Genomic DNA, 55,403 nt, shown 5'->3' on the forward strand with positions numbered 1-55,403 from the left:
GGGCCAGCGCCTCGCCGAGCGCGGCCAGCTCGATGCTCTCCAGCAGCAGGTCCGCGTCCAGGCGGGTGTGCGGGCCGAGGGCGGCGAGCCACTGCTCGTCCTCGCCGGTGACCTCCCGCAGCAGCGCGGCGATCTGCGCGACCAGCGGACCGTGCGCCGCTCCCGGCCCGGCCGCCGTCGTCGTGTCCTGCGATCCGTCGGCAGTCACGGGCGCGCCGCCGGTACGGCTCCGGGCTGCGGCTTCACGGCGCGTACGGCGCCGTACGTCATGGCGCCGGTCTCGAAGCCCTTGAGCATCAGCGGGCCGGCATAGAAGAACCCGAGCACGTCCACGCCGCGATCGCGGGCCAGTTCGCGCATCGCCCGCGGGCCGTCGACCTTCGGGACGAGCGCGAAGGCCGGATCCCAGGAGTTGGCCACCGCCGCCGTCCAGTCCACCGCGGCGACGCGCTCGAACCCGGCCGCGGCGGCCAGCCGCTCGTGCTGCGGCAGCGAGGAGAAGCTCGGCATGACCTGATGCCGCAGGATCTGCTTGACCAGCGCGTCCTCGTCCGCGGTCAGCTCTCCCTCGCGCACCGCCCAGGTCGCGATCGCCAGCACGCCGCCCGGCCGCAGCAGCCGCAGCGCCTCGGCGAAGAACGCCGCCCGGTCCGCGATGTGCATCAGGCTCTCGAGCGCCCAGATCGCGTCGAAGCAGGCGTCCGGATATCCGGTGCGCAGCGCGTCCGCCTGGTGGAAGCGGGCCCGGTTTTCGAGTCCCGCGTCGCGCGCCTTCTGGCGTGCGCGCTCGACCTGGGCCGCGCTGAGGGTGACCCCGTCGACGGTGCAGTCCAAGCTCCCGGCCAGATACAGCGCGGAGCCGCCGATCCCGCATCCGACGTCCAGCACGTGCGCCCCGGCGGGAATCCCGGCGAACGCGACCAGCTCGCGCACCAGGCGGTCGGTGGCGGCGCGCCGGTCCGCGCCCTCGGTGCCCGGCGTCTCGCCGGGATCCCAATATCCGTGATGGACATGCTCGCCCCAAAGATCCTCGTATAGATCAAGGGTCGTGTCGTAATACCGCTGCACCGCCGCATTGAGCCCGGACGGCACGGCGGAGGCGGGCGCGGCGCTCAAGTCGACATCCACGACGGCGAGTCTCCTGAAGATCCCCTGGAAGAATGCATTATGGAATGGCTTTTCGTGGAGCCTTGAAAAAGAGACTCCACCCCTCCGAAAAATGAGCACGCCGAACGCGGCCGGTTATTCGGCAGGCCATCGAATCAGCCAGTTGATAGGACCGCGGTGACGGCCGCGGCGCTGCGGCCGTGAAACTTACATATAGCGTGGATAACCAGCGAAGACATGGTATATACCAATCTCAGCTGGCGTAAAGACCGAATCTCCAGAGCTTGTGATTCGAGAACGATTCGGCATACTGGCAGCTCAGACAAGGTAGTGCCTTGCCTTAGACCACCTACGTGCTGACCCCTCGTCAACACGATGACGAACATTAAATCAGTGCTGTCGGTCAGCGACGAGGTTGCCACGAGTGACTTCTTACGTCAATTCCCCAATCCGTTCCTAGAAGCGGACTGCGTCATCCAGGTCGTGACCAGGGCAAAGAAAACCGATCAGACGCAGGGTCTTGCGGCGCCTCAAATCCTGTGATGAGAATGGCGCCGAACGGGCGTTGGCCACCGCTGAACCCCCGTCACCTCGCCGGCCCGACGAAGGACCGGCTACGGCCCGCCGGCCGCTCGGGACGGCGGGTACCCGCGACGGCACGCACCGGGCCCGGTACTCCGGGCCTTTTGCGCTCTCCGCCCTGCGCGCCGCGGAACGCACCGCCATCAGGCAAGACAGGCAACTTAGCCAAACGGCTCAAGACCGCGCCCGGTCTTCGATTCGGCATGCACCGGCGCGCGAAGGGGGAAGGTGTGTCGTGATCGAGGGTGCGCAACCGCCGCTGGATCCCGGCTGGGTCGACGACGTGCTCCTGGCCGGCCGCCCGGGCGATACCTGCCTTGTCCTCGGCGCGCCGGTCAACCGGCAGTCGCTACGCGGGCTCGTGGCCGACCACCAGGAGTCGCTCGCCGCGGCCGGCCTGCGCGATCGCGGTGTGGTCGCCCTATGTCTGCCGCCCTCGCTGACGTTCATCAGCACTCTGCTCGCGGCGTGGCGGATCGGCGCCCAGGCGATCCTGCTCGACCACCGGCTCACTCCGTACGAGGTGGACCGCGCGCTCTCCCGGCTCGCTCCCGAGGTCGTGGTGCGGGCAAAGCAGGCGCCTGACGGTACACTGCGCGGATTCGCCGACGTCGAGGCCCAGGTCTCCAGCCGTCCAGGCCTGCCCGCCGCCGGACCGCACGCGCTCGTCCAGCTCAGCTCGGGCTCCACCGGCCCGTCGAAGGTGATCGGCCGCACCGCGGCCGACCTGATCGCCGAGATCGACCGGTACCGGCAGATCGAAGGCGTTCCGCGCGAAGGCGAACGCATCGTGTCGCTGGCCTCGATGGTGCACGTCCTGGGCCTGGTCGGCGGGCTGCTCTACGGCCTCAGCGCCGGAGTGCAGCTCGCGATCCCGGAACGGATGACTCCGCACGGGATCCTCGACACCGTGGCCGCCGGCCCCGAGCCCACCACGCTGCTCGGCGTCCCCTTCCACATCGAACTGCTCGCCTCCGTGGCCGAGCCGCCGCCGCTGCCGCAGCTGACCGGGATGACCACAGGCGGCGAGCTGGTCCGGACCGGGATCTACGAGTCCTTCGTCCATCGCTACGGAGTCCGGCTGGGCAACATGTACGGCATGACCGAGGTCGGGGTCATCGCCACCGACCTGTTCGGAACCGACCGACCCGCGCTGCGCCCCGCACCAGGCCTGACCATCCGCGAGCAGGGCGGCGAACTGCACCTCGCGATGCCGAGCTCGCCGTACCTCGGCGACACCGACCCCGCGCGCTGGTCCGACGGCTGGCTGCACACCCGCGACGCAGGCTGCGTCGATCCCGACACCGGTCTGGTGCGGGTCCTCGGCCGCCGCGACTCGCAGGTCTCCGTCGGCGGACTGAAGGTCGACCTCACCGAGGTCGAGCACACGCTCGCCGACCTGCCCGAGGTCGAAGGCGCGGTCGTCGTCTTCGACAAGGCGGTCGAAGCGTACGTCGTGCTGCACAGACCGGATGCCGAGGCGCGGGTGCGGGAACTGCTGACGCAGCGTCTCGCCGCATACAAGAGACCCCGGGTCCTGCACGTCGTCGACCAATTACCGCGCACGGCGACCGGGAAGCTCGTGCGAGATCAAAGCGCGCTGCGCGGCGCGCGCCAAGACCGCGAAGCCGCCGCACTGAACCTCGCCCACTGAGCAACCCGCCGGGCCGACCGCAGGCCGCACAGCCGATCAATCCCGCGATCCGGGTCCCCTCGGCTTCGCAGGCGCCTGCCTTAGCCCTGCGCGCACCGCCCCGCCCCAGCCATCTCTCTCTCCCCCACCGCAGAAAGGACGTCTCCGCGAGATGACCGATGACGAGATCCGCGCGTTCATCATCCAGTCGCTGAGCGCGATGAACTACGACGTCACCGACGTAGGCGCCGACACCCTGCTCGGCCCGGCCGGAGCCGATCTGGAGTCGCTGGCCCTGGCCGAGCTCTCCGTGCGGGTCGAGGACCAATACGGCGTCCGATTCGACGACGACGAGGCCGAGAAGCTCGTCGCGATGACCATCGGCGAATTCGCACGAGCCGTGGCGCAGCGCCTCGAGTCCGCGTCGGCGGCAGGGCGCTGAACGTGTCCGGCTTCCCCGAGCGCGCCGACCTGCTCACCATGCTCGCGGCCTTCGGCGACCGCAGGCCAGAGCAGGTGTCGGAGAACATCGACTCGATGGAGCTGGCCTGGCTCATCCACCAGGTCGAGGAGCGCTACGGGCGGCGAATCGACCTCGACGACGCGGCATTGGCCCGCATGACGAGCGTCTCCGGCGCGGCCCAGGTGCTGCGCGACCACCTGTTCGAGGCGGCCGATGACTGACGCGATCGCCCTCGCCGATCCCCCGGTCGCACGCCGCGGCGCCGAGCCCGTCGTGATCACCGCGGCCGCCGTCTCCAGCGCGTTCGGACGCGGGGTCGCGCCGCTGCTCACGGCGGCGCTCGAGGGCACGCCCGGCTTCGAGGCGGTGCGGCGCTTCGACGTCGCGGACCGGCGAGTCGGCGTCGCCGCGACGCTGCCGGGATCACCCACGCTGCGCGACGAACTGGATCAGGTCGTCCGCGAGGCCTGCGACGAGGCCGGGCTCTCCTCCGGCCGGCGCGCTCAGTGCCCGCTCTACCTCGCGGTGCACGGCGACCCGGATCTGCCTCGGGCCCAGGGCGGCGAGGCGAACGAGCACGGCGCGCACGCCTTCGCGCGATCAGCGGCACGGCGCGCAGGGCTGTCCACCGAAACAGTTCGCGTATACACGTCCGCATGCGTCGCGGCCAGCACCGCGGTCGCCGATGCCGCAGCCGCCGTAGCCCGCGGGCACGTGAGCAGCGTCGTGGTCACGGCCGGTTACCTGGTCGATCCGGATCAGTTCGCGCTCTTCGACGCCGGACGCGCCCTGGCCCCCGACGGCCGGGTTCGACCCTTCAGCGCGCAGCGCCGCGGACTGCTGCTCGGCGACGGCGTAGGCGCGATCGTGATCGAATCCGCTTCATCCGCCCATCGCCGCGGCGCCACGGTCCTCGCCAGGCTCGCCGGGTGGGGCCGCGCCGGGGACGCCTACCACGTCTGCCGACCACGCCCCGACGGCGCCGGCCTCGCGCGGGCGATCACGGCGGCCCTGCAGCGCGGCTCCATCCGCCCCGAGGCGATCGGCTACGTCAACGCGCACGGCTCGGGCACCGAACACAGCGACACGGCCGAAGCCGCCGCACTGCACCTGGCGCTGGGCGAATCGGCCGAGACGGTGCCGGTCAGTTCCACCAAATCGGTGCACGGCCAGGCACTTGAAGCAGGCGCACTGATCGAGCTGATCGTGACGGTGCACGCCCTGCGCGCCGCGCGCCTTCCAGTCAACGCCGGCTACCTCGGCCGCGACGAGGCCTGCCGGCTGAACCTGGTGCTCGAGGCCGGACAAGAGCGCCCGATCGACTACGCCCTGAGCGTCAACAGCGCGTTCGGCGGAGCGAACACCGCACTGCTGGTAGGTGCACCGTGATTCCGCTGCGCACCCCGGGCGCCGTGATGCCGGTCGAGGCGACCGACCCGGCCGGTGACGCGCCGCCGGTCCGCGTCCCGCCGTCTCAGACTTCTGCGACAACGTTGGCAGACCGAGCGCGGGCGGCCGGGCTCGCGGTGCTCGCGGCCTCGGCCTGGCCCGAATCCCCTGCCGATGCCACCCCGCCCGCGCTCGCCGGATTCGTGAACTCCTCCTTCAGCCCGCTCGCCGCCGAGATCGCACGGCGCTGCCTCGATCGGCGAGCGCACGCGACCACCGGCATGGCCGAAGCCGCGTCGCCCCGGACCGCGGTCATCATCGCCAGCGCCCTCGGCGACCTGGCAGGCGCACGACAGGTGGCGCAAGCGGTCGATGCCGGCGCCCGGGTCGGCCCGCTGCTGTTTTTTCAGTGCGTGCCGAACGCGGTCGCAGGTCACATCGCTGCTCAATCAGGGCTCGTTGGCCCTGTTGTCTGCCTCGGTGAGGAGCGATCCGCGTTTGACGTCGCCGGACTGCTGATCGAGGACGCGGACGCCGACGAGGTGCTGCTGATCCGGGTCGACCAGGCGGCCGGCGCGCACGATCGCGACCGCGCCGAGGCGGTCCTGCTGGCGGCCGGCGCCCCGGCGCACGAGAGGAGTCGGGCATGAGCGAGCGCAGTGTTCACGACCCCAGCGTTCACAACCACAGTGTTCGGGACCCCAGCGTTCACCACCGCGGCGTGGTGATCACCGGCATGGGCCTGGTGACGCCGGTCGGCGAGAGCGCTGACGCAATCATGGCGGCGATGTGTGAGGGCCGGTCGGGATTGAGCCGCCCGCCGCAGGAACACCCGCTGGCCGAGTGCCTGGAGGTCGCGGGTTTCGCGCCGCCGATCGATCCGACCAGCGTGCTGCCGCCGCCCGAGACCCGCGTGGTGGACCGCTACGTCGTGATGGCGCTCAAGGCCGCGGCCGACGCGCTGGCCGACGCCGGACTCGTCGTGGGCCGCGACGCCGACCCGTTGCGGACCGCGGTGATCGTGTCCGGCACCGGAGGACTGGCCACCCTCGAGGACCAGGTCATCACGCGCACGCAGCGCGGGCGCCTCGGCGTCAGCCCGTATCTGCTGCCCGGCATGCTGCCCAACATGGGCGCGGCCCGCATCGCCATCAAGTACGGGATCCGCGGCTACAGCTCGTCGATCGGCACCGCCTGCGCGGCCGGCGCCCAATCGATCGGGGAGGCGACGCGGCTGCTGCGCGCCGGGGAGGCCGACGTGGTCGTCTGCGGATGCAGTGAGGCGCCGCTGTTTCCCACGCTGGCCGACACCTTCTCCAACGCGCGGGCCCTGGCCCGAGGCTGGGCGCACGACCCGGCCGCAGCGAGCCGCCCCTTCGACCGGCGGCGGGCCGGACTCGTCCTCGGCGAGGGAGCCGGCATCTTCGTCCTCGAACGCGCGGAGCACGCGGACGCGCGCGGAGCGGCCGCCTATGCCGACCTCGTGGGCTGGGGCGCCACCAACGACGCACACCACCCCACGATGCCCGACCCCGAGGGCGCGGGCGCCGCCGAGTGCATCCGCCGGGCGCTGGCCGACGCGCGGATCGCACCCGGCGACGTGGGCTACCTCAACGCGCACGGCACGAGCACGAAGCTCGGCGACGTGGCCGAGGCCCGCGCGATCCGCGCCGCGTTCGGCGCGCACCTGCCGCCGGTCAGCTCCACGAAAGCGGTCACCGGGCACATGCTCGGCGCCTCCGGGGTCGCGGAGGCCGCGGTCACCGTGCTGGCCCTGCGCCGCGGACAGCTGCCGCCGACGCAGAACCTCGACGACCCGGATCCGGACTGCGACCTCGACCACATCCGCAAGGCGCCGCGCCAGGCCCGGATCGGCTATGCCCTGTCGAACTCGTTCGGCTTCGGCGGCCACAACATCAGCCTCGTCTTCGGACCGCCGAGCACCCGACTCGCGCGCGCGGTCTGACGCACCGCAAGCCATGAACCCGACCCCCCAGATCCGATCCGTGAAGTCCGTTCCGCGCCGCCACACCACGCGGCCGCCGGCGAAAGGAAGGTGAGCGAAGTGGACCTGCTCGCTGTCGACCACGTCGAATTCTTCGCGGGCGACGCCCGGCAGGCGGCCTTCGTGCTGTGCCGCGCGTTCGGCTTCCGCGTCCTGGGCCAGGGCGGCCCGGACACCGGCGCGCCGGGACGGCGCAGCCTGCTGGTCGGCCAGGGCGACAGCAGGGTGCTGCTGACCTCCGGCCTGGCCGCGCACCATCCGGCCGCCGAGTACGTGGCCCGGCACGGCGACGGCGTGGCGACGATCGCCTTCCGGGTGGAGGACGCCGCGGCCTCGTACGCCAAGTACGTCGCGGCCGGCGCGACGCCGCTGCAGCAGCCGCGGGTCTACGAGCGCGACGGCGAACGGATCGTCACGGCCGTGGTCTCAGGCTTCGGCGACGTGGCGCACCGCCTGGTGGAGCGCAGCGGCCCGGCAGCCGGATTCCTGCCCGGCCTGGCTGAGAGCGCCGACGTGCCGCCGCCCGGCGCCCCGGACCTGCTGACCGCGATCGACCACGCCGCCTTCTGCGTGCCGGCCGGAGAGCTGGAGCCGACGGTGCGCCACTACCGCAAGGTCTTCGGGTTCGAGCCGATCTTCGAGGAGTACGTGGAGGTCGGCGACCAGGGGATGTTCTCGCAGGTGGTGCAGAGCCCGTCCGGCGCGGTGACCTTCACCCTGATCGAGCCGGACGTAAGCCGCCGCCGGGGCCAGATCGACGACTTCCTGGCCTGGCACGGCGGCGCCGGGGTGCAGCACGTGGCGCTGAGCACCGACGACCTGGCCGGGGCGGTGGACGCCTTCAGCGCCCGCGGAGCCGGATTCGCGCCCACTCCCGCCGCCTACTACGAGCAGCTCGGCTCGCGGCTCGGCCCGATCGACATCCCGGTGCAGCGGCTTCGCTCGCGCGGGATCCTGGCCGACCGGGACCACTGGGGCCTGATGTACCAGATCTTCGCCAGATCCATGCACGTGCGCAACACCTTCTTCTGGGAGCTGATCGAACGGCACGGCGCGCGCACGTTCGGCACCAGCAACATCCCCGCGCTCTACGCGGCGAAGGAGCGGGAGCTCTCCGCCGTGCGCAACCCGGCGCCCACCGAATCGCGGAGGCCTGCGTGAGCATCTCGACCGTGTCCATCCCCCCGCTCACCGAGGCGGAGCGGGAGCTGCTGCCCACCGACGAGGAGGTGGCGCATTACGAGGAGCACGGCTGGTATCTGACCAAGAAGCTGCTGACCGACGACGAGGTCGACGAGCTGGTCGACGCGAGCGAGCGGTTCTACGCGGGCGAGCGCAGCAGGACCCTGCCGCTGCGGCCGCCGCGCCTGGCTTACTGGGAACCGGGCCACGGCGCGGTGCAGCGGCACAACGACTACATCCACGTCGAGAGCGACCCGATCGCCAGGATCCTGCGCAAACCGCTGATCGGCGCGGTCGCGGCGCGGCTGGCCGCGACGGCGCGGATCCGGCTGTTCCAGTCCACGCTCATCTACAAGCCGCCGGTCGCCGACGAGCCGAGCAACATCGTGCCCTGGCACTTCGACAAGCACTACTGGGCGACCTGCACCTCCGAGCGGATGCTGACCGCGTTCATCCCGTTCCACGACTGCGGCCCGAGCATGGGCACGATCACCATGATCGACGGCAGCCACCTGTGGAAGGAGATCGGCCGCGAGGACTCGATGACGAAGCACTTCGCGGATCGCGACAAGTTCGACCTCGAACGCGTCCTGGCCGAGAACGCCGCGTACAACAACGTGCAGGTCCGCAAGGTGCAGATGGAGATCCCCAAGGGGCACCTGAGTTTCCATCACTGCCGCACCTATCACGGCAGCGGGCCGAACCGCAGCGACCGGCCGCGCCGCGCGGTCTCGCTGCACCTGCAGGACGCGGCCAACGAATACCGCCGGTTCGAGCTGAGCGACGGCACCGCCGTGACGTACAACCACGACGCGCTGGTGCGCCGGCTGCCCGACGGCCGCCCCGACTACGCCGATCCCGAGTACTGCCCGGTGATCTGGAGCGAGCAGGACCAACCCCTCACCACCGAACCCGGCGGCGCCGCGCTCGGCTGAGCCACGACTGTCAGGAGAAGCCATGTCGCGCTACGACTGGGGACGCAGACACCCGGGGATCGACCGGCTGGAGCGGCGCATCGGCCCGGCGCGCGAGCGCGTGGTCGCGCACCCGCTCTACGCCCGCCTCACCGACCCGTCCGCGATCCGCACGTTCCAAGAACACCACGTTTTCGCGGTGTGGGACTTCATGTCCCTGCTCAAGTCCCTGCAACGCTCGCTCACCTGCGTCGAGCTGCCGTGGGTGCCGACCGGGCCGACCGGCAGCAGAAGGCTGATCAACGACATCGTCCTGGTCGAGGAGAGCGATGAGCTGCACGGCGGCTTCATCAGCCACTTCGAGCTCTACCTCGGCGGCATGACTGAAGCGGGCGCGGACACCGGCCCGATCACGGCGTTCCTGCGGCTGCTGCGCGCGGGGCACCCGGTACCGGACTCCCTGGTCGAAGCGCGCGTGCCCGCGGCGAGCGCCGAGTTCGTCGCCACCACCTGGCAGTTCATCGAGCAGGCCCCGGTGCACGCCCGCGCCGCCGCGTTCGCCTTCGGCCGCGAGGACCTGATCCCGGAGATGTTCCAGCAGGTCGTCGGGGTCAACCAGCTGGTCGGCGGGCTCGATACCTTCGTCGACTACCTCGCCAGGCACATCGAGGTGGACGGCGAGCAGCACACCCCGATAGCCATGCAGATGCTGGCGGACCTGTGCGGCGATGACGAGCAGAACTGGGCGGACTGCGCGCGGACGGTCAACGCGGCGCTGACGGCACGGGCCCGGTTGTGGGACGGCATCCTCGCCGCGATCGGCGAGCCGGTGCGAGCGCAGGTGGACGACGCGGCCGCAGTGACCGTCGCCGCGAGCGGCGCAGCACTCTGACCGGGCCGTGCCTGCGTGCAGAAGGGACTCCCATGGACCACGACGCCGATCTCGACGGCACTGACTCACACCGTGCCGCCTCACACCGTGCTGACTCACACCGTGCCGCCTCGCTTCGCGCCGAGCTGTATCGGACCGTGCGGTTGATCCGGCGCTTCGAGGAGCGCGCGATCGACCTGGTGCGCTCGGGCGTGATCGTCGGCGGCATCCACCCGTACATCGGCGAGGAGGCGATCGCGGCCGGGGTGTGCGCGGCGCTGCGCCGCGACGACTTCATCACCAGCACCCACCGCGGCCACGGGCACGTGCTGGCGAAGGGCGCCGATCCGGCGCGGATGCTCGCGGAACTGGCCGGGCGCGTCACCGGGCTCAACCGCGGCCGCGGCGGGTCGATGCACGCGGCCGACTTCGGCGTGGGCATCCTCGGCGCGGACGCGATCGTGGGCGCGGCGGCCCCCATCGCGGCGGGCGCGGCCTGGGCGTCCCGGCGCACCGGCGCCGACCGGGTCACCGCGGCGTTCTTCGGTGACGGCGCGGTCAACCAGGGCGTCGTGCTCGAGACCTTCAATCTGGCCGCGCTGTGGCGGGTACCGGTCGTGTTCGTCTGCGAGAACAACGGGTTCGCCACCTCCACGCGGACCGAGGACGCGGTAGCCGGCACGATCACCGGACGCGGCGCTGCTTTCGGCATTCCCGCGCACACGGTCGACGGCATGGATCCCGAAGCCGTGTACGCGGCGGCCGCCGAAGCCGTGTCCCGCGCCCGCGCAGGCGGCGGGCCATCACTTCTCGAATGCGTGACCTACCGGGTCGACGCACATCACACCTTCGAGTACGCAGCCCGGCCGCGGTACCGCAGCGCCGACGAGGTGCAGGCCGCGCGAGCGCGCGATCCGCTGGAGATCCAGGGCGCGCGGTTGCCGGACCCGGTGCGTGCGCGGATCGACGCCGAGATCGAGGAGCAGCTGACGCGGGCGGTGCTGTTCGCCACCGGCAGCCCGCATCCGGACCCTGACTCGGCGCTCGACTACCTGTACGCCGACGGCACCCGGACCAGGAGCGGGGTGGGCTGATGGCCAACCAGTCGTACCTCAAGGCCCTGAATCGGGCGCTCGGCGACGAGATGGCGCGCGATCCGGCGGTGTGCGTCTTCGGCGAGGACGTCAGGTCCGCCGCCACCAACGTCACTGCCGGCCTGCTGACCCGCTTCGGCCCGCAGCGAGTGCTGGACACGCCGATCTCCGAGCAGGCCTTCACCGGCTTCGCCACCGGTGCGGCGCTGGCCGGTCTGCGCCCGCTGATCGAGTTCCAGATCCCGGCGCTGCTCTTCCTCGCCTTCGAGCAGATCGCGGACCAGGCGCACAAGCTGTCGCTGATGACCGGCGGCCAGGCGCGCGTGCCGGTGACGTACCTGGTGACCGGCTCCGGTTCGCGCGAGGGCTGGGCTGGGCAGCACTCCGACCATCCCTACAGTCTCTTCGCGCATGTCGGGGTGAAGACCGCGGTGCCGGCGACCGTGCGGGATGCGTACGGCCTGCTGGTTGCGGCCATCCGGGACGATGACCCGGTCGTGGTCTTCGCGCCGTCAGGGGCGTTGCGCCGCCGCGAGGATCTGGATTTCGCCGATGTGGCGCCGGTTGCGCTCGGGGTCGGGCGGGTGCAGCGACCGGGCACAGATGTCACGGTCGTGGCGGTCGGGCACCTGGTTCACGACGCGCTCGCGGTGGCCGAACAGCTGGCCGGGGAGGTCTCGGTCGAGGTTTTCGACCCCAGGTCGGTGCATCCCTTCGACTGGCCGGGCCTGGCCGCCAGCCTGGAACGCACCGGGCGGCTGGTCGTGTTCGACGACGCGAACCGGTCCTGCGGCCTCGGCGCCGAGATCGTCGCCGCCGCGGCCGAGAGCATGCGGCTCGTCGCGCCACCGAGGCGGGTGACCCGTCCGGATGGCGCGGTCCTGCCGTTCGCTCTGGAACTTGACCGGGCGTTGCAGCCGAGCCGGGAGCAGTTGCGCGCGGCGATTCTGGCGACCGTCGGATCGGCGCAGCTCGCGGGGGCGGCACGTGGCTGACCAGACAGAGCCCGGGAGACAGCCCTTTCGCGCCAGTGCTTTCGAAACGGCGCCGCGGCGCGGGCCCGGATTGCGAACGAGAGGGAGAGCACACCATGAGTAACGCCATGAGTATCGCGGGCATCCGGGCGGCGCTGGCCGCGGACCCGCAGCTCGGTGCGGGCAACGTGCTGCCGAAGCTGATCGAGCACGGCGCGCCGCTGGACGGCCCGGGGATCGCCTTCGACCGCGCGGTGGACGGCCTGCCGGCCTGGGCAGGGCTCACCCTCGGGCAACTGCACGAGCGCGTCGCGGCCCGAGCCGCGTGGCTGATCGGCCGGGGCGTCGGCCCACGCGACCCGGTCGCCGTGCACGTGTCCAGCTCGGCCGACTGCTTCCTCAACACGCTGGCGCTGAACTGGATCGGCGCCATTCCGGCCCTGATGAATCCACAACTGCCCGCGGACGTGGCGGCCGAGTACATCAGGCGGCTGCGCGGCACCGCCCTGCTCACCGACGCCGAGCACCGGGCGCGGCTGGCCGGCCGGGATCTCGCCGTCGGCCTCGTGATCGACGCGGCCGAGACCGGCACCGGCGATCCGGGCGCCGCTCCCCCGCCGTACCGCCTGCACCCCGATGATCCGATCGCCATCACCCATTCGTCCGGTACGACGCGGATGCCCGCGGCGGTCGTGCACTCGCACGGCAGCCTGTTCGCGGCGACGCGGATGATTCGGCTCGGCTCGCCTCGCGCGCAGGGCACCGAGCGGATCCTCAGCGCGCTGCCGTCGGCGCACGCGGCCGGGATCATGACCGTCAACCACGCGCTGTGCAATCGCAGCGAGCTGCTTTATCTCTCGCAGCAGCGCGATGGCGCCGCGATCCTCGACGCGATCGCGCGTTGGCGGCCGACCGGCGTGTTCGGCTTCGCCGTCACCTGGGCCGAGCTGGCCAGATTCGACCTGACCGAGTACGACCTGGACTCGGTGTCGCTGTGGTTCAACACCGGGGACTGCGCGCACGAGCCGCATGTCCGGCACCTGGTCGCGGCCGGTTCGCGCAACATCGTCACCCGCGACGGCGTGCGGCGGGTCCCCGGTTCGAGCTTCGTGGACGGCCTGGGCTCCACCGAGATGGGGCACTCGGCCTTCCACATCACCCACCGCACCGACACCGAGCGGTACGGCCGGTGCGTCGGCCGGCCGCACGTGTTCGCCGACGTCGCGCTGCTCGACCTGAAGACCGGGCGGGAAGTGCCGGTCGGGGAGGTCGGCCACTTCGGGCTCAAGGCGCCGACGCTGGCGCCGGGCTACTGGAACGACTCGGTGAACACCTATCGCAACCGGCTGGGCGGCTACTACCTGACCGGCGATCTGATGTACCGCGACGGCGACGGCTACTACTACCACGTGGACCGTGCGGTCGATTCGGTGGACCTGGGCGGCGGTGAGTGGCTGTACACGGCCATGTCCGAGGAGCGCATCCTCAAAGCGTGCCCGGATGTGCGCGACTGCACCATCGTGGCCGCGACGGCGAGCGGCGGGGTGTTCACGGACGTGCTGCTCAGCCTGCACGCCTGGGCCGACCCGACCGCGGAGCGCACCGCCGCGATCCGGGCCGCCCTGTCCGGCGCCGCCGCGGCGACGCTGCGCAACGTCGTCGTGATCGACGACGGGCAGCTGATCCTCGGCCCCACGGGCAAGGTGCGCAAGTTCCTGATGCGGCAGCGGCACCTGGCCGAGACGGCGGCGTGAATGTCGAGCAGGAGCAGGAGCAGGGAGCGCGGGAGCGCGCCGTGACCGCACTGCTGGACGTCGCGGTCCACCTTCCCGAGCAGCGCACGAGCGTCGACGAGGTCGCCGCCCAGTATGGGCTCACGCCGATGCAGGTCAAGGTCTTCCGCAGGTATCACAAGCTCGGCGAGGTGCGCCGGGACCCGGGCGGCGACCTGATCGACCTGCTGCGCGCCGCCGTCGCCGGACTCGGCGGGCTGCGCGGCCGCGAACAGGACGTCCGTTATGTCGTGCACGCGCGCACCTTCCCGTCGGTCGTCCCGTATCCGCTGCACCCGGTGCACGAGCTGTGCCGCGAGTTCGGGCTCGAGCGGGCCAGCGCGTTCGCCGTCGGCCACCACGCCTGCGCGTCCGGGCTGCTCGCGCTGGACGTCGTCGGCCGCCTGCTCGCCGCCGATCCCGATCCGGGCGCCCTGGCGCTGGTGCTGGCCGGGGAGAAGACGTTCACCGCCGAGGCCGAGATCCTGCCGGACACCACGTTCTTCAGCGAGGGCGCCTCGGCTTGCCTGGTCGCCGCCGACGGTCCGCGTGACCGGATGCTGGCGTACGCCGTGGACCAGCGCGCTGAATACGACGACGACGCCGAGCAGGTCGCGCTGGCCTTTCAGCGCGACTACGCGCAACTGCTCGCGGACACGATCCACGCGGCGCTGCAGCGTGCGGCGCTGCCTCTCGACGCGGTCAGCGCCCTGCTTCCGCACAACGTGAACGCGCCGATCTGGCGGCAGGTCTGCCGGATCCTCGGCTTCCCGCTCGAGCGGGTCGTGCTCGAGAACCTGGCCGCATACGGCCACGTGTTCTGCGCGGACGCCTTCATCAACTACCGCACCGCTGTGCGCCGGGAGCTGCTGCGTCCCGGCGAGCACTACGTGATGGCCGCGGGGGCCGGCCGTGGCGCGGCCTTCGCGGCCATGGTTTTCGAACACTGACGCACTGCGCCGGACCGACTGGATAAGGGAGCGAACAATGACGGAGCTGGACACGGCGGCCGATCCCGGGCTGCGCGATCGGGTCGTCGAGGAGATCTGCGCGCTGCTGCCGCGGGTACTCAAGCGTGAGGTCGCCGGCGCGACGGCGGAGACTACGCTGATGGAGGCGCTGGGTCTGAGCTCCACCGCCGCGCTGGAGCTGGTGCTCGAACTCGAGGAGCGCCTGGAGCGGGAGATCAGCGTCGAGGAGCTGGGCCGGGACGACTTCGCCACCATCGGCACGCTGGCCGGCTACATCGCCGCGAATCTGCTTCCCGAGGAGGATTGATGGCCTTCTCGGCGGTCGCGCCGCGCCGGGACGCCGCCGACCCCACCAGTCTCGCTGACCCCACTGATCTCGCTGACCCTGCCGACCCTGCCGAATCTGCCGAACCCGCCGACCTGGGCGATCCGGTGTTGGCCGACGGCCGGGAAGGTCCCGCTTGGGACGTGCGCGCGGCGGTGCGGATGGCGTTCCCGCAACCGGCGCGTCAGGCGCACGACGCGGCGTACGCCGCGCGGCTCGACCTGTACATGCGGGACATGTTGCGCGAGCACGGGCTCGATGCGTCGTGCGACGATCGCGACTGGGCCGGCTGGTCGTACAGCGAGATGGCGACCGCGCTGCTCCAGCGGGCCGTGCCCGCGCACGAGAGCGTCGATCTGCTCGTATTCGCGTACGCCATCCCGGACGTCAACCCCGGCCGCAACATGGCCGCGCTGCTCAGCGGGAACTGTCCGGGCAAGCCGCTCGCCTTCGGGCTGAGCGATCAGGGTGTTGCCGCGCCGTTCACCGCGCTGCGCCTTATCCGCCAGTACGCGCGGACCGCCGGGCTACGCCGCGCCCTGCTGCTCGTCGTCGAGCAGGCCGCACTCCCCTACCGGGCAAGCGACAACGTCGCGATCCCCGCGGGCCACACCGGTGTCGCCCTGCTTCTCGGGGACTGCGGGCACGGGCCGAACTCTGCCTCGCCCCTGCGGCTCGGGCCGATCATCACGCGAGCAGGGATCCGTGAGGACGCGGTCGAGCAGGAGCTCAAGACGCTGTGCGCGCAGCACACCGCGTCGACGGTGATACTCGGGTCGGCGTTGTCGCACTGGGCCCGGCACGCGGGCGCCCTCGCGTCTGGGGGCGAGTGCCGGGTGCGCGTCGCGCAAGCCGCGCAGCCGCTCACCGGCTTGTGGTGGGAACTCGCCGCCGAATATGACGCGCGCGCCGACTCGCCGCGAAGCATCGCGCTGTGCGACTACGACCCGGTACAGGGCTGCCTCTGCCTGGCGGTGCTCGCCTCCCACAGCGCTTGCGGCCACTCCCATGTCCGTGTCACGACGCGGAAGGGCTCGGCACCGATCAGCGCGACCGCGGCGCAATAGCCCGGTGGAGCCTGCAGATCCGCGACGCGCACCGGGTGCGGCGAAACCCCGGGGTGATGGACCGTCAGCGGCCCGGGGCCGTGCGCCGGTGCCGCCAGGCCGCGCAGCAGACGAGAGCCGGCCGCTTTGACCAGCGCCTCCTTGCGGGCCCACAGCCGGGCGAACACTGCCGCCTTTCCGGCCGCGTCTTCGGCGGCGAGCACGAGCCGCACTTCCTGCGGCGGGAAATACCGCCGCGCCAGCGCCGCCGCCGTGGAACCGCTCGCCAACTGCTGGATATCGACGCCGACCGCGCGAGACGCCGAGACCGCGACCATGCACACATCGCCCGAGTGCGACAGGTTGGCCTCGACGCGCCGCCCAGGTCCGCCCACGCTCAGGTGCGGCTTGCCGTGCGGCCCGAGCTTCCAGCCGACCTGCGCCGGCGCGACGCCGATCCGGTCGCCGACGATGCAGTGCAAGGCGGCGTGCGCGACGACGTACTCGCGCCGGTCCGCGGCCGAGAGGCAGGCTTCGGCGCGCGTGCGCTCGTCGGGACCGAGCAGCGCGAGCAGGTTCACCAGGTCCGGGCATGGCGCGCGGCCGTCGATCAGCCAGACGTCCACCGTGTCCGCGCCGTCGCCCATGAAACGGAAGTATCCCAGCTGAGATGACCAGCGACCACGCGGCGCCCGCGCGAGGCCAAGCCGGCGCCGCCTTCGCGGAAGCCGCCGATCCGTACTGTCTGCGTCCTGATGAGGCGCTGGCGCTGCTGGCCGGGCATCCGTGGCGCCGCTTCGCGGTGCTCGGAGACAGCATCGCGGAGGGTGTCGCGGAACCGGTGCCCGGCTACAGTCCGCTGCCGCTGGCGGATCGGGTCGCCGCCGAACTGGAGCGCACCGCTGCGGGCACCGCGTACCTGAACCTGGGCCGCCGTGGGCTGCGCACGCACGAGGTGCTCGCCACGCAGTTGGATCCCGCGCTGGCTTTCCACCCGGACCTGGCGCTGGTGGTGTGCGGAGCCAATGACGCCTTGCGGCCGGGCTACGAGGCGCGCGCGGACGGCGTCGACCGGGATCTGGCGGCGATGATCGAGGCCTTACAGGCGCAGGGGGCGCGGGTCATCACCGTGTCGATCTTCGTGCGGTCCCTGTATCCGAGCCTGCCCGCCTGGCTCAACCCGTCGCCGACCGAGCGCATGGCGGCCCTGGGCCGGCGCACCAACGCGCTCGCGGCGCGGCTCGGCACGACACACGTCGACCTGGCCGACCACCCCACGGCCCGCGACCCGAGCACGATCAGCAGCGACGGCCTGCACGGCAACGGCCGCAGCCAGGCCGTCGCCGCGGCCGAGACCGTCCGCGCGCTGGGTGCACTGCTGCCGCTGCCGCCCGCATACGCCGCCCGGGTCGCGCCGCAGCAGGAGCGCGGCGGATAGTGTCGATCACATGAGCGCCAATCCGCCGAAGACCACGCCGGACGAGCCTGCGCTCGCGGCCACGCCCGACGGTTCGCCTGGGGCGCGGCGCGCGGATCAGCTGCGGCGGATCATCGGTGGTGTCCGCGCCGGTGGCCGGCAGCAGTCCGGCCGGCACGCGGGCTTGGGGACGCTGCTCGCGCTCGCCGTGCTCGTCGGGGTGCTGGTCGGTGTCGCGACGGATCTGCTTCAGGCGCACCTGGATTCGCCCTGGCTCAGCCTGGTGAACGCGGCCAGTCCGTGGCTGGCCCCGGCCTTCGCGGTCGGGATCGCGGCGCGCCGGTACTCGCAGGCGGCTGTGGCGGGGCTGGTGACCTGCGTGGTGGAGCTGGCCGCCTACGACGTGACCGCGCACGTGCGCGGCGTCGCGGTCAGCGGCGGCATCACCGCGTTCTGGGCGTTGTGCGGCGTGATCGGCGGGCCGACGTTCGCTGTCGCCGGGACACTGTGGCGATCGGCGCGCGGGCCGGTTCGCGGGCTCGGGCTCGCGCTTTTGGCCAGTGCGTTCCTCGGTGAGGCGGCCATCGCGTACGCGCTGTTCCTGGGCTACTACTCCAGCGCGGCGCTGTTCGCGGTGATCGGGATCGTCCTGGTCGCGGCGTTGGGCCGACGCGGACGGCAGTACGCGCGTACCTGCCTTTGGATGCTGGTGACGCTTCCGGCCGCGGTGGCCGGCGAGCTGCTGCTGCATCTGGTGTACCGTCAGACCTTTTGATCGTCAGACCGCGCCCCGGCCGGCAGATGCGGCCGGGGCGCGACCCGCGGGTGGGGTCAGCTGTTCGGCACCGTGTCGAGGAAGCTGGTGCCGGCCGACTGCAGTGCGGCCACGTTGCTGCTCACCTGCGCCGGGGAGAGCGCGGCGCCGCCGGCGAAGTAGACCCAGCCGACCTGCTCCTGCCAGCTGCGCGGGGTCGAGCTGCCGTTCAGGTAGCCGTTGATGAACCACTCGTTGAAGTCGATGGTCATGTTCTCGCGCGGGTAGTACTTGCCGCTGGTCGACCAGTACTGGCTGCCGTCGATGTAGTAGGTGACGGTGCCGGCGTGCACGGTCATCACCAGGGTGTGCCAGCCGGCGTCGCTCGCGACGACGCTCGTGGAGCTGTTGTCCTGCGAGTAGGGGCTGTCGCAGTACGTGTACCAGGTGGTGGTGTACATGCGCGGGCCGTTGACGCCCCAGCCGCCGTTGGGCAGGTATTCGAAGTCGTTCTCGCTGTAGTTCGGGTCGTCGCAACTAGCCAGGGGCGAGATCGTGTAGAAGGTCTCGTTGACGTCGTCGCCGTTCGGCCCGGAGACCGGCGCGTCGGTCAGGTGGACGCGCGCGGCATAGGTCCCGTCGAGGAACTTGCGCCGGGTGGTGTCGATCTCCGCCTGGATCGTGTTCGCGGCGGTTCCGTCGGTGCTCGCGGTCAGCTGCATGACGTGCGTGCCGCCGGCCGCCGTGGAGGGCGGGAAGGTGATCGCGCTGGCCGACCAGGTCGCTCCGGTCACGCCGGGTCCGCCGGCGCTGGTGCGCACGCTCCAGTCGTGCGCGGCCAGGTTCGGGTCGCTCGAACCGGTGTAGTTGAAGTCGTCGAACAGGACGCCGGCCGGGGGCGGGTTCGACGAGCCGGTCGGGCTGGCGCTCGGACTCGACGAGGACGAGGCCGAGGCGGACGGCGAGCCGCTGCCTGCGGCGGCGCCGTTCGGGTCGGCGCCCCAGACCAGCGCGCCGTTCTGATAGGCGGTCACGTGGTTCCACACGGTGTAGCTGGTGTCGGCCGCGTTGAACGAGTAGTCGTCGGCCTGGTTCACGTTCTGCCAGTCGCTGCGGTACAGCCGCAGCTGCATGTCGCCGCTGTCGGCTCCGGCGGCAAGCGACCCGGCGTACGTGGTGAAGCCGATCTGCAGGTAGTGGTCCGCGCTCGAGGTGGGGCTCGGCATCGGGTAGACCGCGCCGGTGATGTTCGAGCAGCCGACCACCGCCCACGCGCAGGCGAAGGTGTAGGACACGTTCGCGTCGGCCGTGAAGTAGTAACGCAGGGTCAGCTGGGTGTACGGGATCGCGCCGCCGGTGTTGTTGACCACCTCGAACCAGGGCTCTGCCTCGTCGGCGGTCGCGCCGGTACTGGTCTTGTACAGCACGGTGACCGCGGACCCGGCGGCTTGCGCGGACCACACGGTCGGCATCAGCGTCGCCGCGGTACACGCGGCCACGGCCGCGACGGCAAGGCCGGCGCGGCGTAGTGCGCGCGGGCGCCGTCGCGCACGGGGTTGGGGATCCATCGTTCGCTCCTGGGCGAGATCGGGTCAGGGGTAGGGCGGGAGCGGTACGGCCCTGGGCGCCGCGGGCCACACCACCCCTTCCATGAAATTGACCAAGGGTAAGTTCTTGCGCGTGATGGCCATCAAAGTGACCTGCACACGCGCTCCTGTCAAGCCCTGGGGCCGCTTTGGTCTAGACCGTTGACATGACCATTGGTCAAGTGCAAGCATCACCGACCGAACCGCGGCCCCGCCCCTTCGGCCGGGCGCGGCACTGCCAAGGAGGATCCGGTGCACCGACGCTCCCTCGCTCCTGTCGCCCTCGGCGCGGCGCTGGCTCTCGCCGCGACCGCGTGCAGCTGCGCCACCTCCGGCCAGGCGCGGTCCGGCGCGGCGGGCGGCAAGACCCTGACCGTCTGGTACATGGACGGCGACCTGAGCAGCCAGGCGCAGAACGCGATCGACACGGCCTTCGAGAAGGCCACCGGCGCCAAGGTCAGGGTGCAGATCCAGGAGTGGGACGACATCAACACCAAGATCAGCACCGCGCTGGCCCAGGACAACCCGCCGGACGTGCTGGAGATCGGCAACACCGACGTCCCGCTGTTCGCCGCGACCGGCGCGCTGAGCGACATCACCGCGCACCGGGCGCAGCTCGCCGGCGGCCAGAGCTGGCTGCCCGGACTGGTCGGCCCGGCCACCGTGGACGGCAAGCTCTACGCCGCGCCGCTGTTCGCCGGCAACCGCGCGGTGATCTACAACAAGAAGATCTGGGGCGCGGCCGGGGTGAGCACTGCCCCGGCCAGCTTCGCCGAGCTCACCGCCGACCTGGACAAGATCAAGAAGGCGAACGCGTCCCCCGGCTTCAGCGCCTTCTACTTCCCGGGCCAGTACTGGTACGGCGCCCTGCAGTTCGTCTGGGCCGCCGGCGGGCAGCTGGCCGTGCAGAACGGCGGTTCGTGGTCCGGCGCGCTGGAGTCGGCCGCCGCGCAGCAGGGCCTGGCGGCCTGGAAGAGCTTCCAGAACACCTACTCGACCGCCGCCTCCCGGGACGTGGACACCAAGAGCCCCGACCAGGCCGCGCTGTTCGCCGACGGCAAGGCCGCCGCGATCCTGGACACCAGCGTGAACACGGTCCTGAAGGACGCGGCGTCCCACGGCGACAACGCGCTCAAGGACCAGATCGGCACCTTCCCGCTGCCCGGCGCCGCGCCCGGTACGACGCAGCCGGTGTTCCTCGGCGGCTCGGACCTGGCGATCGCGGCCAAGAGCCCGAACCAGGACCTCGCGCTCGCCTACCTCAAGGCCGCGACCAGCGTCTCGGTGCAGACCGGCGCGATCGTCGGCACGGACGGCTGGACCCCGGTCTCCACCCAGCTGATCGACCAGACCTCGGGTTCCCTGTCGGCGACCTCGCAGGCGTTCGCGGCCGCGGCCAAGCGCAGCGTGGCGACCCCGGCCACGCCCGGCTGGGCCACGATCGAGAGCGACAAGTCGATCAACGCCTTCTTCGCCGACATCGCCACCGGCCGCAAGAGCGTGGCGCAGGCGGCGAAGGACTTCGACGCGCACCTGGACCAGGCGCTCAATGCCGCGCAGTGACGGCGGCGTGAGCGGCGAGGGCGCGGCGGGCGTGCTGGACCCGGCGAGCCCGGCGCAGGATCGCGGACCGGCCGGTCAGGGTCCAGCGGGCCCGGAGGGGAAGCGCGCGGGCCGGCGGGCCGCGCGGCGGCGGCGCGGGGGCCGCGGTCGTGACAGGGCGCTGCCTTACGTGCTGCTGGCGCCGGCCGCGCTGATTCTGGCCCTGGTGCTGGGTTATCCGCTGGTGCGCCTGGTGCTCATCTCGATGCAGGACTACGGGCTGCGGGCGCTGTTCACCGGCACGACGAGGTGGAACGGCGCGGCCAACTACCGCGCCGTCCTCGCCGACGGCCAGTTCGGCGCGGTGCTGCTGCGCACGCTCGTGTTCTGCGCCGCGCTGGCGGCCGGCACGCTGGTCATCGGCCTGCTGGTGGCGCAGCTGATGGGCCGGCTCGGCCGGCGGATGCGCACCGCGGTGACGCTCTGCCTGATCTGCGCGTGGGCGATGCCGAACGTCGCGGCGACGCTGGTGTGGCAGTGGCTGTTCCAGCCGACCTACGGCGTCGTCAACTGGTTGATCACCAGTACGCGCCTGGCCGGCGACTATGCGCAGCACGACTGGCTGGCCGGCCCGCACTCGGCGTTCTTCGTCCTCTGGCTGCTGGTGGTCTGGCAGTCGGTGCCGTTCGTGGCGCTCACCCTGCACGCCGGGCTCAGCCAGATCCCGCGCTCCTACTACGAGGCGGCGGCGCTGGCGGGCGCCGGGCCGTGGACCGGATTTCGCCTGGTGACGGTGCCGCTGCTGCGCCCGATCCTGCTGCTGGTGACGATCCTGTCGGTGATCTGGGACTTCAACGTGTTCAACCAGATCTGGATCCTGACCCAGGGCGGGCCGAACGGCGCGACCAGCACGCTCGGCATCTGGTCGTTCGCACGGGCCTTCAGCAGCCAGTCCTTCGGGCAGGGCGCGGCGATCGCGGTGGTCTCGGTCGCGCTGCTGCTGGTGCTGACCGCCTCCTACGTCCGCCGCCTGGTGCGCACGGGAGAACAGCTGTGAAGAGACACAAGGTCGCCCTCAACGCGGCCGCGGCGCTGTTCTGCGTGCTCTGGGCGTTCCCGGTGTACTGGATGGTGAACACCGCGTTCAAGCCGTACGGCAGGATCCTCAGTCCCACGCCGGCGTTCCTGCCGATCCCGCTGAGCCTGGGCAACTTCGCCGACGCGATCCACAAGCCGCTGTTCGGCACGTATCTGCGCAACAGCCTGATCGTGACCGCGAGCGTGGTGCTGCTCTCGCTGGCGGTGGCCTTCTTCGCCGCGACCGCGCTGACCAGGTTCCGCTTCCTCGGCCGGCGCGGGTTCCTCATCGGGGTGCTGACGGTGCAGATGGTTCCGCAGCCCGCGCTGCTGATCCCGCTGTTCCTCACCCTGCGCAGCGCGCACCTGCTCAACACCCTGATCGGGCTGACGCTGACCTATGTGGCGTTCGTGCTGCCCTTCACGATCTGGACGCTGCGCGGGTTCCTGCACGGGGTGCCGGTCGAGATCGAGGAGGCCGCGATGGTCGACGGGGCCGGGCGGATGACGGTGATCAGGCTGATCCTGCTGCCGCTGGTGGCTCCGGGGGTCATCGCGACGAGCGTGTTCGCGTTCATCACGGCCTGGAACGACTACGTGTACGCGTACGTGATGATGAAGGACCAGGACAAGTACACGCTGCCGGTGTGGCTGGTCTCCTTCAGCACCAGCACCGGCACGGACTACGGCGGCCTGATCGCCGCCTCGAGCCTGTTCGCGCTGCCGGTCATCGTCTTCTTCATGATCATTCAGGGCCGCCTCGTGGAGGGCATGACCTCCGGCGCGGTGAAGGAATGAGCGGTGCCGCAGTCAGCCGCGACGCCGCGGCCGATCCGCTCGTGGCGCTCGTCCCGCGACCCGCGGAGCTGGCCCTGCATCCCGGCAGGTTCGTCATTCCGGCGACGCCGAACCTTACCGCCGGTCCGGGCGCGGGACGCGCGGCCGACCTGCTGGCGCAGTACCTCGGCGACGACCGCGCCAGAACGAACGCGCCCGACACGCCGGGCATCCGGCTCGACCTGGTGGAGACAGCGGACCGCAGGCTCGGAAACGACCGCGGCCCGGCGGACCGTGAATCCTACGCCCTGCAGATCCGCACCGAGCGCGTGACCCTGACCGCGCCGCACGAAGCGGGCCTCTTCCACGCAGTGCAGACCCTGCGGCAGTTGCTGCCGGCCGGCGCCGCGGATCCGGCGGCCGCATCGGGTACCGCGTGGAGCTGGCCTTGCCTCACGATCCGCGACGCTCCGCGGCTGCCGTGGCGCGGCGTGCTGCTCGACGTCGCCCGGCACTTCATGCCGCCGCAGTTCCTCTACCGGTTCGTCGACCTGCTCGCCCTGCACAAGCTCAACGTGCTGCATCTGCACCTGACCGACGATCAGGGCTGGCGGATCGAGATCGACGGGCTGCCGCTGCTCACCGAGATCGGCGCGTGGCGCGCGCAGTCCATGATCGGCCCGGCGGGCAGCGACCGCTTCGACGGGGTTCCGCACGGCGGCTACTACACCCGCCGCGAACTGGCATCCCTGGTTCAGTACGCGGCCGCGCGCGGCATACGCATCGTGCCGGAGATCGACCTGCCGGGGCACGCCCGCGCCGCGCTCGCCGCCTACCCGCGAGTGGGCAACGAACCGGACCGCCGGCTCTCGGTCTGGACCAGCTGGGGGGTGAGCGAGGACATCTTCGGCGTCCACGACGAGGCCCTGGACTTCTGCCGCGAGGTGCTGGGACAGACCCTCGGCCTGTTCCCCGGCCGCTACCTCCACATCGGCGGCGACGAGTGCCCGACCCGGCAGTGGGAGACCAGCGCGGCGGCCCGCGCCCGGGTCCGCGAACTCGGGCTCGGTTCACCGGGCGAACTGCACGGCTGGTTCCTGAGCCAGATGCGCGACTTCCTCGCCGAGCACGGCCGCCGCGCGGTCTGCTGGGACGAGACCGGGCACGCGGCCGACGCGCGCCTGCCCGCCGATGTGGCCCTGACCGCGTGGCGCGAGGTGGAGCACGGCCGCCGTGCGGTCCGGCGCGGCCATCAGGTGATCATGGCGCCGCACCTGTCGACCTACTTCGACTATCCGCAGCGCGACCACCCCGACGAGCCGCCGGGCCACCCGCAGGGAATCACGACCCTGCGCGACGTGTACCGCTTCGAACCGCTCGCCGGCGCACTGCGCGTCGCAGACCCCGACGACGGCTTGCGGCCAGGGGTCCTCGGCACCCAGGCGCAGCTGTGGACCGAGTTCGCCCCGACCCCCGCGCACGTGGAGTACCTCGCCTTCCCGCGGCTGTGCGCGCTGGCCGAGGTCGCCTGGAGCGGCACGCGCGACTACGCCGACTTCACCGCCCGGCTCGCCCGGCACGCCGGGCTGCTGCGCGCGCTCGGCGTGCCCGTGGGGGCGAGGATTGCTGAGACGATGGACGCGTGAGAGGCATGGACCAATCCGTCCCCGCCCGCCAGCCGGCCACGGCCAAACGCGACGGTGTGCGCCGCCACCTGCTCGACCTGATCGAGCAGGCCGGACCGGGCACCGCGCTGCCCCCGGAACGGGACCTGGCGCTGCGGCTGGGCGTCTCGCGGCCCACGGTGCGCGCGGCGATCGACGACCTGGCCCGCACCGGCCTGCTCGTGCGCCAGCAGGGCCGCGGCACCTTCACCAGCCCGCACAAGATCACCCAGGAGCTGAGCGGCGGCACCACGAACGCCTTCGCGGTGCCGCCGGCCGAGGGCTACTGGACCAGCCGGGTGCTCGCCTTCCGCGCGGCCCCGGCCGGCGCGCCGCGGGCGACCCGGCTCAAGCTCTCCCCGTCCGAGCCGGTGCTGCGGATCGTGCGGCTGCGCCTGGTCGACAAGGAGCCGATGGCGATCGAGCGCATCGACGTGCCCGCCGCGCTGGTGCCGGGCCTGACCGAACGGGAGATGGAGTCTGGCAACTTCTACCAGCTGCTGCGCGAGCGCTTCGACGTGGTGGTGGCCGACGCGATCCAGACCATCGAGCCGACGGTGACCAACCCGGACCAGGCCGACCTGCTCGACGTGCCGCTGTACTCCCCGGTGCTGCTGATCGAGCGCACCACGCGGGATGTGACCGGCCGCATCGTCGAGTTCGCCCGCTCGATCTACCGGGGCGACCGGTACCGGATCACCTCCAAGCTGCGCTTCGACAGCTCCTCCGGTTGACGTCACCGCTCCTGCGGATCACGTCCCGCTTCGGGCGCGGCGAGGGCGTGTGGCCGACCGTGGTCCGGTCGGCCACACGCCCGGTCCACGCGAGTGCGGTCGCGTGGTCTTAGCGCGGCGCTGCGCGTCGGCGGTCAACGCAGCGCCGCGCGGTCAGGGGGCCAGGGTCCAGCGCTGGTTCAGTCCGCCGTTCGAGGGCCACTGGATCACGGCGGTACCCAGAGCGGTGCCGCCGTTGGACAGGTCGATCAGCTGGCTGTCGTACACGCTTTGCAGCGCGACCACCCCGGGCCCTTCGTCCAGGAGCGTCCAGCGCGAGTTGCTGTTGCCGTCGTCCTGGTACTGGATCAGCTGGGTGCCCTGCGTGGTCGTCGGGCCGGGGATGTTGACGAGTTTGCCGCTGTTCGCGTTGACGATCGTGTAGGCGCCGCCGGGCTGCTTGACGAAGCTCCAGCGCTGGTCGGCGCGGCCGTTGTCGGACCATTCGAGCAGGTGCGCGCCGTTGGCGGTGGAATCGTTGTCCACGTCCAGCCGTCCGCCGGTCAGCCAGTTCTCCACGCGGTAGCCCTGGTTGGGCTCCGGGACCGGCGTCAGCGTCCAGCGCTGGTTGGCGCCGCCGTTGGACGGCCACTGGATCACCGGTGCGCCCGCGCTCGTCGAGGCGCCGGAGACGTCGGCGAGCAGCCCGTCCGAGACGGCGGCCAGCGTGTAGGAGCCGCTGCCGGCCGGCGCGAACCGCCAGCGCGAGTCGCCGGCGTTGTCGTCGGCCTTCTGGATCAGCTGGGCTCCCTGCGCGGCGGACGGCGCGGTCAGCTGCAGCCGGCTGGCGCGGTTGAGCACCTTGTACGTGCCGTCGCCGACCGGGACCAGCTGCCACTCCTGGTCCAGGGCGTTGTCAGCGCTCTGCTGCACGATCGCGGCGCCCGAGGCGGTCGAGTTGCCGGAGACGGCCAGGTTCATGCCGCTGTTGACGTTGACGAGGTTGTAGGACATGGCGGTGTAGGTGACCGCGCTGGTCGGCGTGACCTTCAGCAGCGCCGAGCCGTGAGCGGGCAGCGAGGCGCTGTAGCCGGTGGCGAAGCTGCCCAGGTCGGTGTGGGACCACTCGTCGTGCACGGCCGCCGCGGAGCCGGTGAAGCCGATGTCCTGCCAGTTCGCCGTGACCGTGGCGGCGGAGTCGGCGAGGTTGAACAGCGCGACCGTGTAGCTGCCGTCGCCGTTGGGCGCGTACCAGGCCTGCGCCGTGGTGGTCGCGTCCACGGGGCGCGCCGGGTGGCCGGCCTGGTCCACGGCCAGCACCTCGGGGTTGGTGATCAGAGCCAGGTCGGTGGAGTCCAGGTTCGTCAGGTCCACGCCGAGGGTGAGGTTCGAGTTCTCGATCGCCCACAGCGTCAGCTGGGTTTTGCGCTCGTCGAGGGTCAGCCCGTCGTTGCTGCCGTTGCCCACCTCGATCGAGTCCAGGTCGTTCCAGCCGCCGGTGACCCCGTCGCCGATCCAGCGGGCGACGTCGGTGAAGCGGCCCTTGACGTTGTTCCAGTCGGTGAGCGGGAAGGAGGAGCCGTTCGCGCCGCAGTAGCACTCGATGTCGCCGTCGATGCGCCAGCCGTTGGAGTACTGCTGCCAGGAGGCGATGTCGGCGGTGGTCAGCGAGTTGGACAGCTCCAGGTGGATGGTGCGGCCGCTCTGGTTGAGCGCCGCGGCCCAGTGCTGGACGTCGGCGACGGCCTCGCTGTCGCCGTCGTTGGGGCTGACGCCGTCCACCTTGAGGTAGTCGATGCCGTATCCGGCCAGCAGGTCGGCCCAGGAGTTCAGGTAGGCCTGCGCGGCCGCCGGGTTCTTGGCGTAGTCGATGTAGTACATGACGTTGCCGAAGTTGTAGTTCGTCTCGTGGCTGCTGGTGTCCGAGACGATGTCGCGAGCGTGGTACTGCGTGCCCTCGATCGGGGTGTTCTGGTTGTACGCGGCGACCGGGATGCCGGGCGTGAGGTACATGCCGAACTTCTCGCCGAGGCCGTGGATGTACGAGCCCAGATTCGCCATGCCGTCGGGGAACCTGGATGGGTCCGTCACCCAGCGGCCGTAGGTGTCGACGGCGGTGGCGGGGTTGAGGTACCAGAAGTCGTCGAGGTTGACGTACTTGTATCCCGCGGCGACCAGGCCGGAGCTGGACATGGCCTGCGCCTGGGCCTTCATCTTCGCCTCGGTGGGCGAGCCGCGCAGGAACGACCAGCTGCTCCAGCCCATCAGCGGGGTAAGCGCGGCCCCGTTGTCCTGCGCCCTGGCCGGGGTGCGTGGCCCGGCGAGGGCGAACAGCGCGAGGGCGAGCGCAAGGCAGGCGGTGAGCAGGCGGCGCGGTCCGGTTCGCGCAGGTGGTGCGGTTCGGGTCGGCGGTGCGGATGCGATGCGCATGTTCGGACTCCTCGTCGCACGGTGGGTGTCGGGCGCCGCCGAGAATCAAACAGAAAAGCAAACATCACAACATTCATAAGAAAATTGTTAAACGAAAGTAAACGCAACCTCCCAATGCGTCAAGTAGTCGGACGTCTGCGCGCAAGCCAAGGGCCTACACCGTGAAGGCGTAGGCCCTTGGCTTGTAAGTGCGCTGATCGACGGGCATCACCGCCGATCGCCGCGCGCGGCCGGCCTTGTCAGCGGTCGGAGCGCGGGGCGAAGGCGACGCCGCGGAACACGTCACCGGCACAGGCGGTGCGCAGCGTGGTGAAGTGCTCGTTGGCGGGAAGCGTGGTGGCCGCCGCGTCGTCAGTGATCGACACCAGCTTGTTCGGGTCGGCGCCGTAGTCGGACAAGCCGCCGACCGAGGTGGTGACGCCGTAGAGGGTCACGGTGCCGTCGCGGTTGACCTTGCCGGTGAAGGTGCGGATGCCGTCGACGGCGGGTGTCCAGGGTCGGCCCGTGATGGCGTTCGTGCCGGTCGGAAGACCGGGGACGGTGTACGGCACGCCGAGTGCGAGCCCCGCGTTGAGGGTGTAGTCGTAGGTCCAGGCGCCGTCGACGAGCGACCACTTCTGGATGCCGGCGAGGTTTTCCGCGGCGGCGTCGGTGTAGCTGCCGTTGCTGAAGGTGTCCGAGCCGTTGCCGGAGTCGGCGACGTAGAGGGTGGTCGGGTTGGCGAACCACAGGGCGCCGAAGGCGGCGGTGTTGGCCGGGGCTCCGGTGTCCGGGGTCTTGATGGACTTCGCCAGCGCGGTCGGGAATCCGGCCAACACGCACATGTTGCCGGCCGGCTGGCCGGTCACCGGGTTGTAGGCGTCGGGGGCCGAGGGAAGCGGCGCGCCGGGGACGGGCAGTCCGACGCCTTGGGGACAGGCCTTGCCGGTGGTGTCCACGAAGTAGACGGTGTCGATCCCGTTGCCGCCGCTGCCCTTGGTGTAATACAGCACGTTGCCGTGGATGGTCAGCTCGGCGAAGTTCGTGTCCTTGCCCAGCTTGTCCGCCTTCGGGTACGCGGGCAGCTGGGTGATGCTGAAGCCGCCGACCGGGGTCGGCGCGCCCGGGGTCTGCGCCTTCTCGGGCGCGTGCGCCGGGGTGATCAGCTGAGCGCCGGTCCCGAAGATCACGCCGGGCACCGAGGTGCCGGTGCCGTTGTTCGAGTTGCCGGCCGCGTAGTAAAGGCCGGTGCCCTCGTCCAGGATCGCGGCGCGGCCGTTGTCACCGCTGTAGGCATTGCTCTCGGTGATCCGGATCTTGCCATCGGCGTCAAGCTGGGCCACCGCGCGGTAGACCGCCTGCGTGTCAGGGTTCGTCGGATCGATGACACCGGGGGTGTTGCCGTTGGAGGCGTCGAGGGTGTTGGCCGGGGCGACGTAGCCCATGAACGTGACGGCCGAGCCGTCGCTCGACAGGTTCAGCGCCAGCTCGGACTTGGAGGAGAAGCTGGTGCTGAGCACGTCGCGGCCGTGCGCGTTCGTCCCGGCCTCGACGTCCGGCACGGCGATCGAGCCGATGAGGGTGCCGCGCCGGGTGAGCCGGTCGAGGTAGATCGGCGCGGTGACACCGAAGTTCGGATCGACCTGGACGTTGTCCCAGACGCGCGTGAAGCTGCCGTCCGCGGTCGCGACGGCGCCGGTCGGCAGCACGGTGACGCCGGGGATGATCAGCCCGGCGTATCCGGTGTAGTGCGCCCGGCTCAGCAGCAGGTCGCCCGGGATGAACGGCGAGCGGTCCCCCGCCGCCTGGGCCGGGCCGCCGCCGGACACGGTCACGACGCAGGCCGTGAGCGCGAATGCGGCGGTGAGCCCCAACGCGGTACGCCTGCCCCGGATCGGTTGGCGGCTTCGACGGTCGAACATGCGTCTGTCCCCTCCCATGGATCACGCGCGGAGCCGCACGGCTCGCTTCGGATCAGACCACCCGGGGGCCGGTGGGAGGGCGGAGCAGGGGTGAACGGTGAGCGAACCTTCGTTGACGCCGACAGCCGGTATCTCGCGAGCCCGCCGCCCACCCGGGCGTAACCGTCGCGTCAGCCGGTGAGCCGCTTCGCGGTCGGCCGCGACCGCGCTCGTCGCTCTAGGCTGGCTTCATGCTCGATGATCTCGACCTCGCCGTCCTCACCAAGCGTCCAGGCGCCAAGTGGGCCCTGGCCACCGCGCGCGGGGCGCTGCCCGCGTGGGTCGCCGACATGGACTTCCCGGTGGCCGAGCCGATCCGCGACGCACTGGTCGAGGCGGTGCACACCGATCTGGGCTATCCCGCCTGGGATGACAAACCCGGGGAGAATCCCCTGGCCGAAGCGTTCGCCGACCGCATGGAAACAAGGTACGGATACCTCCCGCAGCCGGCGCACGTGCGCGTGTTCACCGAGGTCATCCAGGCGTTGCAGGCGGTTTTGCACGTCGCGACGCAGCCTGGCGACGCGGTGGCGATGCACACACCCTCGTACCCGCCCTTCGTCCAGACGCTCGAAGCGATGGGCCGGCGCCTGATCCCGATCCCGATGCTCGATACCGACGAGGGCTGGAGCTTCGACGCCGACCGGCTCGCCACGGACGTCGCGCAGCAGCGATGCAGGGCGCTGATTCTGGTCAACCCGCACAACCCGACCGGCCGGGTGTTCTCGGCCGACGAGCTCTCCGCTCTCACCGAGATCGCTCAGCGGCACGACCTGCTCGTCATCTCCGACGAGATCCACGCCGAGCTGACCTTCCGGCCGCACCGGCATCTGCCCTTCGCCGCGCTGGCACCGGACCTGGCCGCGCGTACGGTCACGCTGACCTCCGCGAGCAAGGCGTTCAACCTGGCCGGCCTGCGCTGCTCGGTCGCGGATGTCGCGCCCGCCTCGGTCCGCGCCGCACTCGACGCCCTGCCACCGGTGCTGCTCGGCCAGTCCAGCAGCCTCGGCGTGATCGGGACGCTCGCGGCCTGGCGGCACGGCGGTCCCTGGCTCGCCGAGGTGCTCACCCTGCTCGACCGCAACCGGAAACTCGTCGCCGACGGGTTGCCGCGCGAAGTGCGTTACCACCTGCCGCAGGCGACCTACCTGGCCTGGCTGGACTGGCGCGCGCTAGGACTCGGCGACGATCCCGCCGCCGCACTGCTGGCCCGCAACAAGGTCATGCTCAGCCGCGGCCCCGACTTCGGGCCCGGCGGACCCGGGTATGCGCGGCTCAACTTCGCCACCTCGGAGCCGATCCTCGCCGAGATCCTGCGCCGCCTGAGTACGGCAGAGTCCTGAAACCGCGCGCGCGGACCGCTACTGCTCGGCTGCCTGCCTGATCGGCGAGCCGAACCGGATGACGTTGCCGTCACGATCGACGACGGCGCCCTCGTGCTGGCCCCACTCAGTGTCCTGCGGGGGGTGTACGTGGATGCCTGCGGCGCGCCACTCGGCCGCCAACTCGTCGGCATCGTCGACGAACAGGTACGCCGAACTGGTGCGCTTATCGCCCTCGGGCGCGACGCCCAGGTGGAGTTCAATCCCGTCACGGGTGGCGAACCCGTAGCCACCGCCGGAGTACGGCCGGACGGAGAAGCCCATCCGCGCGTAGAACTCCAGCGCCGCGTCGAGGTCGTGGACGGCGAAGATCGGTGCGATCCGGCGTGCAGTAGCCATGACGCCAGCTTCGCATAGGGTTCAGACACCGGCTGATCGTCGAGGCCGTAGCGCACTCAGCCTGTCTGTGTCGCGCGCGCTAGCCGACTAAGGATCCCCGCCTGGCTTCGGTCTGCGCCACGGCGGCAAGGCACCGCAGGGCGGCATCGTGCGACGCGGGCGCGGCGGGAAGAAGCGGCAGCCGCACGTCCGGAGTCGGGATGCGACCCTGGGCGTGCAGCACAGCCTTGATCACGGTCGGGTTGGGTTCGGCGAACAGCGCCGAGGAAAGCGGGGCGAGCCGATGGCCGAGCGCCCGGGCCCGACCGACGTCGCCGGCCCGCCACGCTTCGGCCAGCGCGGCGAACGCGGCGGTGGCCAGGTGCGCCGAGGCCAGGATCCCGCCGTGCGCGCCCAGCGCGAGCAGCGGCGAGATGAACGGGTCGTCGCCGCCGAGCACCGCCAGACCTGAGGGGAGGTCAGCCAGGAAGTCGACCGTGCCGGCGTCGATGCCGCCGACCGCGTACTTGATGCCGATGATGTTGTCGATCGCCGCGATTCGGCGCAGCGCGTTGGCCGATAGCGGCTGTCCGGTGCGGTATGGCACGTGGTAGACGATCAACGGCACGGGGCTCGCGGCCGCCAGCGCCTCGAAGTGCGCGACGACGCCATTCTCACCGGGTCGCAGGAAGGGCGGCACGAGCGCCAGCGCGGCACTCACCTCCGCGCGGCGAGCAAACGTCTGCGCCACCTGCACAGTGTTCGCGCCGACAATGAGCGGACGCGATCGTTCCCGGCACACCCCGCTTACGACGTCAAGGACACTTTGCTGCTCGGCGAGGCTGAGCGAGGCCGGCTCACCGGTCGTGCCGAACACGACGATGCCAGACGCGCCCTCGTCGAGCACGTGCCGCGTCAGCGCCTCCAATGCGGGAAGGGCCACCTGCCCGTTTGCGTCGAAGGGAGTGATGAGCGGCACGTAGACACCCGATAGCTGCATGCCTCCAGCCTCGGCGAGCACAACGGCTAAGGTCTAGCGACGATATCCGAGCTGATTCGTAAGCTCTCCTTATGCTCGACGCCCGCCGCCTGCGGCTTCTCCACGACCTCTCGCGACTCGGCACTATCGCCGCCGTCGCCAACGCTCACGCCTACACCCCCTCCGCGGTATCGCAGCAGCTCTCTGTCCTGGAACGCGAAGCCGGCACTCCGCTGCTCGAACGTTCCGGCCGCCGCGTCGCGCTCACCCCCGCAGCGCATGTGCTCGTGCAACACGCCGAGAACGTCCTCGCCGAGTTGGAACGCACCCAGGCGGCGCTCGCGTCGATGCGCGACGGAGTGACCGGACCGCTGCGAATCGGCGCGTTCCCCACTGCCGTGCGCGCGTTGCTGCCTTCGGCGCTCGTCACCCTGGGTCGGCACCATCCGGGCTTGGAACTGATGGTCAGCGAACTCGATCCCGTCGCGGTGCCCGAGGCGCTGTGCGAACGCACCCTCGACGTGGGGCTGGTGCAGCATTACGACGTTGTGCCCGCGCAGCCGTACCCGGGTCTGGAGACGGAGCCTCTGCTGGAGGAGACCGTGTTCCTCGCCGTGCCCTCCCCTGCACCCGAGTACGCGAAGAACCTCGACGCAACCGAGGCGCTACGGGAAGTCCGCGATGCCCCATGGATCCTGGCCAGCACGGGGACGCTCTGCCACACCGCGACGCTACACGTGTGCCGTGACGCGGGCTTCGATCCGCATCCGCGCCATCACGCCGACGACTTCGCCACCGTGCTGGCCCTGGTCGCCGCAGGCCAGGGAGTTTCGCTGGTCCCGCAACTGGCGGCCAGAGAGGCGCCACCCGGTGTGCGACTGCTTCCGCTGCGCACCCGCCGCCACACCCGGATCGCGTGCCGCCGCGGCGCCTCGCAGCACCCTGCGATCCGCGCTTTCGTGAACGCCATGCGCGAGACCGCCGCGCACCAGCGACCCGTCAGTGGGTGTTGAGACGCTGGTGCGCGGCGGAGTTCGGCAGTCAGGTCAGCCTGCGGGCACGAACTGCCACTGCTGATTGGCGCTGCTCGACGAGCTGTACTGGCCGAGGTCCGAGCCGGAGGCGGTACGGCCCATCCCGTCGACGTACAAGCCGGTGCCGCGATCGGCGAAGCGCACGTTGCCGCCGTCCGCCGAGACCGTCCACTGCTGGTTGGTGCTGTTCGAGTCGCTCCACTGGCCGACCGCCGAACCGTTGGCCGTGCGCCCCATGCCGTCGAGGAACAAGCCGGTGGCGCGGTTCTGAATGCGCTCGTAGCTGCCGTCGGCCACGACGGTCCACTGCTGGTTGGTGTTCGCGCTGTCGCAGGTGGACTGCTCGACCGTGGCACCGTTCGTGGTGCTCCCGGTGCCGTCGATGCACAGGCCGGTCGCGGCGTTGCGAATCTGGTCATAGGTCGCTCCGCCGCCGCTGCCGCCATTGCCGATTCCCCAGGCGTACTGCAGGCGGTCCAGCCCCGAGGAGTTCACCAGCGACAGCGTGATGCTCGCGCCGCTACCGGTCTTGCTGGTCATGCTGTACCAGTCGCCGTCGCGCAGTCCGGGCCAGTAGACGCTGCCGACGCCCAGAGCACGCATTTCGCTGCTTTCGCCGCGCACGTAGTCGTCGAAGTAGTTCGTGTTAGGAACGTCGTAGTTGATGGTGTTGTAGTAGACGCCGTTCTTGGTGCCCGGGCTCATCGGGGCACCCCACTCGGTCACCACGGTGCGGCTGGCGAAGCCGCCGATCTCGCCCGCGAGGTGGTTCGCCCACTGGGATTCGGTGGTGTAGGGCGGGCTGACGAAGAACGAGTAGTCGTGGATGCCGATCAGGGTGTTGTTCAGGCGGCTGTCGTTGCCGACCGCGGCGGCGTTCTGGGCGTCGCCCGTGCCGTCGAGGATCACCCGGCTGCGCGGCACGCTCGGGTACCTGGTCAGCCACGTGTTGTAGAGGTTGTCCAGATCGGTGGCGCTGTAGGCGTAGGGCTCGTTGATGACCTCGAAGTAGGCGTTCGCGTTGCCGGCGTACTTGGCCACGACGGTGTCCCACATCGAGTAGAACGCGGATGTGCTGGCCGGCTTGCCGCCGCTGTACGCCCAGTACGCGAGGATGACATTGCCCTTGCTGAGCGCGGCGTCGACCGCCCCGGTGTAGGTGCCCCAGAACGTGGAGACGGTCGGCTCGTTGATCGGGATCCGGACCGTGTTCGCCCCGGTGATCGAGTACATCTGGCCCACCACCTGGTTGGCCACGGTCGCCGCCGAGGAGTAGGTGTCCGAGGAGCTCAGGCCGGACGGGTAGAGCACCCCGTTGACGAAGTTGTCGCGCTGGTCCGCCCAGTTGACCCCGCGAAGCTGGTTCGTGGACGCCTGGGCGCGGTGCTGGCCGACGGTGACGGCCGCGGCCACAGCGAGCGCGCAGGCTATCAGCAGCCTGATGGCTTTGGCCAGGCCGGCGGCCCGGCTCGCAGTGCTAGCGGATGATCTCTCCTTGCTCATTGCGATGATCCCTTCAGCGTGGGTACTTCCTTGTACTCCGGTGGATCAGGGGCGCCTTGCCGTTCGGCGGTGCTGTTTGGTGTGGTTTTGGAGTGTGTTCGTTGGGCCTGTTATCTTGCGAGCCAGCCGCCGTCGACGGGCAGCACGGCGCCGTGCACGTAGCGCGCCGCGTCCGAGGCGAGGAACACCACGGCGCCCATCAGGTCCTCGGGCTCGCCCCACCGTCCGGCGGGGATGCGCTCGAGGATGCTTGCGGAACGGACCGGGTCCTCACGCAGCGGCGCGGTGTTGTCGGTCGCCATGTATCCGGGCGCGATGGCGTTGACGTTGACTGCGTGCTCGGCCCACTCGTTGGCGAGCGCCCTGGTCAGGCCGAGGACGGCATGCTTGGCGGCGGCGTAGGCGGGCACGCGCAAACCGCCTTGGAAGGAGAGCATCGAGGCGAGGTTCACGATCCGGCCGCCGCCTTGCGCGATCATGAGGCGACCTGCGGCCTGCGACAGGTGGAACACCGCGTCGAGGTCGACGGTCATCACCTCGCCCCAGTCCCCCGCGGTGAATTCGGCGGCCGGCGCGCGGCGGATCAGGCCGGCGTTGTTCACCAGGATGTCGAGCCGGCCGAGTTGTCCGGCAGCACTGTTGACGGCGTCCGCGAGCTGCGTCGGGTCCGCAGTAGCCAGGTCGCAGGGCACGTACACGACGGTGCGTCCCAGTACTTTGACTTGCGCGGTGGTTTCGGACGGCTCCGTGCGGCCCAGCAGCGCGAGGTCGGCGCCGGCCTCGGCGAGCGCGATCGCGCACGCCTGGCCGAGGCCGCGGTTGCCGCCGGTGACCAGGGCGACGCGGCCGTCGAGCCGGAAGCGATCGAGGATCATCTGGGTCCGCCCACTACAGTCCGAGGTTGCGCAGCATCGGGACGGTGCGGCCGACCCAGGCCAGGTCGGCGTCTTCGGTTGCCCCCTGCGTGCGCTGGGTGCCCGCGAGGAACCACAGGTAGTAGGTCGTGTAACCGGGGGCGCTGACGACAGTGTGATAGCCGGACGGCATCATCTGCACGGCGTGATCACGAGCCGTGTAGTTCTCCTCGTAGCCCTCGTCCGTGTACACGCGGCTGATGCCGAAGCCGTCGCCGGGCTTCGTGCGGAAGTAGTACATCTCCTCGTGCTGCGCTTCGGCCGGCAGGTTGTCGAAGGCGTGGCGGTGCGGCGGGTAGGTGCTCCAGTTCCCCGACGGCGTATAGGTCTCCCCGACGATCAGCCGGTGGGCCGGCAGGTCGGGCTGCGAGATCTCGGTGAGGATCTGGTGGTAGCTGCGGCCGAAGTTCGCGGCGCCCCACCGGCCCTCGGCCACGCGCGCCGGTTCGATGACGTACGGTTCGACGGCCAGGTCGCTGGGCGCGCTGGGCAGTGCGATCTCCACCGGCGTGGCGGCCTCGACGGTGACCGAGGATCCTGCGGGGATGTAGACCGAGTGCGGCTTGCCGGAGAAGACGTCGGCGCGCCCGCCCACGTCGGCGAACTTGTGGCCGCCGACGGTGAACGTGGCCGTTCCGCCGAGGACGACGGCGAGGATCTCGCGGTCGCCGGATTCACCGGACCAGGAGCGGCCCGCGCCGAGTCTCAGCAGGTTGAGGTCGAGGAGGCGGCACGGGTTGAACGGCAGCGCGTTGAGGCCGTCCTGCGCGGGGATGTCGCAGTGGTACCGGTAGTCCATGAGTCCTGTCTTTCGTGCGTCGCGGTGCTGTCTGCTGCGGGGTGGGGCGACGGCGGGCTTACCAGGGGTCTGACCAGCCGGCGCAGGTCGCGCGGGTGAGCGCTTCGAGGTAGAAGTAGTCGCCCCACAGGGTGCCTTCGTCGACGCCGATGCCTTTGGGCTTGTCGTACACGCCGTGCAGCAGCAGCGCGTTCGAGTGCGGGTCCTCGGCGGTGGAGTATCCGCTGATGAGGGAGGTCAGGATGCTGGCCGCGGCGGCGCGGTAGCCGTCGGCGCGCGGGCCGCGCGGCAGCTGCTCGGCGAGTTCCATCAGGCCGGTGGCCGCGATCGCCGCGGCCGAGCTGTCGCGCTCCTGACCGCTGCCGTCGGTGAACTCGAGGTCCCAGTAGGCGACGCGGTCGGCGGGCAGGTGCGTCAGGAAGTAGTCCGCGCAGCGCCGCGCGGCGTTGAGGAACGAGTCGTCGCCGGTGTAGCGGTAGTTCAGGGTGAAGCCGTACACGCCCCAGGCCTGCCCGCGCGCCCAGCAGGAGTCGTCGGAGTTGCCCTGCTCGGTCTCTCCGCGCTGCGGCTCGCCGGTCTCCAGGTCCCAGTAGAAGGTGTGGAACGTGGTGTCGTCGGGTCGCAGGATGTTGTCGCGCAGCTGCTCGGTGTGCCGCCGCGCGGCGTCGCGGTAGCAGGGATCACCGCTGGTCTGGCTCGCCCAGAACAGCAGCGGCGTGTTCATCAGGCTGTCGATGATGGTGCGGCCGCGCTGGCGCGGGTCGTCCAGGTCTCCCCAGGCCTGGATGATTCCGGCCGGTTCGAGCACTCGGGTCAGCAGGTGATCGGCGGCGCTGAGGGCGGCGCGACGCGCGGTCTCGTCGCCGGTGCGCCGCCAGGCGGTGACGCAGCCGAGGGTGTAGAGGAATCCGAGGTCATGGGTGGCCAGGTCGATGCGGCGCTCGACGCGTTCGACGAAGCTGCGCACATGGGCGCTCGCGGCGGCCAGGTACGCCTCGTCCTCGGTCAGGTCGTAGGCCAGCCAGAGCATCCCCGGCCAGAAGCTGGTGGTCCAGCCGAGGTTGGCGCCCTCGGGCAGGCCGAGGGCCGCGGGCCGCAGCCGGTATCTGCCGTGCACGGTTGTGTCGCCGGGATAGCGCTCGCCGAACTCGGCGATGTTCGCGTCGATGGTGCGCAGCGCGGCGGCCACCGCAGGTCCCGTCGCTTCGGCGTCGGGGCTCGGACGGACGTCGATCGCCGTCATTGCTGGTCCTCTCCTCGTTCATTCATGGTCCGCGGCGTGCGCGGGCCGGCACCTGCGCGCGGGTGCGGCGCAGGCGGGCGGGTGGTGCGGCTCAGCCGGGGATCGGTCCCAGCGCCTCCCGCAAGGTGAAGCGGCTGTTGGCCCAGACGACGTACAGCAGCGGCGCCGCCGCCAGGCCGAAGGCGATCGCCGGCCGGCTCGCGACGAGCGCTTCGAGCAGCGCGAGGACGGCCAGCGAGAACGCCGTCAGGTACCAGCGCCGCAGCGACAGGTAAAGGCAGGCGCGCAGTGCGTCGCGCAGCCGGACCGCCGGGCGTTCGGCGATCACGACGAGGGCCAGCAGCGTGGTCGCGGTGATCAGGACCATGGCTGTGACGAGCACCGGGATCGCGGCGGCACCGACCGGGTGCCCCCAGGCGGCGCGTGCGTCCACGCCCAGGACCACTAGCGCCGCGGTCGCGAGGGCGCCCAACGCGGTGGCCCGGCGCAGCGATGCACGCCACGCCGCGACGAACGTTCGTGCCACCGCGTTGTTGCCTGTGCCGCTGAAAGCGCAGAGCACTGCGAACGTCGCGCACACTCCGGGCGCGCACAGCGGGGCGACCATCGCGAGCAGCGGCCAGGAGCGTGCCGGGTCGGTCGCGACCAGCCCGGCCACCAGCGGCAGGCAGCTGACGACGAGCAGCAGGTTGGTCATCAGGCCGACGTAGACCAGGTCGAAGACCGTGCCGAGTGTTTCGTGCTTGATCCGCATTGGGTCATCCCTTCAGGCCGGTGGTCGCGATGCCCTCGACGAAGTAGCGCTGGCCGAGCAGGAAGATCACCGCGATCGGCAGCACGGAGAGCACCGAGCCGGTCATGATCAGCGCGTACTCGGCGTTGTACTGGGAGATGAAGGTGCTCAGCCCCAGCTGGATGGTGCGCAGGTTCGGGCTGCGCAGGTAGATCAGCGGACCGAGGTAGTCGTTCCAGGTGTTGACGAAGGTGAGCAGCGCGAGGCTGGCCAGCGCCGGGGCCGAAAGCGGCAGCATGATGCGGCGGTAGATGCCGTATTCGCTCATCCCGTCGATCCGGGCCGCCTCGCTCAGCTCCTCCGGGATCGACTCGTAGTACTGCTTCATCAGGAACACGCCGAGCGCGCCGAAGGCCTGCAGCGCGATGATCGACCACAGCGTGTTCGAAAGGTGCAGGTGGGACATGAGGATGAACTGCGGGATCATGTAGGACTGCCAGGGCACTGCGATGGTGCCGACGTAGAGGAGGAAGAGCAGGTCGCGGCCGGGAAAGCGCACCTTGGCGAATCCATAGGCGGCGAAGCTGCCGGTGAACAGCTGCAGCGCGGTGACCACGAAGGACAGGATCAGCGTGTTCTTCAGCCAGGTGGTCAGCTGCGACTTGCGCCAGATGTCGAGGTAGTTGTGCCAGATCACGCTGTGCGGCAGCCACTTGACCGGCACGGTGAACACGTCGTTGTCCGTCTTCAGCGACGAGACGACCATCCAGTAGAACGGCAGCAGCACGCCCGCGGCCGCCGCGATGAGCAGCACGTAGATGAGCACCCTGACAACGGGGTTTGCGCGCTTTCCGGGGCGCCGGCGGGCGATGGGTGTCAGCAGGGCGTCCGCCGGCGCGGACTGCAGCATCGTGTCCATCACACGCTCCTGCGCTTGTTCACGAGGAACTGGACGATGGTGACCAGGAAGCAGAGCAGGAACAGCACCACGGAGATCGCCGAGGCGTAGCCGAAGTGGTTCTCCTGGAAGCCGGTCTGGTAGATGTACTGCGAGAGCACGAGGGTGGACTGGCCGGGGCCGCCGTTGGTCAGCAGCAGGATCAGGTCGAAGACCTTGAAGCTGCCGATGGTCAGCATCACCGTGACGAAGAAGGTGGTCGGCCGCAGCGACGGGACGGTCACCGCCCGGAACCGCTGCCACGCGTTCGCGCCGTCCACCCTGGCCGCCTCGTAGAGCTGCGTGGGGATGGTCTGCAGCCCGGCCAGGAAGATCAGCATGTAGTAGCCCATCTCCCGCCAGGTCCCGACCAGGATGACCGCGGGCATCGACCAGGTGGTCGAGACCGTCCAGCCCGGCGGATGGGAGATCCCGACCACCCGCAGCACCGCGTCGATCGGCCCGTACTGCGGGCTGAACAGCATGTTCCAGACCTGGGCGGCGGCCACGATCGAGGTGATGTAGGGGAAGAAGGCGACGGTGCGGAAGAAGGCCACGCCGCGCAGCTTGCGATTGAGCAGCAGCGCCAGGCCGAGCGCCGCGCCCATGGTGAGCGGGATGTGCAGGGCCGTGTAGTAGAGGGTGTTCTCCAGCGCGGTCCAGAAGCTCTGGTCGTGGATCAGCCGCTGGAAGTTGGCCGGGCCGGTCCACTTGGCCACGCCGAACACGTTCCAGTCGGTGAAGGCCAGATAGAACAGCACCAGCACCGGCGCCAGCGTGAGGACCGCGAAGCCGATGAAGTTGGGCAGCAGGAAGGACCATCCCACCGCGGTGTTGCGCCACACCAGCCGGCTGCGCCGGCGCCGCGCGGGCCGGGTCGGCCGGGCGGGGGCTTCGATCGTCGTTGCCATGGGCTCTCTCGGTTCGATCGGCGTCGCGTGACCGGGCGCGGGGCACGGTGCGCGGTGCGGCGCGCACCGCACGCCGCACCCGGTCACGCATTCACTGCCTCTTCAGTGCTTTTCGCGCTGCCAGGGCACTGCGGCGGCCGCGGCTTCGGCGGCGCGCGTCACTGGTTGAGCACCTGGCTCTTGGCCTGGGACTGCGCGGAGCTGATGGCGGTGTCAATGTTCTTACTGCCCGACATCACGGCCGTGTGCAGGTCGCCCAGCAGGTCTTGCAGCTGCGCGGTGTACTTGGACACCGGGTTCTCCGGCTTGGTGTCGTGGGTGGCGAAGGCGAACTTCGACAGCGAGTCGCTCGGCATGCCCTTGAGCGAGAAGAAGTCCGAGGCCACCGCCGCCGTGTCGGCCGGGGTGATGCCGATGCCGGCCAGCGCCTTGGCGCCTTGCACGCCCGCCGCGTATTCGAGGAACGCCTTGGCCGCGGAGACCTTGTCGGAGCTGATGGCCGGGTTGATGCCAAGACCGGTCGGGTCGCCGAAGGTGACCGGTGTCGCCGAGGTCCCTGCGGTGCTCGCGTCGAACTGCGGCGCTGGCGCCATGCCCCAGGGGAACGTGTCCGCGTCACCGGTGCCCTGCTGCTTGAGCAGGGTGGCGATGTACCAGGTGCCCATGAGCATCATCGCGGCCTGCTGTTTGCCGAACTGCGCCTGGTAGGTCAGCTTGTTGGTGCTCACGGTGCCGAAGGTGGGCTGCGCGCCCGCGTTCTGCAGGGCCAGCGCTCGTTCGTAGTACGGCTTGAGGTAGCCGAAGTCGCCGCTGGTCAGCTTGGCGCCGGGGGTCTGCGCCAAGGCGAAGCCCTGCACGGTGGACTGCCAGATGTGCTGGTAGTCGCCGACCGCCTTCGAGCCCTTGTTCTTGAGCGCGGTGGTCAGCTGCTCGGAGACGCTGACGTACTTGTCCCAGGTCCAGGAGCCGTCCGGGTAGGCGACGCCGGCCTTGTCGAACAGGGCCTTGTTGTAGAACAGCACCCACGAGTCCTGGCGGTATGGGATCGCGTAGGTCTTGCCGTCTACTTGGTAGTCGGACAGGCCGCCCACCTGGCTGCCGAGGGTCTTGGCGACGTCCGAGACGTCCACCAACTGCCCGCCGCTCTGGTAGGTGTAGAAGTTCTTCAGGTTCTTGAGCACGTAGATGTCCGGGGCGGAGTGCGCGGCCAGGTCCGCGATCATCTGCGTGTCGTAGTTGGTGGCGTCGTACTCCTTCAGCTGCACGGTCACGTTGGGATGAGCCGCGTGGAAGCCGTCCGCGAGGGTCTTGAACTCCGGCGTCGTCGACAGGCTCCAGCCCGCCAGGGTCAGCGTTATCGGGCCGGTGGGTACGCCCGCGCTCACCGACGCCGCGGGGGATCCGCTGCTGCTGCACCCGGCGGCCAGCAGCGAGGCCGCCGCCGTGAGGCCGACCGCGGCGGAAAAAAGGCGCTTCATCCGCTCTCCTTTGAGACGAGGGCCCGTCACAGGGCCCGGACTGCAACCGGGTCGCCGCTGCGGCTCCCCCGGCCGGTGCGCGTGGATAGGTGCGTATACGTGCTGCGGCCGTCCGGCCACTCGACCCTGACGCCGGGCGCCTGATCACCCGAGTCACGGCCTACACGATCTTGACTGCCAGAGCCTTGATCAGCCGGGCCCTGATCGGCCGCGTCGAGGTGGACCCGACAGGTCCCTCGCTGCTGGCGGGCTGTGTTTCCGGAGAGTTCGAGGAGCGCGGCGACCCAGGCGCCGGGCCGAAGAGCGTGATCCAGCCACGGGACGCGCACCGGGTCGCCGAGCGGGCCGGCGTCGTCGTGGACGGAGACACCCGCTGTCGCGGCCGCCGGCGCGTCGGATGCGGCGCCGCCGATCGGGACGCCGTCCACGCTGGAAGTCAGTCCCGCGCCGGTCACGGTCGCTCCGGCCGCCGAGACGTCGGCCGCTGCGTCACCTGCGACCGGCCAGCCGGCGATCCGCAGCCGCAGCTCGCCGGGGTCGAGCCCCTCGGGCACGTCGTCGACTCGGCAGAGGCGCAGCTCCCAGCCGGCGCGCACCAGTGAGTACACGGTGAGCCGGCCGGCCGAAACGGCCTTTCCGGTCCGGCCGCTGCCGTGATCGCGCTGGCCGGGGTCTGGACCGACCCAGTGCGCGAGTGTCGTCGATCCGGCGACTCCCACGGGTCCGGCTTCGCCGCCGTCGACGCGTACGATCAGCGTTCGCATTCCGCTGCGATGCGTGGCTTGCCCCTGCGCGTCGATCACGGCGACGCACTGGTCGGCCGGTCCGGTCCATCCGTCCTCGTCGAGCACGGGGGCTGTCGCGGTGGAGTAGCCCAGGCGCGCGTAGAGCGGGGAGTCGGAACCGGTCGATCCTTCGGCGGCGTGGTCGGTGCCGTGATTGTGCACGCGCACGATGCCGTCCGCGCGGGTGCCCGAGATGAGCCAGCCTGGCGCGCGCACCGCCCGTACGAAGTCGTCGGTCTCTACCGGCAGCGGCTCGGCAGGCGAGGTCCACGCCGGGTGGTCCTCCGGCAATGCGAGGCCGAGCAGTCCCTTGCTGGCCCAGTACGGTGAGCCCGGACCGGAGTAGGCCTGGGCCAGCCGCGGCCATGAGCCGTGCCAGCCGAGCGTGAGCAGCCCTCGCTCGTCGGGCACGCCGCGCTCGGCGAAGTGTGCAACGACGCGGCCGGCGGCGTAGCGCAGCTGACCGGGTGTCAGTGAGGGCACGCCAGCTATCGCGCCCACCCAGAAGGGTGCCGCGGCGGCGAAGCGGTAGATCAGGCTGCGACCTTGGATCAGCGGTGATCCGTCCGCGCCGACGAGGGCCACGGCGTCCTGGAGGAACCGGTCGAGCGCGGCGACATCGCGCTCGCGCCGTTCATCCGCGAGTTCGGCGGCGCCCGACATCCGGGCCCAGAGCGTGGGATACAGGTGCAGCGCCCAGCCCGCGTAGTGGTCGAAGGCGCGTTCCGGGCCGTCGGACAGCCAACCATCGGCGCGGAGGAAGGTGTCGTGCGTGGCCAGGTCTTGCGTGATCTCGCCGACGGACGACGGGCCGCCGACCGAGCGAAGGAAGGTCTGCACGACGATGCGGAACCAGACCCAGTTGATCTGCGGGTAGGTCGGGTCGCCGACTGCCGGCGCGAGGTATTCGACCACGCGTTCCTGCACCGCGGGTGTGAGCCGGTCCCAGATCCACGGCCTGGTCAGGTCGAGCACCAGCGCGATGGACGCGGCCTCGACCTTGGCTTGCGCGTGCTCGGTAAGGCGCACCCACCGCTCCGGCGAAGCGGGATCCGTTCCGGTCGCGATGCCGGCGGCGTACCAGTCGGCCAGCTCGTCGAGCCCTGCGCCGCGCTCTCCGGCGATGCGGAACCCGGCGAGCAGGAAGGTGCGGGCGAATCCTTCGAGCCCGTCGACGGCCCGGCCGTAGCCGCCCTCGGGTCCAGGCGGCGTGATCCGCGCGTGGCCGGGCGAGGCGTAGCGACGCGCGGAGGCGAGCAGCAGGTCAGCGAAGCGAATCCAGTCCTGACGGGTCCATTCCGCCTTGAGCGCGCGGCCTTGGTCCGCCGCCGGATCGCTTGGCATTTCCCCTCCCGCGCCGTGCCGACAAGGTGAACGGGTGTGTTGCAGGGACATGAAATCGATCGAAAGCGAGCATGTCAAGACTGTCAGCAGCGCCATATGATCAAATCCGATCCCATACGGTCGGACAATCCGGGCGCTTCCCGCGATCGCGCCGCTTTCCCGGAGCCGACGGCCGCTACGCATCGATCTGATACGATCAGAATCGATCAGACGGGCCTCGTGGACGCGTGATGGGGAGACATGTCGATCAGCACGGAGCGTTTCGCCGGGCCGCTGGCGTCCGCATGGCCGCAGCTCACGACCGCGCGGATAGCCGAGCTGCTCGCTGCCCCGCGAGATTGCCTGCCGGTACCGCCGGCTTCGGACCGCGCCTGCTGGGCTCCCGGGCGGCTGGACGCGGCGACGATCAGGGCCCTGCGGGAGCGCGCCGAGGCGGACCTCGCCGCGCCGTGGCCGATTCCGCTCGCGCGCGGCTACGCCCGATACTTCCGCGACGGCGACCGCGACGCCTATGAGCAGGTGATCTGGGCGCGCGAGTACCGCCTCAGCCGCGCCGCCGTACTCGCCGCCGTCGACCTCGAGACCGCGTCGCGCGAGAACCTCTGGCTCGACGAGGTGGCCGACGGCGTGACCCTGCTGTGCGAGCAGAGCAGCTGGTGCTGGCCCGCCCACGACAACACGCTGCGGCGGCACGGCGCGGTTGTGCCGACCGTGACCGACCCCGTCCTCGACCTCGGCGCCGGCGAGGTCGCCGGGCAGCTGGCGTGGATCGATCACGTGCTCGGCGAGCAGCTCGACGAGCGGATCCCGGGGCTGCGGGCCAGGATCCGCCACGAGGTCGAGCGGCGCGTGCTCACCCCGTTCACCGCGCGCCGCGACTGGCACTGGCTCGGCCTCGACGGCGACGTGCACAACTGGAACCCGTGGATTCACGGCAATGTGCTGATCGCCGCTCTTCGCCTGGTCGACGACGCGGCGCGCCGAGCCGAGCTGGTCGGCTCGGTCGTCGAGGGCCTCGACCGATACCTCGCGTCGCTGCCGCGGGACGGGGCGATCGACGAGGGGTACGCCTACTGGTGGAACGGAGCGTGCCGCCTCCTCGACGCGCTCTCAGTGCTCGAATACGCAACGAGGGGCGAGCTGAGCGCGACCGGCATAGACGCCCTGCGCGAGACCGTGGCCTTTCCGCATCGGATACACCTCGGCGGGGACTGGTACGTCAACCACGCGGACGGCCCGGCGCGCCCGCCGATCCACCAGCCGTGGCAGGCGCTGCACCGCGCGGCGCGCCAGGCCGGGGATCGCGACGCGCAAGGGCACGCGGCCGCGCACCGGCGGCCCGGTCAGCCGGTCGCGCACGAGAATCAGGGCCTTGGCCGACTGCTGCGCGCGCTCACCGACCGGGAATGGGTCGAGGCGGCGCCGGCCGCGTCTCCGCTGCCGCGCGACGTCTGGCTGCCCTCCACGCAGGTACTGCTCGCCCGCCCCGCCGCGGGCTCCCGGTCCGGCCTGACGCTCGCGGTGAAGGGCGGTCACAACGGCGAGCACCACAACCACAACGACGTGGGCAGCGTGATCGTCGCCCTCGGCGGCGTGCCTGTGCTCGTCGATCCAGGCCGCCCCACCTACACCGCGCAGACGTTCGGCCCGGCCCGGTACAAGATCTGGACGATGCAAAGCGGCTGGCACAATGTGCCCGAGATCCGTGGCAGCGCGCAGGCGCCGGGCCGCCAGTACGCGGCCCGCGACGTATCAGCAGTCATCGATGATGAGGGGTCCGGATTGACCCTCGACCTCGCGGCGGCCTACCCGCGCGACGATGTGCGGCACTGGTGGCGTTCAGCGCGCCTGGATCGCGTCACCGGCCGTATCACCGTGCGCGACTCGTGGCAGCTGGATCCGGTCGCGGACGATCCGCCCAGCCGCAGCCGGGTGCATCTGATCGTCGCGGGCGCGGTGAGCCTCGGCGCAGGACGCGCCGAAATCACCGCGCCCGGCGGCGCCGGTACGGTATGCGTGGTCTGGAACCCGGCGGACGCACCCTGCACCACCACGGTGCGCGACCTCGACGACCCCATGCTGAGCACGGTGTGGGGAGAACGGCTGACCCGGCTGGAGATCGACGTCACGGCGTCGGGTCCGGCCGGCACCCTGGAACTGACTGTGGAGGAGTTGCGGTGAGCTCACCCGAGACTCGCGGGCCGCTGCAGGTCGCTCGCCGCGCGCAGTTGCTCGAGGCGCTGCGGCATGACGGCGTGCTGCGCGTGTCCGATCTCAGCGGCAGGCTCGGCGCCGCCGCGGTGACCATCCGCCGGGACATCGCCCAGCTCGCCGCCGAGGGCCTGGTGCGCCGGGTGCACGGCGGCGTGGCGCTGCCGGAGTTCGACGAGGACGCGGCGGCCGAGGACGCGGCCTCCGCGGCACCGCCGGGCGCGACCCGCACGGTCGGCATGCTGGTGCCCTCCCTGGACTACTACTGGCCGGACGTCGCGCGCGGCGCGGAGGAGGCGGCGCGGGAGCTCGGCGCACGCATCGTGCTGCGCGGCTCCTCCTACGAGACCGAGGACGACAGGCCGCAGCTGATCCGGCTGGTCGAGCAGCTGAGCGTCGACGGCTTGATCGTCGCGCCGCGGATGGACGCGCCCACGGCCGAGCGCACGATCGAGTGGCTGGCGGCGACCGGCATGCCCGTGGTGCTGATCGAGCGCACGGCCACCGTCGGGCCGCACCGCGCCGTGGTCGAGTCGGTGGTGACCGACCACGCCCTGGGCGCCGCCGTGGCCGTGCGCCACCTGGTCTCGCTCGGCCACCAGAAGGTCGGCGTGGTGCTCGGCGAGCACAGCCCGACCAGCCCGCACGTGCACCGCGGCTGGCTGGAGGCGATCACCGACTGCGGACAGGACGCCGCGGCGACCGTGGACGCCCGCGTCCCGTCGCGCCCCGCGATCTGGGAGACCTCGCTGGACGAGGTCTTGGACCAGTGCCTCGCCACGCGCACGACCGCCCTGGTCGTGCACGCGGACGCCGAAGCCATCGCGCTGGTCCAGCGATGCGAGGAGCGCCGCCTGTCCGTGCCGGGCGACCTGTCGGTAGTGGCCTACGACGACGAGATCGCGGGTCTGTGCAGCCCGCCGCTCACCGCCGTCCGGCCGCCGCGCCGCTCCATCGGCCGCGCCGCCGTCCGCTTGATCACCGACCGCCTCGCCGACCCCGACCTGCCCGCGCACCGGGTGGTCATCAGCCCGTCGCTGACCGTGCGGGAGTCATCGGCGCCCCCGCGCTCGACCCGCTGATCGAGCGGCCGCAGCGAGCACCGGTCCGGCAGACCGCAGTCCAGGGGTTCAACTCCCCTTGGCTTGCCAAGCACAGCATCCTCATCTCGAGAGGGCCAGGCAACGATGACATCTGACTCCCCCGCGGAATCCGCCGGTTCGCTCGGCGGAAGGCTGCCGCTGGCCGACCCGGCGACGCTCGCCCCCGCGCAGCGTGAGCTTTACGACCAGCTGATCGGCACGTGGGTGGCGTTCACCGACAAGCTGGGCATCCGGTCGACGACCGAGGACGGCCGCCTGATCGGCCCGTTCAACGCACTCCTGCTGCATCCCGAGGTGACGGCGAAGCTGCTGGAGTTCCAGGGCGCCGAGTCGGCGAACACCAGTCTGTCGCCGAGCGTGCGTGAAGTGGTGATCATCGTGCTCGGCGCCGTGTACCGCGCGGACTACGAGCTGTACGCGCACAAGATCGTGGCGCGGACCGTCGGCCTGACCGACGATCATGCCCTCGCCCTCGCCGCCGGAGAGATCCCGGAAGGCCTGGGCGAGCACGAGAAGCTCGCTGCGCGGCTCACCCACGCCATGGCGACGCATCACCGCGTCGACGACAAGCTGTATCAGGACGCGCTCTCGGCGTTCGGAGCGAAGGGCCTGTTCGACTTCGTTGCGGTGATGGGCGTCTACCACACGGTGTGCGCCATGCTTACCCTGTTCGAGGTACCGGCACCGTAGTCCGCAAAGCGTTCGGCTCGCGGGCTTCGCGGCTACGTGGGCTTTGTGCGGTCCTCGTCGAGCGCGTGCAGTGCCTTGGTGCTCTGCACCCAAACGGCGAGGACCGCGAATGCGCCGCCGCTGAGGGCGACCGCGGTGGCCGGCGAGAACACGTCCGCGAGCAGGCCGGCCACGATCGGGCCGACCCAGATCAGGCAGCTGCACAGGAAGTTGATCAGCGCGGAGACCCGACCATAGAGCTCGTCGGGCACGATCTTCATCTCGTATGAGTTGAACACCGTGTTCAGCGGCGAAATGAAGACGAACACGATCGCCAGCACCGCGCCGATCTGCCACAGCCTCGGCACGAACGCGGCGGCGAGAACTCCCGCGGCCAGCAGCCAGGAGGCGGCCACGACGAGGGTGCGCCCGGGGACTTTCCGCATCAGCCACGGCGAGGCGAGCGCTCCGGCCAGGGCTCCGATCGACCCGATGGAGCTGACCGCGCCGACCGCGACCGGGCCGCCGCCGCGATGCCGGATGAGCGCGAGTAACAGCAGCACCAGCGCCATGAACAGGCCGTTGATGATCGCGGCCCACGGGGCGACGAAGCGCATATACGCGTTTGAGCGCACGAAGCGGAAGCCTTCGGCCAGCTGACGGTGCATCGGCTCACTCGCGTGCTCGTGCTTGTCCGGTCCAAGTGGCGTACGGATGAGCGCCGAGCCGAGCGCGGCAGCCAGGTAGGAGATGGCGTCGCCGAGGAACGGCACCCAATGGGCGATGCCGAACAGGAAGCCGCTCAGCGGCGGCCCGACCAGTTCCGCCGCCTCGTCCCTGGCCTGGCGGGTCGCGCAGACCATCGGAAACTGCTCGGCCGGCACGATCCGTTTGAGCGCGGGCAGCACCGCCCGGTGCTGTGGTCGGTGGAGGACGGCCGCGACGACCAGCTGGTCGTGCTCAAGTACCCGTACTTCGACCACGAAGAACCGTTGGTGTTCGACGAGGACGCGACCTATGTCGAGACCGACGTCTCCTTCACGCACACCGTCTCGCACAGCTGGAACCACGGCCTCGGCGCGATCGTGACCGGCCTGCTCGACGCCGGCATGGAGATCACCGGCCTCGTCGAGCACGACAGCGTGCCGTGGAACGCCTTGCCGGGACAGATGGAGCAGGTGCCTGACAAGGGCGGCGAGTGGCGGCTCATCGACCGGCCGGAGCGGCTGCCGCACAGCTACACCTTGCAGGCGGTGAAGAAGGGCTAAGCCGGCGGCAGCCGTCCGGGTAAAAACCGCAGCCGCGCCCTGTCTCCCCCGCGCCCCCGTTCGTATGCTCACAGAGGCGATCGATCAGCGATCGGCGGCTGCCGCGCACGCGATGGGGCGGAGGAGCGATGTCGAGTTTCGTTCGGCTGAGGGCGGCGGGTCCGGTCTTCTGCTTGCGGGACGGTGAATAGATGACGCGCCGTCACTCCGGCAGGTACCTCGCCGGCGCTGCTGCATTGGTCGCGGCGACGGCCGTTCCGGTAAGCCTGCTGGCCGCCACCGGGTCCGCGCAGGCCGCCGCCTCGGCCAAGGACGTGACCGCGAACCTGTTCATGTGGAACTGGAACTCGGTGGCGTCTGAGTGCACGAACGTGCTCGGCCCCGACGGGTACGCCGCCGTGCAGGTCGCGCCGCCCGAGGACTCGATGACCGACGCGGCGGACGGGCATCCCTGGTGGGAGATCTACCAGCCGGTGGACTACAACCTGACCAGCCGCATGGGCAACGACGCGCAGTTCCAGGCCATGGTCACCGCGTGCCACCAGGCAGGCGTGAAGGTGTACGTCGACGCCGTGCTGAACCACATGGCCAGGCAGGACGGGAACGACACCAGTTACGGCGGCGCGAGCTACACGCCCGGGACCGCGTACCCGGCGTTCTCCTCCCCCGACTTCCACAACTACCCGAACGACTGCCCGGTCTCATCGGATCAGATCTCTGACTGGAACAACTACCAGCAGGTCACCGAGTGCGAGCTGGACGCCCTGCCGGACCTGCGCACCGAGTCGACCTACGTGCGCACCACCGAGGCCGCCTACCTCAACAAGCTGATCGGCTACGGCGTGGACGGCTTCCGCCTCGACGCGGCCAAGCACATCGGCCACACCGACCTGGCCGCCCTCGAAGGCATGCTGAACAAGGACAAGCTGACCGGCCAGCCGGTCTACATGGTCCAGGAGGTGGCGCTCGGCAGCACGAACACGCAGCTGCAGCCGGCCTCCTTCGAGAACACCGGCAGCCTCATCGGCTTCGACTACGCCGACGCGATCAAGACGCAGTTCAGCAGCGGCGGCGACCTGGCCAACTTCGGCGGCTTCGCCACCTGGAGCCTGATCCCGAGCGCGTACTCCTCCACCTTCGTCAACAACCACGACACCGAGCGGGACGGCTCGAACCTGAGCTACAAGAACGGCTCGACCTACGTGCTGGCCAACGAGTTCCTGCTGGCCTGGGGCTTCGGGACCCCGCAGGTGTACGCGAGCTTCACCTGGAACAACAGCAACGATTCGCCGCCCGCCGACGCCAACGGATATGTGACCGGCACCAACTGCGCCAGCGGCTGGTACTGCACCGACCGGATCACCGGCGTGGCGAACATGGTCGGCTGGCACAACCTGGCGCTGGCGAACAACGACCCGGTGGCCAACTGGTACACCGACGGCACGAACCTGATCGCGTTCTCCCGCGGCCCGGACGCCTGGATCTCGCTGAACAACGAGTCCTCCGCGCAGACCCGCACCTTCACCACCGGCCTGCCGGACGGAACCTACTGCGACATCATCCACGGCTCGGTCAGCGGCAGCGCGTGCACCGGCCCGACGGTGACCGTCTCCGGCAACCGCGCGACGGTCACGGTCCCGGCGAATGACGCCGTCGCCATCGACCGCAACAGCCGGGTGCCGGGTTCCCCCGCGTCGACGTTCACGGTGAACATCAACGCGAACGCGACGACAAGCTGGGGTCAGAACGTTTACATCGTCGGTTCCATCCCGGCGCTCGGCAGCTGGAACACGGCCAACGCCGTCGCGCTCTCGTCGCAGAACTACCCGTACTGGACCGCGGCGCTGAGCGTGCCGGCCAACACCTACTTCGAGTACAAGTACATCAAGATCGACGCGAGTGGGAACGTGATCTGGGAGAGCGGCAGCAACCGCTTCTACACCACCGGCTCGTCCGGATCGATCACCTTCAACGACACGTGGCATTCGTGACCACGAGGCGGCCCGCCCGGGCGACCGGGCGGACCGCCTCGTGCTCAGGCGAGCGCCTGTTACCAGGTCAGCGGCAGGGTGGCGATGAAGTTGTTGAGCAGTCCCGAGATGATCTGGTCGTCGTGCAGGGAGGGGTGCCAGTCGCAGCCGAGGTGGTCCAGGCTCGGGCTGTCGTAGTACCAGTAGTAGACCTTCTTGTCGCCCATGGCGTTGCGGTCGGTGACGACCTGCTGGGCGGTTTGCGCGAACAGGGCGGTATTGGACAGGGCGGTGGCGCTGACCACGATGATCGTGTTCGGGCCGTACTGTGAGCGCAGGGTATTGATGAAGCCCTGGTAGGCGGTCTTGTACGCGGCGACCAGCTGGTCGGTGGTGCTCCACTGCTCGCCGGGGTTCAGCGCGGTGGAGAAGTCGTTGATGCCCAGGCCCACCACGACCAGTTGCGGGTGCCAGGTGCCGGGGTTGTACCAGACGTCGTTATTGACCGCCTGCAGGGTCCTGCCGTAGTACGTCAGGAAACTGGTGCCGGGGCTGCTGCCGTTGTAGTTGCGCACGACGCCCATCCCGGACATCGCGTTGATCTGATAATCGGCGTTCAGGCTGTGGGCGGTGAGGGCGCCGAAACTGTCGTCCGCGTTGGAGTTGGGCGTGATCCCGCCGATGCTGGAGCAGTCGTGCTGGGTGGCCATGTTGCCGTAGCCGGCGGTGTAGGAGTCGCCGATGAACTCGATCTGCCGGGTGCGCGCGGCCGGCTTGCTCAGGATCGAGCCGCCGGGGGCGGGCACGAAGCCGCCGAACTGCCCAGCCTGCCACGGGCTCTCGCTGCGCTTGACCAGGCGCACGGTGTGGTCGGCGTTGCTCAGGTTGTTGATCCAGTACGTGGTCTGGCCGGGGGTGGTGATCTCGGCCACGGTCGTTCCGTCGATCGCGACGTCGTAGTCGTTGACGGTGTCGTTGAGCACGATGCCGACGCCGGTGCCGTGGAAGCGGCCCTCGAAGTAGATCCCGGGCCAGGTGTAGGAGACGTAGTTGCCCGCGGTCTCGGTCCGCCCGACGGTGTGCACGTTGGCCAGTGCCGGGGCGGGTGGCTGCGGGGTCGGGGAGACGGAGGCGACGGTGCCGTTGCACACGGTGCCATCGAGGCTGAAGCTGGCGGGCACCGGGTTGCTGCTGTTGTTCCAGGTGCCGGTGAAACCGAAGGACTGGCTGCCGTTGGTCGGCAGGCTCGCGGTGTAGCTGGCGTTGACCGCGGTGGCCGCGCTGCCGGACTGGGTGACCGTGGCGCCCCAGGACTGGGTGACCGTCTGCCCGGCCGCGAAGGACCACGTCAGGGTCCAGCTGCTGAGCGGATCGCCGAGGTTGGTGATCGCGACGTTGCCCTGGAACCCGCCCGGCCACTGGCTCTGGACCGTGTATGCAACCTTGCATCCGGCCTCCACGGCGGCGGCCGGCAGGGTCACGGCGGTGATCGTGCCCGCGATCACGCCGCCGGCGGCTGCGATCGCGAGCAAACCGCGTTTCAGACTCATCGGGACTCCTCGGGACAGGCAGGGGGCTGTGTCTGAACCCTGAGTCACTTAATCGGTTAAGTCAAGCGACCGGCAGCCGGGAAAAGGTTTGCCTGCGATCCGGGCTGATGCGCAAGGCGGGTCGCCCAGGCGCGCGCGAAAGTTTCGCCGAATCTCGGTAGCGGCGCGCCCGGACGCGCCCGACGATCGAGGCCTCGACCGCCGACACAGTACGGTCCATCAGCTGCACGCTCACCGGCCGATTCGCGCTACCGGCGGCCGGGCGCGATAGGGCGCCCGGCCGCCGGCACCGATCCGGATTCGCTGCGTCCGAATCAGTCTGCGAACTCAGAAGTTGTACTGGTCGACGTTCGCGGCGTTGAACACGGTCGGGTCGCCGAGGGTGACCACGCCGCCGGCGCCGACGGTGTACTGGCCCATGTCGCCGGCCTTGAAGGTCTGCCCCTGCGCGCCGGTGATCTGGCCGGACTGCAGCGCGACGGCGGCGTAGGCGGCCAGCGCGCCGAGCTTGGCCGGGTCCCACAGCTCGAAGGCGGTGATGGTGCCGTCCTTGACGTACTTGCGCAGCTGGTTGGGCGTGCCCAGGCCGGTCAGCTTGACCTTGCCCTTGTAGGACGAGCCGTCGAGGTACTGAGCCGCAGCGAGAATGCCCACCGTGGTCGGCGAGATGATGCCCTTGAGGTTCGGGTAGGACTGCAGCAGGCCCTGGGTCTGCTGGTACGAGGTCTGCGCGTCGTCGTTGCCGTAGGCGATCTTGACCAGCTGGATGTTCGGGTACTTCGCCTTCAGCTCGTCCTGCATGAAGCCGATCCACGCGTTCTGGTTCGTCGCGGTCTGCGCCGCGGACAGGATCGCGATCTGGCCGGAGCCGCCGATCTGGCCGGCCAGCAGGTCCACCTCGGTACGGCCGAGCGCCTCGGAGCTGGCCTGGCTGATGAACAGGTTGCGGCAGTCGGCGTTGGTGTCCGAGTCGTAGGTGACCACGGAGATCTTGTCGCTCATGGCCTGCTTGAGGTTCGTGCACAGCGCGTTCTGGTCCTGCGCGGAGACCACGATCGCGTTGACCTGCTGCTGAATGAGCGTGTTGACGTAGTTCGCCTGCCCGGCGGTGTCGGTGGCGCTGGTGGTGCCGACCTCCTTGTAGGTCTCGCCGAGGCTCTGCAGCACCTTCTGGCCGCCCGTGTCGGAGATGGTGAAGTACGGGTTGTTGACCTGCTTGGGCAGGTAGGCGACGGTCAGGCCGGTCTTGCTCGCCGCGTTGGCGTTCGCGTTCGCAGTCCCGGCCGGCGCCGCGCTGTTGGCCGCCGCGGTGCTGCTCTTGGTGGTGCCGCTGCACGCGCTCAGCAGCAGGGCCGCGACCGCGGCGCCCGAAGCGGCCGCCATCAGGCGGGTGGAAACTGACATGGGGGTACCTCTCGTCGTTGAGAACTGCGGTGCGGTGGTGTGGATTCGAGCGGTGGAGGACGGAAGGGGCTCAGGAGGCGCCGGCCGCGGGCGTTCGGGCCCGTCGTCGGCGCAACGCCTCGGAGACCTGGCGACCGGCGCGCGGCCCGAGCACCGAGGCGATCAGCAGCAGTCCGGTGACGATGGTCTGCGAGTCGGCCGAGACGCTTTTGAGGCTCAGCAGGTTCTGCACGGTGCCCAGCAGGAACACGCCGGCTACCGCGCCGCCGATGGTGCCGCGACCGCCGTCGAAGTCGATGCCGCCCAGCAGCACCGCGGCGATCACGGACAGCTCGAGGCCGGTGGCGTTGTCGTATCGGGCGCTGGTGTAGTGCAGCGCCCAGATCACCCCGGCGCCCCCGGAGACCAGCCCGGTGGCGGCGAACATGATCAGTTTGGTGCGCTTGACCCGCACCCCGGCGAAGAACGCGGCCTCCGGGTTGGCGCCGATCGCGAACAGCCTGCGGCCGAACGGCGTCGCGTGCAGCACGATCGCGGCGACGGCCAGCAGCACGAGGTAGAGCACGAAGATGTTCGGGATGGCGGTGCCGCCGATGCGTCCGGTACCGAAGTCCAGGTAGCTCTGCGGGAAGTCGGAGAC

General features: G+C 70.5%; 48 protein-coding genes and 1 pseudogene. 28 read left to right on the forward strand and 21 right to left on the reverse strand.

From position 1 onward, the window contains the following. Both VFA06_RS05265 and VFA06_RS05270 read right to left on the reverse strand, forming a co-directional pair. Positions 1–208 (reverse strand): annotated as a pseudogene (locus VFA06_RS05265) (hypothetical protein); the annotation flags it as partial. Then, positions 205–1,128, reverse strand: a complete 924-nt coding sequence (locus VFA06_RS05270) for a methyltransferase domain-containing protein (RefSeq protein WP_324839261.1) — start codon at positions 1,126–1,128, stop codon at positions 205–207. The pseudogene VFA06_RS05265 and the gene VFA06_RS05270, both read right to left, overlap by 4 nt. A gap of 796 nt (positions 1,129–1,924) precedes the next feature. On the opposite strand from VFA06_RS05270, the gene VFA06_RS05275 reads away from it, so the two are divergent. The 14 genes from VFA06_RS05275 (at position 1,925) to VFA06_RS05340 (ending at position 15,264) form a co-directional block, all read left to right on the forward strand. Then, the gene (locus tag VFA06_RS05275) at positions 1,925–3,343 is read left to right on the forward strand and encodes a fatty acid--CoA ligase family protein (RefSeq protein ID WP_324839262.1); all 1,419 of its coding nucleotides are present in this window, start codon (positions 1,925–1,927) and stop codon (positions 3,341–3,343) included. A 151-nt stretch (positions 3,344–3,494) separates the two neighbouring features. After that, positions 3,495–3,764: an acyl carrier protein gene (locus VFA06_RS05280; RefSeq protein WP_324839263.1), complete on the forward strand. Its 270-nt coding sequence runs from the start codon at positions 3,495–3,497 to the stop codon at positions 3,762–3,764. Positions 3,765–3,766: 2 nt separating this feature from the next. Further along, the gene (locus VFA06_RS05285; protein ID WP_324839264.1) at positions 3,767–4,006 is read left to right on the forward strand and encodes a hypothetical protein; all 240 of its coding nucleotides are present in this window, start codon (positions 3,767–3,769) and stop codon (positions 4,004–4,006) included. Further along, a complete protein-coding gene (locus VFA06_RS05290) occupies positions 3,999–5,174 on the forward strand; it encodes a beta-ketoacyl synthase N-terminal-like domain-containing protein (RefSeq protein ID WP_324839265.1) in 1,176 nt (391 codons plus the stop codon). Before VFA06_RS05285 ends, VFA06_RS05290 begins: the two co-directional genes overlap by 8 nt. After that, positions 5,171–5,824, forward strand: a complete 654-nt coding sequence (locus tag VFA06_RS05295; RefSeq protein ID WP_324839266.1) for a hypothetical protein — start codon at positions 5,171–5,173, stop codon at positions 5,822–5,824. The genes VFA06_RS05290 and VFA06_RS05295 overlap by 4 nt, the downstream gene beginning before the upstream one ends. Next, on the forward strand, positions 5,821–7,140 hold the full coding sequence (locus VFA06_RS05300) for a beta-ketoacyl-[acyl-carrier-protein] synthase family protein (protein ID WP_324839267.1): 1,320 nt from the start codon (positions 5,821–5,823) through the stop codon (positions 7,138–7,140). The genes VFA06_RS05295 and VFA06_RS05300 overlap by 4 nt, the downstream gene beginning before the upstream one ends. Positions 7,141–7,239: 99 nt before the next feature. Beyond that, complete coding sequence (gene hppD / locus VFA06_RS05305) at positions 7,240–8,340, forward strand: 4-hydroxyphenylpyruvate dioxygenase (protein ID WP_324839268.1); 1,101 nt, start codon at positions 7,240–7,242, stop codon at positions 8,338–8,340. Continuing rightward, complete coding sequence (locus VFA06_RS05310; RefSeq protein ID WP_324839269.1) at positions 8,337–9,296, forward strand: phytanoyl-CoA dioxygenase family protein; 960 nt, start codon at positions 8,337–8,339, stop codon at positions 9,294–9,296. Before hppD ends, VFA06_RS05310 begins: the two co-directional genes overlap by 4 nt. Before the next feature lie 22 nt (positions 9,297–9,318). After that, a complete protein-coding gene (locus VFA06_RS05315) occupies positions 9,319–10,167 on the forward strand; it encodes a DUF3050 domain-containing protein (protein WP_324839270.1) in 849 nt (282 codons plus the stop codon). Positions 10,168–10,199: 32 nt separating this feature from the next. Then, a complete protein-coding gene (locus tag VFA06_RS05320) occupies positions 10,200–11,240 on the forward strand; it encodes a thiamine pyrophosphate-dependent dehydrogenase E1 component subunit alpha (RefSeq protein WP_324839271.1) in 1,041 nt (346 codons plus the stop codon). Then, on the forward strand, positions 11,240–12,235 hold the full coding sequence (locus VFA06_RS05325) for an alpha-ketoacid dehydrogenase subunit beta (RefSeq protein WP_324839272.1): 996 nt from the start codon (positions 11,240–11,242) through the stop codon (positions 12,233–12,235). Before VFA06_RS05320 ends, VFA06_RS05325 begins: the two co-directional genes overlap by 1 nt. A gap of 107 nt (positions 12,236–12,342) precedes the next feature. After that, positions 12,343–13,968, forward strand: a complete 1,626-nt coding sequence (locus VFA06_RS05330) for a class I adenylate-forming enzyme family protein (RefSeq protein ID WP_349260059.1) — start codon at positions 12,343–12,345, stop codon at positions 13,966–13,968. Then, positions 13,965–14,936: a 3-oxoacyl-[acyl-carrier-protein] synthase III C-terminal domain-containing protein gene (locus VFA06_RS05335; RefSeq protein WP_324839274.1), complete on the forward strand. Its 972-nt coding sequence runs from the start codon at positions 13,965–13,967 to the stop codon at positions 14,934–14,936. The genes VFA06_RS05330 and VFA06_RS05335 overlap by 4 nt, the downstream gene beginning before the upstream one ends. A 37-nt stretch (positions 14,937–14,973) precedes the next feature. Continuing rightward, positions 14,974–15,264: a phosphopantetheine-binding protein gene (locus VFA06_RS05340; RefSeq protein ID WP_324839275.1), complete on the forward strand. Its 291-nt coding sequence runs from the start codon at positions 14,974–14,976 to the stop codon at positions 15,262–15,264. A gap of 958 nt (positions 15,265–16,222) precedes the next feature. Here VFA06_RS05340 and VFA06_RS05345 read toward each other — a convergent pair. Beyond that, positions 16,223–16,975, reverse strand: a complete 753-nt coding sequence (locus VFA06_RS05345; protein WP_324839276.1) for a 4'-phosphopantetheinyl transferase family protein — start codon at positions 16,973–16,975, stop codon at positions 16,223–16,225. A gap of 23 nt (positions 16,976–16,998) precedes the next feature. On the opposite strand from VFA06_RS05345, the gene VFA06_RS05350 reads away from it, so the two are divergent. After that, positions 16,999–17,766 (forward strand): SGNH/GDSL hydrolase family protein, encoded by a 768-nt coding sequence (locus VFA06_RS05350; RefSeq protein ID WP_324839277.1) that lies wholly within the window; start codon positions 16,999–17,001, stop codon positions 17,764–17,766. Positions 17,767–17,776: 10 nt separating this feature from the next. Then, the gene (locus VFA06_RS05355) at positions 17,777–18,520 is read left to right on the forward strand and encodes a DUF6518 family protein (RefSeq protein ID WP_324839278.1); all 744 of its coding nucleotides are present in this window, start codon (positions 17,777–17,779) and stop codon (positions 18,518–18,520) included. A 56-nt stretch (positions 18,521–18,576) separates the two neighbouring features. Here the strand turns inward: VFA06_RS05355 and VFA06_RS05360 are convergent, their stop codons facing one another. Next, positions 18,577–20,067, reverse strand: coding sequence for a cellulose binding domain-containing protein (locus tag VFA06_RS05360; RefSeq protein ID WP_324839279.1), 1,491 nt, complete (start codon positions 20,065–20,067; stop codon positions 18,577–18,579). 270 nt (positions 20,068–20,337) lie between these two features. On the opposite strand from VFA06_RS05360, the gene VFA06_RS05365 reads away from it, so the two are divergent. From VFA06_RS05365 to VFA06_RS05385, 5 genes are read left to right on the forward strand one after another with little or no spacing between them, the layout of a single operon-like run. Beyond that, positions 20,338–21,648, forward strand: coding sequence for an extracellular solute-binding protein (locus tag VFA06_RS05365; protein WP_324839280.1), 1,311 nt, complete (start codon positions 20,338–20,340; stop codon positions 21,646–21,648). Beyond that, a complete protein-coding gene (locus VFA06_RS05370; RefSeq protein ID WP_324839281.1) occupies positions 21,635–22,684 on the forward strand; it encodes a sugar ABC transporter permease in 1,050 nt (349 codons plus the stop codon). The genes VFA06_RS05365 and VFA06_RS05370 overlap by 14 nt, the downstream gene beginning before the upstream one ends. Next, positions 22,681–23,502 carry a carbohydrate ABC transporter permease gene (locus tag VFA06_RS05375; RefSeq protein ID WP_324839282.1) on the forward strand — a complete coding sequence of 274 codons (822 nt, stop codon included), beginning with the start codon at positions 22,681–22,683 and terminating at the stop codon, positions 23,500–23,502. Before VFA06_RS05370 ends, VFA06_RS05375 begins: the two co-directional genes overlap by 4 nt. After that, positions 23,499–25,127 (forward strand): beta-N-acetylhexosaminidase, encoded by a 1,629-nt coding sequence (locus tag VFA06_RS05380; protein WP_324839283.1) that lies wholly within the window; start codon positions 23,499–23,501, stop codon positions 25,125–25,127. Before VFA06_RS05375 ends, VFA06_RS05380 begins: the two co-directional genes overlap by 4 nt. A gap of 5 nt (positions 25,128–25,132) precedes the next feature. Then, complete coding sequence (locus VFA06_RS05385) at positions 25,133–25,879, forward strand: GntR family transcriptional regulator (RefSeq protein ID WP_324839308.1); 747 nt, start codon at positions 25,133–25,135, stop codon at positions 25,877–25,879. Positions 25,880–26,032: 153 nt separating this feature from the next. Here VFA06_RS05385 and VFA06_RS05390 read toward each other — a convergent pair whose 3' ends face one another. Together VFA06_RS05390 and VFA06_RS05395 are read right to left on the reverse strand one after the other, a co-directional pair. After that, complete coding sequence (locus tag VFA06_RS05390; protein ID WP_324839284.1) at positions 26,033–28,288, reverse strand: alpha-galactosidase; 2,256 nt, start codon at positions 28,286–28,288, stop codon at positions 26,033–26,035. A 239-nt stretch (positions 28,289–28,527) separates the two neighbouring features. Beyond that, positions 28,528–30,189 (reverse strand): hypothetical protein, encoded by a 1,662-nt coding sequence (locus tag VFA06_RS05395; protein WP_324839285.1) that lies wholly within the window; start codon positions 30,187–30,189, stop codon positions 28,528–28,530. Between the two features lie 230 nt (positions 30,190–30,419). Between VFA06_RS05395 and VFA06_RS05400 the strand changes: the two genes are divergently transcribed. Next, positions 30,420–31,571 (forward strand): MalY/PatB family protein, encoded by a 1,152-nt coding sequence (locus tag VFA06_RS05400; protein WP_324839286.1) that lies wholly within the window; start codon positions 30,420–30,422, stop codon positions 31,569–31,571. 18 nt (positions 31,572–31,589) lie between these two features. Here VFA06_RS05400 and VFA06_RS05405 read toward each other — a convergent pair whose 3' ends face one another. Together VFA06_RS05405 and VFA06_RS05410 are read right to left on the reverse strand one after the other, a co-directional pair. After that, a complete protein-coding gene (locus VFA06_RS05405; RefSeq protein ID WP_324839287.1) occupies positions 31,590–31,949 on the reverse strand; it encodes a VOC family protein in 360 nt (119 codons plus the stop codon). A 79-nt stretch (positions 31,950–32,028) separates the two neighbouring features. Next, the gene (locus VFA06_RS05410; RefSeq protein ID WP_324839288.1) at positions 32,029–32,928 is read right to left on the reverse strand and encodes a dihydrodipicolinate synthase family protein; all 900 of its coding nucleotides are present in this window, start codon (positions 32,926–32,928) and stop codon (positions 32,029–32,031) included. 71 nt (positions 32,929–32,999) lie between these two features. Here VFA06_RS05410 and VFA06_RS05415 point away from each other — a divergent pair, with 71 nt between their 5' ends. Beyond that, complete coding sequence (locus VFA06_RS05415) at positions 33,000–33,920, forward strand: LysR family transcriptional regulator (protein ID WP_324839289.1); 921 nt, start codon at positions 33,000–33,002, stop codon at positions 33,918–33,920. A 33-nt stretch (positions 33,921–33,953) separates the two neighbouring features. Here the strand turns inward: VFA06_RS05415 and VFA06_RS05420 are convergent, their stop codons facing one another. From VFA06_RS05420 to VFA06_RS05460, 9 genes are all read right to left on the reverse strand, one after another. Beyond that, positions 33,954–35,444 (reverse strand): ricin-type beta-trefoil lectin domain protein, encoded by a 1,491-nt coding sequence (locus VFA06_RS05420; RefSeq protein ID WP_324839290.1) that lies wholly within the window; start codon positions 35,442–35,444, stop codon positions 33,954–33,956. A gap of 110 nt (positions 35,445–35,554) precedes the next feature. Further along, entirely contained in the window at positions 35,555–36,319 is a 765-nt protein-coding gene (gene kduD, locus VFA06_RS05425; RefSeq protein ID WP_324839291.1) for a 2-dehydro-3-deoxy-D-gluconate 5-dehydrogenase KduD, read from the reverse strand. Between the two features lie 13 nt (positions 36,320–36,332). Then, entirely contained in the window at positions 36,333–37,157 is an 825-nt protein-coding gene (iolB, locus tag VFA06_RS05430) for a 5-deoxy-glucuronate isomerase (protein WP_324839292.1), read from the reverse strand. A 58-nt stretch (positions 37,158–37,215) separates the two neighbouring features. After that, the gene (locus VFA06_RS05435; RefSeq protein WP_324839293.1) at positions 37,216–38,400 is read right to left on the reverse strand and encodes a glycoside hydrolase family 88 protein; all 1,185 of its coding nucleotides are present in this window, start codon (positions 38,398–38,400) and stop codon (positions 37,216–37,218) included. Between the two features lie 91 nt (positions 38,401–38,491). Then, positions 38,492–39,154, reverse strand: a complete 663-nt coding sequence (locus VFA06_RS05440) for a hypothetical protein (protein ID WP_324839294.1) — start codon at positions 39,152–39,154, stop codon at positions 38,492–38,494. 4 nt (positions 39,155–39,158) lie between these two features. Further along, positions 39,159–40,043, reverse strand: a complete 885-nt coding sequence (locus VFA06_RS05445; protein WP_414639829.1) for a carbohydrate ABC transporter permease — start codon at positions 40,041–40,043, stop codon at positions 39,159–39,161. Between the two features lie 8 nt (positions 40,044–40,051). After that, a complete protein-coding gene (locus VFA06_RS05450) occupies positions 40,052–40,981 on the reverse strand; it encodes a sugar ABC transporter permease (protein WP_324839296.1) in 930 nt (309 codons plus the stop codon). 158 nt (positions 40,982–41,139) lie between these two features. Then, positions 41,140–42,459 carry an ABC transporter substrate-binding protein gene (locus VFA06_RS05455; RefSeq protein WP_324839297.1) on the reverse strand — a complete coding sequence of 440 codons (1,320 nt, stop codon included), beginning with the start codon at positions 42,457–42,459 and terminating at the stop codon, positions 41,140–41,142. A 26-nt stretch (positions 42,460–42,485) separates the two neighbouring features. Then, a complete protein-coding gene (locus VFA06_RS05460; protein ID WP_324839298.1) occupies positions 42,486–44,588 on the reverse strand; it encodes a DUF2264 domain-containing protein in 2,103 nt (700 codons plus the stop codon). Between the two features lie 240 nt (positions 44,589–44,828). Between VFA06_RS05460 and VFA06_RS05465 the strand changes: the two genes are divergently transcribed. The 3 genes from VFA06_RS05465 (at position 44,829) to VFA06_RS05475 (ending at position 48,592) form a co-directional block, all read left to right on the forward strand. Next, positions 44,829–46,769, forward strand: a complete 1,941-nt coding sequence (locus tag VFA06_RS05465) for a heparinase II/III domain-containing protein (protein ID WP_324839299.1) — start codon at positions 44,829–44,831, stop codon at positions 46,767–46,769. Then, positions 46,766–47,881, forward strand: coding sequence for a substrate-binding domain-containing protein (locus tag VFA06_RS05470; protein ID WP_324839300.1), 1,116 nt, complete (start codon positions 46,766–46,768; stop codon positions 47,879–47,881). Before VFA06_RS05465 ends, VFA06_RS05470 begins: the two co-directional genes overlap by 4 nt. Positions 47,882–47,986: 105 nt before the next feature. Next, entirely contained in the window at positions 47,987–48,592 is a 606-nt protein-coding gene (locus tag VFA06_RS05475) for a carboxymuconolactone decarboxylase family protein (protein WP_324839301.1), read from the forward strand. Between the two features lie 32 nt (positions 48,593–48,624). On the opposite strand, the gene VFA06_RS05480 is transcribed toward VFA06_RS05475, so the two are convergent. Next, complete coding sequence (locus tag VFA06_RS05480) at positions 48,625–49,479, reverse strand: MFS transporter (RefSeq protein ID WP_324839302.1); 855 nt, start codon at positions 49,477–49,479, stop codon at positions 48,625–48,627. Positions 49,480–49,485: 6 nt separating this feature from the next. Between VFA06_RS05480 and VFA06_RS05485 the strand changes: the two genes are divergently transcribed. Both VFA06_RS05485 and VFA06_RS05490 read left to right on the forward strand, forming a co-directional pair. Then, positions 49,486–49,839 carry a hypothetical protein gene (locus tag VFA06_RS05485; RefSeq protein WP_324839303.1) on the forward strand — a complete coding sequence of 118 codons (354 nt, stop codon included), beginning with the start codon at positions 49,486–49,488 and terminating at the stop codon, positions 49,837–49,839. Positions 49,840–50,030: 191 nt separating this feature from the next. After that, complete coding sequence (locus VFA06_RS05490) at positions 50,031–51,830, forward strand: carbohydrate-binding module family 20 domain-containing protein (protein WP_324839304.1); 1,800 nt, start codon at positions 50,031–50,033, stop codon at positions 51,828–51,830. A gap of 59 nt (positions 51,831–51,889) precedes the next feature. Here the strand turns inward: VFA06_RS05490 and VFA06_RS05495 are convergent, their stop codons facing one another. From VFA06_RS05495 to VFA06_RS05505, 3 genes are all read right to left on the reverse strand, one after another. Further along, complete coding sequence (locus VFA06_RS05495) at positions 51,890–53,359, reverse strand: cellulose binding domain-containing protein (protein ID WP_324839305.1); 1,470 nt, start codon at positions 53,357–53,359, stop codon at positions 51,890–51,892. Between the two features lie 327 nt (positions 53,360–53,686). Further along, the gene (rhaS, locus tag VFA06_RS05500; protein ID WP_324839306.1) at positions 53,687–54,763 is read right to left on the reverse strand and encodes a rhamnose ABC transporter substrate-binding protein; all 1,077 of its coding nucleotides are present in this window, start codon (positions 54,761–54,763) and stop codon (positions 53,687–53,689) included. Positions 54,764–54,833: 70 nt separating this feature from the next. Beyond that, a partial coding sequence (locus tag VFA06_RS05505) for an ABC transporter permease (protein WP_324839307.1) occupies positions 54,834–55,403 on the reverse strand: 570 nt, incomplete at its 5' end.

The organism is Actinocrinis sp., from assembly GCF_035653575.1.
In the GTDB taxonomy this organism is placed as follows: domain Bacteria; phylum Actinomycetota; class Actinomycetes; order Streptomycetales; family Catenulisporaceae; genus Actinocrinis.

Excerpts from the sequence above, each read along its gene's own strand:
- VFA06_RS05380 (WP_324839283.1), top strand. The coding sequence starts at position 23,499 with ATGAGCGGTGCCGCAGTCAGCCGCGACGCCGCGGCCGATCCGCTCGTG.
- VFA06_RS05460 (WP_324839298.1), bottom strand. The coding sequence starts at position 44,588 with ATGCCAAGCGATCCGGCGGCGGACCAAGGCCGCGCGCTCAAGGCGGAA.
- VFA06_RS05385 (WP_324839308.1), top strand. The coding sequence starts at position 25,133 with ATGGACCAATCCGTCCCCGCCCGCCAGCCGGCCACGGCCAAACGCGAC.
- VFA06_RS05490 (WP_324839304.1), top strand. The coding sequence starts at position 50,031 with ATGACGCGCCGTCACTCCGGCAGGTACCTCGCCGGCGCTGCTGCATTG.
- VFA06_RS05370 (WP_324839281.1), top strand. The coding sequence starts at position 21,635 with ATGCCGCGCAGTGACGGCGGCGTGAGCGGCGAGGGCGCGGCGGGCGTG.
- VFA06_RS05315 (WP_324839270.1), top strand. The coding sequence starts at position 9,319 with ATGTCGCGCTACGACTGGGGACGCAGACACCCGGGGATCGACCGGCTG.
- VFA06_RS05280 (WP_324839263.1), top strand. The coding sequence starts at position 3,495 with ATGACCGATGACGAGATCCGCGCGTTCATCATCCAGTCGCTGAGCGCG.
- kduD (WP_324839291.1), bottom strand. The coding sequence starts at position 36,319 with ATGATCCTCGATCGCTTCCGGCTCGACGGCCGCGTCGCCCTGGTCACC.
- VFA06_RS05300 (WP_324839267.1), top strand. The coding sequence starts at position 5,821 with ATGAGCGAGCGCAGTGTTCACGACCCCAGCGTTCACAACCACAGTGTT.
- VFA06_RS05415 (WP_324839289.1), top strand. The coding sequence starts at position 33,000 with ATGCTCGACGCCCGCCGCCTGCGGCTTCTCCACGACCTCTCGCGACTC.
- VFA06_RS05345 (WP_324839276.1), bottom strand. The coding sequence starts at position 16,975 with ATGGGCGACGGCGCGGACACGGTGGACGTCTGGCTGATCGACGGCCGC.
- VFA06_RS05420 (WP_324839290.1), bottom strand. The coding sequence starts at position 35,444 with ATGAGCAAGGAGAGATCATCCGCTAGCACTGCGAGCCGGGCCGCCGGC.
- VFA06_RS05350 (WP_324839277.1), top strand. The coding sequence starts at position 16,999 with ATGACCAGCGACCACGCGGCGCCCGCGCGAGGCCAAGCCGGCGCCGCC.
- VFA06_RS05440 (WP_324839294.1), bottom strand. The coding sequence starts at position 39,154 with ATGCGGATCAAGCACGAAACACTCGGCACGGTCTTCGACCTGGTCTAC.
- VFA06_RS05400 (WP_324839286.1), top strand. The coding sequence starts at position 30,420 with ATGCTCGATGATCTCGACCTCGCCGTCCTCACCAAGCGTCCAGGCGCC.
- iolB (WP_324839292.1), bottom strand. The coding sequence starts at position 37,157 with ATGGACTACCGGTACCACTGCGACATCCCCGCGCAGGACGGCCTCAAC.
- VFA06_RS05410 (WP_324839288.1), bottom strand. The coding sequence starts at position 32,928 with ATGCAGCTATCGGGTGTCTACGTGCCGCTCATCACTCCCTTCGACGCA.
- VFA06_RS05435 (WP_324839293.1), bottom strand. The coding sequence starts at position 38,400 with ATGACGGCGATCGACGTCCGTCCGAGCCCCGACGCCGAAGCGACGGGA.
- VFA06_RS05390 (WP_324839284.1), bottom strand. The coding sequence starts at position 28,288 with ATGCGCATCGCATCCGCACCGCCGACCCGAACCGCACCACCTGCGCGA.
- VFA06_RS05360 (WP_324839279.1), bottom strand. The coding sequence starts at position 20,067 with ATGGATCCCCAACCCCGTGCGCGACGGCGCCCGCGCGCACTACGCCGC.
- VFA06_RS05290 (WP_324839265.1), top strand. The coding sequence starts at position 3,999 with ATGACTGACGCGATCGCCCTCGCCGATCCCCCGGTCGCACGCCGCGGC.
- VFA06_RS05340 (WP_324839275.1), top strand. The coding sequence starts at position 14,974 with ATGACGGAGCTGGACACGGCGGCCGATCCCGGGCTGCGCGATCGGGTC.
- VFA06_RS05445 (WP_414639829.1), bottom strand. The coding sequence starts at position 40,043 with ATGCTGCAGTCCGCGCCGGCGGACGCCCTGCTGACACCCATCGCCCGC.
- VFA06_RS05320 (WP_324839271.1), top strand. The coding sequence starts at position 10,200 with ATGGACCACGACGCCGATCTCGACGGCACTGACTCACACCGTGCCGCC.
- rhaS (WP_324839306.1), bottom strand. The coding sequence starts at position 54,763 with ATGTCAGTTTCCACCCGCCTGATGGCGGCCGCTTCGGGCGCCGCGGTC.
- VFA06_RS05395 (WP_324839285.1), bottom strand. The coding sequence starts at position 30,189 with ATGTTCGACCGTCGAAGCCGCCAACCGATCCGGGGCAGGCGTACCGCG.
- VFA06_RS05355 (WP_324839278.1), top strand. The coding sequence starts at position 17,777 with ATGAGCGCCAATCCGCCGAAGACCACGCCGGACGAGCCTGCGCTCGCG.
- VFA06_RS05465 (WP_324839299.1), top strand. The coding sequence starts at position 44,829 with ATGTCGATCAGCACGGAGCGTTTCGCCGGGCCGCTGGCGTCCGCATGG.
- VFA06_RS05405 (WP_324839287.1), bottom strand. The coding sequence starts at position 31,949 with ATGGCTACTGCACGCCGGATCGCACCGATCTTCGCCGTCCACGACCTC.
- VFA06_RS05475 (WP_324839301.1), top strand. The coding sequence starts at position 47,987 with ATGACATCTGACTCCCCCGCGGAATCCGCCGGTTCGCTCGGCGGAAGG.
- VFA06_RS05330 (WP_349260059.1), top strand. The coding sequence starts at position 12,343 with ATGAGTATCGCGGGCATCCGGGCGGCGCTGGCCGCGGACCCGCAGCTC.
- VFA06_RS05450 (WP_324839296.1), bottom strand. The coding sequence starts at position 40,981 with ATGGCAACGACGATCGAAGCCCCCGCCCGGCCGACCCGGCCCGCGCGG.
- VFA06_RS05495 (WP_324839305.1), bottom strand. The coding sequence starts at position 53,359 with ATGAGTCTGAAACGCGGTTTGCTCGCGATCGCAGCCGCCGGCGGCGTG.
- VFA06_RS05325 (WP_324839272.1), top strand. The coding sequence starts at position 11,240 with ATGGCCAACCAGTCGTACCTCAAGGCCCTGAATCGGGCGCTCGGCGAC.
- VFA06_RS05455 (WP_324839297.1), bottom strand. The coding sequence starts at position 42,459 with ATGAAGCGCCTTTTTTCCGCCGCGGTCGGCCTCACGGCGGCGGCCTCG.